The organism is Prevotella sp. C0209C1 (assembly GCF_056583855.1).
This window is the reverse complement of record NZ_JBWPJP010000006.1, coordinates 1-57,671: the sequence shown is the minus strand read 5'-3', so window position 1 is coordinate 57,671 and position 57,671 is coordinate 1. Positions and strand designations below refer to the sequence as shown.

The 57,671-nt window shown below is 38.2% G+C and carries 46 protein-coding genes (1 of these 46 running past the window's edge); 29 read left to right on the top strand and 17 right to left on the bottom strand.

Going from position 1 to position 57,671, the window contains the following annotated elements; genetic code table 11:
- Positions 1-288, top strand: the 3' portion of a protein-coding gene (gene rplT, locus AC1DCD_RS02740; protein WP_464640091.1) for a 50S ribosomal protein L20. It extends 57 nt beyond the left edge of the window; 288 of the gene's 345 nt are visible here — the last part of the coding sequence; its start codon lies off the left edge, out of view; the stop codon is at positions 286-288.
- A gap of 69 nt (positions 289-357) precedes the next feature.
- Here the strand turns inward: rplT and AC1DCD_RS02735 are convergent, their stop codons facing one another.
- The gene (locus AC1DCD_RS02735) at positions 358-702 is read right to left on the bottom strand and encodes a 2-amino-4-hydroxy-6-hydroxymethyldihydropteridine diphosphokinase (protein ID WP_008446434.1); all 345 of its coding nucleotides are present in this window, start codon (positions 700-702) and stop codon (positions 358-360) included.
- 113 nt (positions 703-815) lie between these two features.
- On the opposite strand from AC1DCD_RS02735, the gene AC1DCD_RS02730 reads away from it, so the two are divergent.
- Complete coding sequence (locus AC1DCD_RS02730; protein ID WP_464640093.1) at positions 816-1,775, top strand: glycoside hydrolase family 73 protein; 960 nt, start codon at positions 816-818, stop codon at positions 1,773-1,775.
- A 108-nt stretch (positions 1,776-1,883) separates the two neighbouring features.
- Here the strand turns inward: AC1DCD_RS02730 and AC1DCD_RS02725 are convergent, their stop codons facing one another.
- Positions 1,884-3,071 carry a GTP-binding protein gene (locus AC1DCD_RS02725; protein ID WP_464640095.1) on the bottom strand — a complete coding sequence of 396 codons (1,188 nt, stop codon included), beginning with the start codon at positions 3,069-3,071 and terminating at the stop codon, positions 1,884-1,886.
- A gap of 322 nt (positions 3,072-3,393) precedes the next feature.
- Between AC1DCD_RS02725 and mgtE the strand changes: the two genes are divergently transcribed.
- Positions 3,394-4,776 (top strand): magnesium transporter, encoded by a 1,383-nt coding sequence (gene mgtE, locus AC1DCD_RS02720; RefSeq protein WP_464640097.1) that lies wholly within the window; start codon positions 3,394-3,396, stop codon positions 4,774-4,776.
- 28 nt (positions 4,777-4,804) lie between these two features.
- Here mgtE and AC1DCD_RS02715 read toward each other — a convergent pair whose 3' ends face one another.
- Together AC1DCD_RS02715 and rfbC are read right to left on the bottom strand one after the other, a co-directional pair.
- Positions 4,805-5,590 carry a DUF4738 domain-containing protein gene (locus tag AC1DCD_RS02715; protein ID WP_464640099.1) on the bottom strand — a complete coding sequence of 262 codons (786 nt, stop codon included), beginning with the start codon at positions 5,588-5,590 and terminating at the stop codon, positions 4,805-4,807.
- Between the two features lie 44 nt (positions 5,591-5,634).
- Complete coding sequence (gene rfbC / locus AC1DCD_RS02710) at positions 5,635-6,189, bottom strand: dTDP-4-dehydrorhamnose 3,5-epimerase (protein ID WP_464640101.1); 555 nt, start codon at positions 6,187-6,189, stop codon at positions 5,635-5,637.
- 145 nt (positions 6,190-6,334) lie between these two features.
- On the opposite strand from rfbC, the gene AC1DCD_RS02705 reads away from it, so the two are divergent.
- From AC1DCD_RS02705 to rodA, 16 genes are all read left to right on the top strand, one after another.
- Entirely contained in the window at positions 6,335-7,306 is a 972-nt protein-coding gene (locus AC1DCD_RS02705; protein WP_464640103.1) for an HU domain-containing protein, read from the top strand.
- Between the two features lie 30 nt (positions 7,307-7,336).
- Positions 7,337-7,876 (top strand): FHA domain-containing protein, encoded by a 540-nt coding sequence (locus tag AC1DCD_RS02700; RefSeq protein WP_008446523.1) that lies wholly within the window; start codon positions 7,337-7,339, stop codon positions 7,874-7,876.
- Between the two features lie 326 nt (positions 7,877-8,202).
- Entirely contained in the window at positions 8,203-8,928 is a 726-nt protein-coding gene (locus AC1DCD_RS02695; protein WP_464640105.1) for a cell division ATP-binding protein FtsE, read from the top strand.
- A gap of 27 nt (positions 8,929-8,955) precedes the next feature.
- The gene (locus tag AC1DCD_RS02690) at positions 8,956-10,287 is read left to right on the top strand and encodes an aspartate kinase (RefSeq protein ID WP_464640107.1); all 1,332 of its coding nucleotides are present in this window, start codon (positions 8,956-8,958) and stop codon (positions 10,285-10,287) included.
- A gap of 150 nt (positions 10,288-10,437) precedes the next feature.
- On the top strand, positions 10,438-11,610 hold the full coding sequence (locus AC1DCD_RS02685; RefSeq protein ID WP_464640109.1) for a glycosyltransferase: 1,173 nt from the start codon (positions 10,438-10,440) through the stop codon (positions 11,608-11,610).
- Positions 11,607-12,764, top strand: a complete 1,158-nt coding sequence (locus tag AC1DCD_RS02680; protein ID WP_464640111.1) for a hypothetical protein — start codon at positions 11,607-11,609, stop codon at positions 12,762-12,764. Before AC1DCD_RS02685 ends, AC1DCD_RS02680 begins: the two co-directional genes overlap by 4 nt.
- A gap of 25 nt (positions 12,765-12,789) precedes the next feature.
- Positions 12,790-14,805 (top strand): fructose-1,6-bisphosphatase, encoded by a 2,016-nt coding sequence (locus AC1DCD_RS02675; protein ID WP_464640113.1) that lies wholly within the window; start codon positions 12,790-12,792, stop codon positions 14,803-14,805.
- Between the two features lie 157 nt (positions 14,806-14,962).
- The gene (locus AC1DCD_RS02670; RefSeq protein WP_008446728.1) at positions 14,963-15,736 is read left to right on the top strand and encodes a hypothetical protein; all 774 of its coding nucleotides are present in this window, start codon (positions 14,963-14,965) and stop codon (positions 15,734-15,736) included.
- 377 nt (positions 15,737-16,113) lie between these two features.
- The gene (locus tag AC1DCD_RS02665) at positions 16,114-17,130 is read left to right on the top strand and encodes a branched-chain amino acid aminotransferase (RefSeq protein WP_464640115.1); all 1,017 of its coding nucleotides are present in this window, start codon (positions 16,114-16,116) and stop codon (positions 17,128-17,130) included.
- Between the two features lie 107 nt (positions 17,131-17,237).
- Positions 17,238-18,488: an MFS transporter gene (locus tag AC1DCD_RS02660; RefSeq protein WP_464640117.1), complete on the top strand. Its 1,251-nt coding sequence runs from the start codon at positions 17,238-17,240 to the stop codon at positions 18,486-18,488.
- 96 nt (positions 18,489-18,584) lie between these two features.
- The gene (locus AC1DCD_RS02655) at positions 18,585-19,178 is read left to right on the top strand and encodes an IMP cyclohydrolase (RefSeq protein ID WP_464640119.1); all 594 of its coding nucleotides are present in this window, start codon (positions 18,585-18,587) and stop codon (positions 19,176-19,178) included.
- Between the two features lie 40 nt (positions 19,179-19,218).
- Positions 19,219-20,241 (top strand): rod shape-determining protein, encoded by a 1,023-nt coding sequence (locus AC1DCD_RS02650; RefSeq protein WP_008446511.1) that lies wholly within the window; start codon positions 19,219-19,221, stop codon positions 20,239-20,241.
- A 15-nt stretch (positions 20,242-20,256) separates the two neighbouring features.
- Positions 20,257-21,144, top strand: coding sequence for a rod shape-determining protein MreC (gene mreC, locus AC1DCD_RS02645; RefSeq protein ID WP_019035782.1), 888 nt, complete (start codon positions 20,257-20,259; stop codon positions 21,142-21,144).
- 5 nt (positions 21,145-21,149) lie between these two features.
- Positions 21,150-21,650: a rod shape-determining protein MreD gene (gene mreD, locus AC1DCD_RS02640; protein WP_019035783.1), complete on the top strand. Its 501-nt coding sequence runs from the start codon at positions 21,150-21,152 to the stop codon at positions 21,648-21,650.
- The gene (locus tag AC1DCD_RS02635; RefSeq protein WP_464640122.1) at positions 21,651-23,786 is read left to right on the top strand and encodes a penicillin-binding transpeptidase domain-containing protein; all 2,136 of its coding nucleotides are present in this window, start codon (positions 21,651-21,653) and stop codon (positions 23,784-23,786) included.
- Between the two features lie 7 nt (positions 23,787-23,793).
- Positions 23,794-25,269: a rod shape-determining protein RodA gene (gene rodA / locus AC1DCD_RS02630; RefSeq protein WP_464640157.1), complete on the top strand. Its 1,476-nt coding sequence runs from the start codon at positions 23,794-23,796 to the stop codon at positions 25,267-25,269.
- A 273-nt stretch (positions 25,270-25,542) separates the two neighbouring features.
- Here the strand turns inward: rodA and AC1DCD_RS02625 are convergent, their stop codons facing one another.
- On the bottom strand, positions 25,543-26,577 hold the full coding sequence (locus AC1DCD_RS02625; protein WP_008446432.1) for a YeiH family protein: 1,035 nt from the start codon (positions 26,575-26,577) through the stop codon (positions 25,543-25,545).
- 804 nt (positions 26,578-27,381) lie between these two features.
- On the opposite strand from AC1DCD_RS02625, the gene AC1DCD_RS02620 reads away from it, so the two are divergent.
- Positions 27,382-27,510 (top strand): hypothetical protein, encoded by a 129-nt coding sequence (locus tag AC1DCD_RS02620; RefSeq protein WP_262498003.1) that lies wholly within the window; start codon positions 27,382-27,384, stop codon positions 27,508-27,510.
- Positions 27,511-27,644: 134 nt separating this feature from the next.
- On the opposite strand, the gene AC1DCD_RS02615 is transcribed toward AC1DCD_RS02620, so the two are convergent.
- From AC1DCD_RS02615 to AC1DCD_RS02575, 9 genes are all read right to left on the bottom strand, one after another.
- Positions 27,645-28,628, bottom strand: a complete 984-nt coding sequence (locus AC1DCD_RS02615; protein WP_464640159.1) for a bifunctional methionine sulfoxide reductase B/A protein — start codon at positions 28,626-28,628, stop codon at positions 27,645-27,647.
- A gap of 109 nt (positions 28,629-28,737) precedes the next feature.
- Complete coding sequence (gene trxB / locus AC1DCD_RS02610; protein WP_008446479.1) at positions 28,738-29,679, bottom strand: thioredoxin-disulfide reductase; 942 nt, start codon at positions 29,677-29,679, stop codon at positions 28,738-28,740.
- A gap of 78 nt (positions 29,680-29,757) precedes the next feature.
- Entirely contained in the window at positions 29,758-32,295 is a 2,538-nt protein-coding gene (locus AC1DCD_RS02605) for a zinc-dependent metalloprotease (RefSeq protein ID WP_464640125.1), read from the bottom strand.
- Entirely contained in the window at positions 32,295-34,835 is a 2,541-nt protein-coding gene (locus AC1DCD_RS02600) for a zinc-dependent metalloprotease (RefSeq protein WP_464640127.1), read from the bottom strand. Before AC1DCD_RS02600 ends, AC1DCD_RS02605 begins: the two co-directional genes overlap by 1 nt.
- A gap of 5 nt (positions 34,836-34,840) precedes the next feature.
- Positions 34,841-36,283, bottom strand: coding sequence for a hypothetical protein (locus tag AC1DCD_RS02595; RefSeq protein WP_024992605.1), 1,443 nt, complete (start codon positions 36,281-36,283; stop codon positions 34,841-34,843).
- Positions 36,284-36,296: 13 nt separating this feature from the next.
- Positions 36,297-37,010 carry a DUF4843 domain-containing protein gene (locus AC1DCD_RS02590; RefSeq protein ID WP_464652996.1) on the bottom strand — a complete coding sequence of 238 codons (714 nt, stop codon included), beginning with the start codon at positions 37,008-37,010 and terminating at the stop codon, positions 36,297-36,299.
- Between the two features lie 20 nt (positions 37,011-37,030).
- Complete coding sequence (locus tag AC1DCD_RS02585) at positions 37,031-38,473, bottom strand: RagB/SusD family nutrient uptake outer membrane protein (protein ID WP_464640129.1); 1,443 nt, start codon at positions 38,471-38,473, stop codon at positions 37,031-37,033.
- An 18-nt stretch (positions 38,474-38,491) separates the two neighbouring features.
- Positions 38,492-41,746, bottom strand: a complete 3,255-nt coding sequence (locus tag AC1DCD_RS02580) for a SusC/RagA family TonB-linked outer membrane protein (protein WP_464640131.1) — start codon at positions 41,744-41,746, stop codon at positions 38,492-38,494.
- Between the two features lie 294 nt (positions 41,747-42,040).
- Positions 42,041-42,697, bottom strand: coding sequence for a YiiX/YebB-like N1pC/P60 family cysteine hydrolase (locus AC1DCD_RS02575; protein ID WP_464640133.1), 657 nt, complete (start codon positions 42,695-42,697; stop codon positions 42,041-42,043).
- A 501-nt stretch (positions 42,698-43,198) separates the two neighbouring features.
- Here AC1DCD_RS02575 and AC1DCD_RS02570 point away from each other — a divergent pair.
- Together AC1DCD_RS02570 and AC1DCD_RS02565 are read left to right on the top strand one after the other, a co-directional pair.
- A complete protein-coding gene (locus tag AC1DCD_RS02570) occupies positions 43,199-43,381 on the top strand; it encodes a hypothetical protein (RefSeq protein ID WP_353586269.1) in 183 nt (60 codons plus the stop codon).
- Positions 43,382-43,464: 83 nt separating this feature from the next.
- A complete protein-coding gene (locus AC1DCD_RS02565; protein ID WP_464640136.1) occupies positions 43,465-45,786 on the top strand; it encodes a hypothetical protein in 2,322 nt (773 codons plus the stop codon).
- Positions 45,787-46,025: 239 nt separating this feature from the next.
- Here AC1DCD_RS02565 and AC1DCD_RS02560 read toward each other — a convergent pair whose 3' ends face one another.
- Positions 46,026-46,838, bottom strand: a complete 813-nt coding sequence (locus AC1DCD_RS02560; protein WP_464640138.1) for a Cof-type HAD-IIB family hydrolase — start codon at positions 46,836-46,838, stop codon at positions 46,026-46,028.
- Between the two features lie 258 nt (positions 46,839-47,096).
- Here AC1DCD_RS02560 and AC1DCD_RS02555 point away from each other — a divergent pair, with 258 nt between their 5' ends.
- Positions 47,097-48,110, top strand: coding sequence for a class II fructose-bisphosphate aldolase (locus AC1DCD_RS02555; protein ID WP_008446732.1), 1,014 nt, complete (start codon positions 47,097-47,099; stop codon positions 48,108-48,110).
- Positions 48,111-48,197: 87 nt separating this feature from the next.
- Here the strand turns inward: AC1DCD_RS02555 and AC1DCD_RS02550 are convergent, their stop codons facing one another.
- Positions 48,198-50,003 carry a MutS-related protein gene (locus tag AC1DCD_RS02550; RefSeq protein ID WP_464640140.1) on the bottom strand — a complete coding sequence of 602 codons (1,806 nt, stop codon included), beginning with the start codon at positions 50,001-50,003 and terminating at the stop codon, positions 48,198-48,200.
- 585 nt (positions 50,004-50,588) lie between these two features.
- Here AC1DCD_RS02550 and gdhA point away from each other — a divergent pair.
- The gene (gene gdhA / locus AC1DCD_RS02545) at positions 50,589-51,932 is read left to right on the top strand and encodes an NADP-specific glutamate dehydrogenase (RefSeq protein WP_008446709.1); all 1,344 of its coding nucleotides are present in this window, start codon (positions 50,589-50,591) and stop codon (positions 51,930-51,932) included.
- Between the two features lie 75 nt (positions 51,933-52,007).
- Positions 52,008-52,691 carry a septal ring lytic transglycosylase RlpA family protein gene (locus AC1DCD_RS02540; protein ID WP_036854122.1) on the top strand — a complete coding sequence of 228 codons (684 nt, stop codon included), beginning with the start codon at positions 52,008-52,010 and terminating at the stop codon, positions 52,689-52,691.
- Between the two features lie 80 nt (positions 52,692-52,771).
- On the opposite strand, the gene AC1DCD_RS02535 is transcribed toward AC1DCD_RS02540, so the two are convergent.
- The gene (locus AC1DCD_RS02535; RefSeq protein WP_464640143.1) at positions 52,772-54,289 is read right to left on the bottom strand and encodes an NAD(P)H-hydrate dehydratase; all 1,518 of its coding nucleotides are present in this window, start codon (positions 54,287-54,289) and stop codon (positions 52,772-52,774) included.
- Between the two features lie 89 nt (positions 54,290-54,378).
- On the opposite strand from AC1DCD_RS02535, the gene hpt reads away from it, so the two are divergent.
- The 4 genes from hpt to pgeF all read left to right on the top strand — a co-directional run bounded on the left by hpt (position 54,379) and on the right by pgeF (position 57,559).
- Positions 54,379-54,918 (top strand): hypoxanthine phosphoribosyltransferase, encoded by a 540-nt coding sequence (hpt, locus tag AC1DCD_RS02530; protein WP_464640145.1) that lies wholly within the window; start codon positions 54,379-54,381, stop codon positions 54,916-54,918.
- On the top strand, positions 54,918-55,490 hold the full coding sequence (locus tag AC1DCD_RS02525) for an adenylate kinase (protein WP_464640147.1): 573 nt from the start codon (positions 54,918-54,920) through the stop codon (positions 55,488-55,490). The genes hpt and AC1DCD_RS02525 overlap by 1 nt, the downstream gene beginning before the upstream one ends.
- Positions 55,491-55,617: 127 nt before the next feature.
- Complete coding sequence (obgE, locus tag AC1DCD_RS02520) at positions 55,618-56,784, top strand: GTPase ObgE (RefSeq protein ID WP_464640149.1); 1,167 nt, start codon at positions 55,618-55,620, stop codon at positions 56,782-56,784.
- On the top strand, positions 56,777-57,559 hold the full coding sequence (gene pgeF / locus AC1DCD_RS02515; RefSeq protein ID WP_464640151.1) for a peptidoglycan editing factor PgeF: 783 nt from the start codon (positions 56,777-56,779) through the stop codon (positions 57,557-57,559). Before obgE ends, pgeF begins: the two co-directional genes overlap by 8 nt.
- Positions 57,560-57,671 lie beyond the last annotated feature (112 nt).

Here is a 57,671-nt window from a genome sequence, read left to right as displayed (position 1 = left end):
AAAACCAAAGGTTACTATGGTGCTCGCAAGAACGTTTGGACGGTAGCTAAGAATACCTATGAAAAAGGTTTGACTTATGCTTATCGTGATCGCCGTAATAAGAAACGTAATTTCCGTGCTTTATGGATTCAGCGTATTAACGCTGCTGCTCGTCTTTACGATATGAGCTACAGCCAGTTAATGGGTGCTCTTCATAAGAACGGTATTGAAATAAATCGTAAGGTACTTGCCGACTTAGCTATTAACAATCAAGATGCTTTTAAAGCTATTGTTGATAAGGTAAAATAAGCAAGGCTTATAAAACGTTAGAAAAGTAAATGTAAGGTTGCAAACGAAAGTGTTTGCAGCCTTTTTACATTATATGTGGTATTTCTTGTTAAGCCATATAATAGGTTTTAGCTGTTCTTTACCATAGGTGTTAAGATCTATATCTATTATAATCTTATTTGTTTTGTCTTTAGAGTGGTTATCGCCCATGAGGCGTTCTATATTCTTTAGTGTAGCGATAAGTTTTTCTTTGGACAGATCGTAATGAAACTCGCCTATACAGTTGAGATATTTATCAGACTTTACCCCTATGGGGCGGGTCCAGATGGGTTGTGAGAAAGAGATGTCAGGAAATAACATAGTAAGGTGGTCTTGCGCCTTAAATATATTTTCTGTCTGATTAAAGTTAGATCCTAATGATATTTTTACCTTCATATATGACAAAGATAAGCATAAGTTTTTATATGTTTGTGAGTTTTTAAGAAAAATATTGATAAGATTGTATTATTTTTCTTGTAATTTTGTAGTGATAATAATATTTATATTAGATGAAGAGATTATTGTTAATAGCTTTTTTGTATAGTTTTATCTGTTTATCAGCATATTCTCAGCAGTTAAAATGGAATCAGGCTTACCAAACATATATTAACAAGTATAAGGATATAGCAATAGCAGGAATGTTAGAGCATGGTGTTCCTGCAAGTATTTCTTTAGCTCAAGGCATATTAGAGAGCAGTGCAGGCTTGAGCGATTTGGCTCAGCGTAGTAATAATCATTTTGGCATTAAATGTCATGGGTGGTTAGGCAGGACTGTTTATCATGACGATGATGCTCGTGGTGAGTGTTTTAGGGCATACGATACGGTATGGGATAGCTATGAGGATCATTGTCTTTTTTTAAAGACTCGCCCTCGTTATAATAGCTTGTTTGGCTTAGATCGTACCGATTATCGTGGTTGGGCTTATGGCTTGAAGCGTGCAGGCTATGCCACTAATCCTTCTTATGCCAAACAGCTTATTAGCATTATAGAGCTTTATGGGCTTAATCAGTATGACAGAGCTACTGACTATGATCATTTTATGGTAAGGCGCGGTGGTATAGACCTTTATAATCCGGGTACAGTGCCATTGTGTGGTAAGGGCAAGACGGCAAGCGGTGGTGGCGCGCATATGCTCTATAAATATAATGACAATTATTATATTATTGTGCGTCCGTCAGATACTTTTAAGTCGTTGTCTAAGGAGTTTAACATAAGTCAGCATAAGTTGGCACGGTATAATGAGCGCGGCATGAGAGATGCGTTGCGGGTGGGTGAGTTTATTTGGCTTATGAAGAAAAAGAAGAAGGCTCCAAAGAATTTTAAGGGTTTCCTTTATACGGTTCATTCTTCAGAGAGCTTGTATGATATATCACAAAAGTATGGTATTCGCCTAAAGAGTTTGATTAAGAAAAATAAGGCTTTGGCAGAAGAAGGCTTACGTATAGGCGATAAGGTGCGGTTATATTAACGTGTTAAAGGATAATATGTTATAAGCAAACTAATGTTTATCTTATATTAAAAGGCAAAAAAGCTCCCTCTTACAGCGTATATTACAGCTTAGGAGGGAGCTTTATTTTTATTTCTTAAGACATATATCTAACTCTTTGCGTATAGCTTCTTCGTTAAGATTTTGCCCAATAAAGACGAGCTTTTGCATACGGTCGCCATAAGGCTCTTGCCAGTCTTTAGCTATTTTGGGGTTGTTTTTAAGGAGTTCTTTTTGCTGCATAGGTGGCATTGTGGCATACCACTGCCCAGCATTGCGCAGGTTTACTTGCTTACCTGCTTGCTCGAAAACGTAGCAAATGTCTGGTTCTGAGTCGAAATAGCAAAGCCCTTTACATCGTATAATTTCTTTAGGCCACTTGCGAGCTACAAAGTCGTCGAAGAGATTAATGTCGAATGCTGGCCGTGCATAGTATACAAAGGTTTGTATGTTATATTCCAGAGCTTCTCCACTTTCCTCGTTTTCTAATCCATGATGATGGTGGTGGTGATGATGATTTTCTTCTTTATGCTCATCGTGGTCGTCTTCTCCTTCTATGGCTGCTATCCATGAGGGCGAGGTAGCTACCTTGTTAAAGTCGAAAGCCTTAGTATTTATAATATTAGAAAGGTCTACATCGCCATAATTACATTCTATGATGTTTATTTTAGGTTGCAGTGCATGAATGATGTTTTTTACTTTTAGAAGTTCTGTTTCGTTTACTTCATCTACTTTATTTAGTAACACGGTGTTACAAAATTCTATTTGTTGTATTAGCAAGTTTTCGATATCGTCTTCTTCAAGATTCTTTTTCATAAGGTCATTACCTGATGAAAACTCATCGCACATACGCTTAGCGTCCACTACAGTAACGATAGAATCTATTTTGGCAACGCCTTCCTTTGCCATGTCAGGATACATTTGCGGATATACGCTTATGGTTTGAGCAATAGGAGCAGGCTCACAAATGCCGCTTGCCTCTATGACAATGTAGTCGAATTTATGTTGCGATACTATATCGTTGAGCTGCTTTACAAGATCCATCTTCAGTGTGCAGCAGATGCAACCATTCTGAAGAGCTACGAGAGAATCGTCTTTTTCGTCTACTATACCACCTTTTTCTATGAGGTTGGCATCTATATTCACTTCACCAATGTCGTTAACAATAACGGCAAACTTTATACCTCTCTCATTGGAGAGTATTCTGTTTACGAGCGTTGTCTTTCCACTTCCAAGGTAACCAGTAAGCAGGAGGACAGGAGTTTCCTTTCTTTTCATGTTTTATTGAAATAATATTTATTTATTATATAATTCCTGTTATGTGTAAAGGTACAAATTTTGTGCCAGATATAAGTCAGTGAACTAATATAAATATACTTTTTTCATGAGAAAAAGATAATTGTTTTTTATTGCTTGTTTTTTAACAAAGTTGTTGTAAAGAATTTAGATTATTATTATTACTTTTGCAAGAAATAAACATCAAAGAACATATTATGGAAGAAGACCCGTACCCTAATTGCAGTAAAAAGAATAGAAAATTAATTTTATAGGATGCGTGCTTTAGGAGTGTCCTATAACATTTTTGTAGGAGACTCATATAATGGGAGAAATAAAAAACATAGTGCAGCTACTCATAAAGGAGAAGAGCTGGCAGGAGCTTAAACGTGAACTGCTTCACCTTGAGCCATTTCATATCGCAGAGCTTATCTCTGTTATAGATCGTAGAGAGCAGATTATCATTTTTCGTTTATTAGGTCATAAGCAGGCAAAGAATGTTTTTAAGTATCTTGGTATAAAGGAACAAGAGGATATTATCAATTCTTTGGCTGATAATGTTAAGCTACTTACAGGCTTGCTTAACGACCTTGACCCTGATGATCGTACAGCATTGTTTGAGGAATTGCCTGGCGAGGTAAGTCAAAAGTTGATCCAACTATTATCAAACAAGGAGCGTAATATAGCTAATCAGCTTTTAGGTTATCCTAAAGACAGTGTAGGGCGATTGATGACGACGGACTTTGTTGCAGTAAAGCCAAACTTTACCGTAGAAGAAGCATTACAGCATATTCGTAAGTTTGGGCAAGATTCTGAAACGTTAGATGTTATTTATATTGTTGATGACAACTGGAAACTGGTAAGCGACCTACGCATTAAGGAGCTTCTTCTTGCCGATCCTGACATTCCTATGCATAGTTTGGCAAAGCATCATGCCATTTCTCTTAGTGTTTTTGATGATCAGGAGCATGCTGCGCAGTCGTTTGCAAAGTATGGCCGTACGGCATTACCTGTAACCGATTCTACTGGAATATTGCTTGGTATAATTACTGTTGATGACGTGTTTGATGTTCAGGAGCGTGAGAATACTGAAGATTTCCAAAAGTTTGGTGGTATAGAAGGGCTTGACTTATCTTATAAAAAGACATCTCTTTTAAAGCTTGTAAAGAAAAGAGCAGGCTGGCTTGTAATTCTTTTCTTTAGTGAGATGCTTACAGCATCGGCTATGGGGTATTACGATAATGAGATATCAAAGGCTGTGGTGTTAGCTCTTTTCGTGCCGTTGATAATCTCTAGTGGTGGTAACTCTGGCTCTCAGGCAGCGAGCTTGATAATCCGTTCGCTTGCCTTAGGCGATTTAAATCTTAAAAGCTGGTGGTATGTTATGCGCAAAGAGATATTGTCAGGGCTTATGCTTGGTGCTATTCTTGGTGCAATAGGCTTTATACGTATCTTGGTATGGCAGTTTACTGGTTTTTACGATTATGGTCCCTATTGGGTTTGGGTAGGTATAAGCGTGGCGTTTTCGCTTGTTTTTATAGTGTTGTGGGGCACTTTGTCCGGCTCTATGATACCTTTTGTGCTTAAGCGTATAGGCTTAGATCCTGCAACTGCTTCTGCTCCGTTTGTAGCAACGTTAGTAGATGTTACGGGGCTTGTTATTTATTTTTCAGTAGCTGCAGTTTTCTTAACAGGCAAGCTGTTGTAAGAAGAGAGTTGCTTTTATCTTTTCTATGTCATTTAAGGTGCTTTGTTACGGTGCCGTCTGGTGTTATACGTACCTCTATAACGTATGTGGTATAAGCATCTGGCACACCTATTACGGCTTCATAATAAAGCGCGCGTTTATCAGAATGTGTGAAATAAAATTTTCGTAATATGCAATCGTCTATAAAGTTTTTAGGTATAAAGGCAGCAAACTCTGCTTTGTGAAAGTCGTGTACATATATAGGAGTGTTTTTACTTTTTATAACCAGAGATGCTACATTATCTAAATAGAGATTATCTACCTCAATGCCCTCTTCGTTATATGTCGATTTTATAACTTTGTCGGTAGTTGTTTCTGTGTGTATTAAGCTACGATAATAGCCTTGGTCAGTGTTGGCAGTGGTGTCAATGTTTTCTTCTTCAAAGGTGTTCATTGCGTAGACATGGTACGAGAAGGCTTTTTTAAAAGACTTATCGTTGCTTTTTACCATAGAAAGCTCATCGCCGTTTTGATTAAGGAAAGTAAATAAATTTGGTGTTTGCTTATTTATCTTGTATGAGTTCAGGTGTTTTCCTTGTAGGTAAAGGCTGTCTTTTACTATCCAAAATTTCACAGGCATGCTGGCAGAGTCTGGATAGAAAATACTATCGCCAAGCACCATTATCATGGGGGCAGTTCCCTCATCGTCTACCCATATACCTTGTAATAATCGTTTGGCTTGTAAGTCTTGCTCTTTAAAAGATGACGAATTTCTCTTGCAAGCCGCTAAAGATGTAAGTATAATAGCAAAGATTAAAATAAAAGTTTTGTGCATAGTTGTTTTAATAGTATGAAGAATATTTTTGCTTGTAAATAGTTTTATTCAAAGCTATAAGCTTCTTCAAGACTTAAAGCATTATTAAGATCTTTTTCTGATAATACTATATCCTTAGTGTCAATGGGCCATTCTATGCCTATAGTCTTATCGTTCCACTTTATGCTTGCTTCGCTTTGTGGGGCATAGATGTTATCTACTTTATATGAGAAGACAGCTTCTTTTGATAATACGAGGAAGCCATGAGCAAAGCCACGTGGAATAAAAAGCTGACATTTGTTCTCTTCCGACAGCTCTACGGCTACATACTTTCCGTAAGTGGTAGAAGATCGGCGTAGGTCTACAGCTACATCTATAACCTTACCTGTTATGATGCGCACCAGTTTAGCTTGCGAAAACTCACCTTTTTGATAATGTAACCCTCTAAGCACACCATAACCTGATTTCGACTCATTGTCTTGTATAAACTCTACATGATGTCCTATGTTTTTATCAAATTCGTCTTGGCGAAACGATTCGAAGAAATATCCTCTGTCATCTTTAAATATTTTTGGTTTAATGAGCCAAACTCCTTTAATATTACTTTGCTTGAAATCCATTTTTATATATCTGTTTTTTAGTTTCTCTACAAAGATAAATATAAATAGTTATAAAACACATACATAGGAAAGAATTAATTCTTTTCTTTAAGAATTTAGCACAAGTGGTTCGTTTTTTTGGAATAAATTATATAAATTTGCAAACGTGAGTAGAATAGAACGTCATATAGAAATACTCTTGCTCGAGAACGATTGTGTTATTGTTCCGGGTCTTGGAGGCTTTGTAGCTCATCATATCACAGCCCGGTATGATGAGCAAGAGGGCTTGTTCCTGCCTCCTTATAGGACGCTTGGTTTTAATCCACAGCTAAAGGTAAACGATTCTCTTTTAGCACAATCCTTTGTAGAGGCGTATGATATATCCTTTCCTGAGGCTATGTGCCAGATAGAAGAAGAGGTGCAAGCAATGTATAGTGCTTTAGAAGCCGATGGTGTTATAGAGCTAAATGATCTTGGCAAGTTGCGCTTGACAGGTAATAATAAGATAGAGTTTGAGCCTTTGGAGAGTGGTATACTCACTCCGCTCTACTATGCTTTAGATGGCTATAACTTTATGCTTAGAGATAAGTCTGTGCCTAAGATAAAAGATAATCTGGGTACGGCTGTTGTATCGTCTAAGAAAAGTAAGATTGTCTATATGGATTGTAAAAATCCTAAGGATAAGCGTATAAGTGTTAGCCTGAAGGCTGTGCGTAATGTTGGCGTGGCAGCAGTGTTTTGTGGAGTTGTTATGATGTCTATGTTTCCTTTACACAATAAGTTAAGGATAACAGAGGAGCCCGTAAAGAGTGGTGTTCTTTATAGTTTGTTTGATCAAAGCAAGCCAGAGCAAGTGGTAGAATCTAAGCCTTTAGTGCGTGCTACTGCTAAAAAGCAAAGCAAGAATCATTATTGGTCTTTGGTTTTAGCAAGCCATATAACAGAGCGTAATGCTGTAGCCTTTGTGAAAGATATTAATGAGGCAGGTTTTAAAGGTGCTAAGGTGTATGAAGGCAAGGGAAGCGTTAAGGTGCTGTATGGTAATTTTGTTTCAGAGCAAGAGGCTTTTAAGCAGCTTAATAGCTTAAAGGATAATGAGTTTTTTAAGGAGGCTTGGGTTATAGAGGTAGGCAAGTAAAACGAGTCTTTATAACGTATAGATATATTTATGAAGCGTGTAAGGTGTCCTAAGTGCGACAATTTTATTACTTTTGATGAAAGAAAATACACATCAGGTCAGCGGCTTGTGTTCCAATGTCCTGAATGTGGAAAGGAGTTTGGCATTCGTATAGGAATATCTAAGCTGCGTAAAACTCAAAAGGAAGAAGCCCAAAAGCCAAGTGTAGATGAGGATATTAGCGAGTGTGGCTCTCTTCTTGTCATAGAAAATGATTTTCATTATAAGCAGATAATTCCTTTACACATGGGTAAAAATATTTTAGGACGTTATCAAAAGGGTAACGATATTAATTGTCCGATAGAAACTGTAGACCCAAGTGTAGACTTAACCCATTGCAGTATAACAATATCTCGCACAAAGCAGGGTGCTTTAAAGTATGTTCTTCAAGATGGTCCTTCTTATACAGGGACTTTTGTTGGTAATGATATTCTTGGCGATAGAGAGAAGCGCGTCATAGAGTATGGGACTCTGTTTACCATTGGTGCTACAAGCGTTATATTACAATCTCCCGAAAGACAAGCAGAGTAAACGTTTGCTTATAGTGTTTTTATGGGTGTTATTCAGCATGTTTAGCATTAAAGAAAGGTATTTTATTTTACAATAGTTTTTGTAATCTTTGAGCTTGGTACTTTTCTTTTTATATAGTTTTATTAGCTTAAAGATAAGGTAATGCAATTTTTTATTTACACTTAAAACATCATTATTTTAAGTAAAGATATGAACATCAAAAGTATTTTTATTATCTTTGCAGATATAGAACTTTTAATGTGATACCTAAATTTTTTAATAATAGCAAATCATATAGGTAATAACAAAAAGAATATATTTGTGTTTAAAAGAAACAAAAGATAGCAATGTTAGTAGATTATCGTAAGGTTAATATATATCAAGATGAGCATCTTATCCTTAAAGATGTAGATTTACAAGTAAACGAAGGTGAGTTTATTTATATTATAGGTAAGGTAGGCTCAGGTAAAAGTTCTTTGCTAAAGACAATATATTGCGAGCTTGACCTTGGGCATGAAGATGTAGAAAAGTCATTTGTCTTAGGTGTGGACATAGCCGATATAAAGCGCAGCCATATACCGGCATTAAGAAAGCAGATGGGCATAATCTTTCAGGATTTCCAGTTGCTCCATGATCGTACAGTAGCAAAGAATCTTAGGTTTGTCTTAGGTGCTACAGGCTGGGTAGATAAGGATAAGATAAATAGGCGAATAGAAGAGGTGCTTGCTCAAGTGGGTATGTTGGATAAGAAGAACAAGATGCCCAGTGAGCTGTCTGGTGGTGAGCAGCAGCGTATAGCCATAGCAAGAGCACTTTTAAACAATCCTAAAATAATTATTGCCGATGAGCCTACAGGCAATTTAGATACGGAAACAGCAAAAAACATAGTGCAGCTTTTGCGTGATACTTGTAAGAATAATACCACTGTAATCATGTCTACTCATAATATTCAGCTTATAGAACGTTTCCCAGGCATTACATACAGATGTGTAGATGGGGCTTTTATAAGAGAAGATAAAGCAAAGGTAGAGGCAGATGTAGATATGGAACCAATAGAAGGGAAACCTTTATAGAAGAACGAGTATAAATAGAAGAAGCGTATGAAGGTAATGAAGTTTGGTGGTACCTCAGTGGGAACACCTGAGAGAATGAAAAATGTAGCCACTTTAATAACTAAATCTGGTGAACCTACTTTTGTAGTGCTTTCTGCCATGAGTGGTACTACAAATACTCTTATAGAGATAGCTGACTATTTATATAAGAAAAATCCAGAGGCAGCAAATGAAATTATTAACAGCTTAGAAAGAAAATATATAGACCATCTTGATGAGCTTTATTCCACAGAAAAGTATAAATCGAAGACTAAAGAGCTTATCATAGATGAGTTTAACTATATACGATCTTTTACAAAAGACTTGTTTACCTCTTTTGAGCAAAAGGCTATTGTAGCACAAGGAGAATATCTTTCTACCAATATGGTGGTAAACTATCTTAAGGAGCAGGGCATAGAAGCTACACTTTTAAATGCTTTAGACTTTATGCGTACAGATAAGAACGATGAGCCTGACATTCATTTTATCAGGGAACATCTGACATCTATATTAGAAAAGCATAAAGGTCAGCAGATTTATATAACACAGGGCTTTGTGTGTAAGAATGCGTATAACGAAATAGATAATCTACAACGTGGAGGGTCTGACTATACTGCGTCGCTTGTGGGAGCAGCTATTTATGCCGACGAGGTGCAGATATGGACAGATATAGACGGTATGCATAATAACGATCCTCGAGTGGTAGAGCATACAGATGCTGTGCGCCAGCTATATTTTGAGGAAGCCTCAGAGCTTGCTTACTTTGGTGCTAAGATCTTACACCCCACTTGTATACAGCCAGCTAAGCAGGCAAATATCCCTGTTCGTTTAAAAAACACTATGGAGCCAGAGGCTGAAGGAACTATTATTAATAACACTTTGGTAAGGGATAAGATAAAAGCCATTGCTGCAAAAGATAATATCATAGCCATTAAGATAAAGTCGAGCAGAATGTTAGGAGCATCAGGCTTTTTACGTAAAGTGTTCGAAATCTTTGAAAGCTATCAAACTCCTATAGATATGTTAGCTACCAGTGAAGTGGGCTTGTCTATGACAATAGAGAATAATGCTCATCTATCGGAAATAGTAGATGAGCTGAAGAAGTATGGCACTGTTACTTTAGATCATGATATGTGTATAGTTTGTGTGGTAGGCGATCTTAATTGTAATAATCTTAGCTTTAAGGCTTTAGTCACAGCAGCTTTAAAAAACATTCCTGTAAGAATGATAAGTTATGGCGGAAGCAATTATAATATATCTTTCCTTATTAAAGAGGAAGATAAGAAGAAGGCTTTACAATCTCTTTCAGACGAGTTGTTTTATTCCTCAAGCATAAGCTAAAATGATAAGGCAGGGGCTTTGTGGCTGATGTTGATGTGGTAGAAAGAATATGTGTTAAGATAATGAAAGAGTTGGTGTAAATAAAGTTTACCTTTGCTTGTCATTAAGTATATATAAGAGTTTGGTTATTTGAACGATATTTTATAAAAGATGTTGAATGTAGATATTCTAACTATTATAGTGTCTGTGGTTGTTCTTTTTTTAGCCTTGCTGACACCTTTTATAAACCCATTTTTTAGGAGAGTTAGTAATAAAAGGTTATCTAAAGACGAGAATAAAGCTAAGCCCTTAGCTTTAGAAGCTCAAGAGCTTTTACCCCCTATTTCTGTTTTACTTACCCCTACGGATAATGCAGAGGTGCTATTACGTAATCTTCCTTTGTATCTTAATCAGGATTATCCGGGCAAGTTTCAAGTTGTCGTTGTTGTGCAAGAGAAAGATAAAGAGACAGAAGATGTTTTAAAGCAGTTTGCTTGTGAAAATCTTTATATTACTTTTGTCCCTAATTCTTCACGCTATATGAGCAGGAAAAAACTTGCTATCACCTTAGGTGTTAAGGCAGCAAAGCATAACTGGATAGCTATGGTAGATGTTTCTTGTAAGCCTATGTCTGAAGAGTGGTTAAGGGAGCTTGCAGGCGGCATTACAGATGCTACAGACCTTGTGGTGGGCAATACTGAGTATGAAGAAAGTACAGCCGACTTTTTACGTTTTGAACGGCTTTATACAGCCCAATATCTCCAACGTGAATATGCTTTTTCTACACCTTATCGCTGTGAAGATAGTGCGTTGTTGTTTAAGAAAGATATGTTTTTGAGAAATGAAGGCTTTAGAGGAAACTTGAAATATCTTCGTGGAGAGTTCGACTTTCTGGTTAATAAATTTGCTATAAAAGGCAACCTTTCTTTTGTAAACAGTGAGGAAGGCACCTTAACAGAGCCTACACCAACAGAGAAGAGCTATCGTGATAAGCACCTTTTCTATATAGAGGACAGAAAGCATTTAGCAAGAAGTATAAGCCATAGGATATGGTTTAATATAGACCAATGGGCATTATACCTTAATTATATAGCTATTATAGCTGCTGGAATATTAGGTTGGCTTACAAACAGTAAGATAATCTTAGGGGCTGTTTTCTTATCACTTCTTATAACAATTATCTTGCGCTGTGTGATATTTAATAAAAGGAGTAAGTCGTTAGGGGTAATAATACCTGTGTGGAAGGTTATCCCTTATGAAATAATAATGGTATGGCACAAGCTAAAAGTTATCATTATGTATCGCCGTGCTAATAAATATGATTTCATCTCACATAAGCTATGATGAAAGTTTTACATTACGTTGAGAATATGAAACAGTTAGACCTTAGGTCGGACTGTATAAAAACATTGATAGAAGGTGAGAAGGAATATGTCGATATAGCTCTGGCAAAGGATTATACAGAGTTTGTAAAAATATTAGCAGAGCTAAGCCCTGACATTGTTCATATACATTCTTGTTGGGATAAAACCACCTGTCGTTGTGCTAAAATAGCGTCAAAGAAAAATATCCCTATTGCCTTATCTTCTTATTGGAGCCTAAACTCTTTTGAAAGAAAGAAAGAGCAGCCAAAAGCAAAACTGTTAAAATCGTATTTATATCTTGTTCCTTTAATAAAGAAGATAGATACTTTTGTTATTGATGATGAGCAGGAAAAGGAAGCTATTATAAGAAAAGGCTGGAGCAAGAGGATAGGGGTCATTAAGTCGAGAGTACTAAATAGCGATATAAAAGCAGAGGAGACGGCAGAAGCGACTATTGTTTTTTATAAGAAAATAATCGACTCTGTATACCAGTTTGCGATGTCAGAGCAGGAAAAGGACGCGGTAAAAAGCTTATTGACAGCAGGGTTATATAAAGAGCATTATAACAACCCTTTACCCGTTAATCAAACTCTTAGTCTGCGAAGTCTTAATAACGAGCAGTGGAAACGTATTTTTCTTTATGCAGACGATGAGGGCGTTAGAGATATTATAGACTATAGCATACAGCGTTTACAAATAGATGCCCCTGCTATAGATACGCAAGGCATAACAAGGTTTCCACTGTTAAAGCCAAAAAGCACACTATCTATAGAAGAATATAGAGGCAAACATAGTAAGAAGCTATATAAAAAGCTCTTTAAAGAAGAAGACTTATCTTGTGATACTATGTTAAAAGACATTGTTATAGCTTGTTATTATATGAAGCTGCTTTATAAGAAAAAGACTATGAGCTTAAAGCATTTGTGCGACTTACATATCCTTTTAAAATATAACGATTATGATGAGGACCGCTTAAAAGAACTACTTAAAAAAGCACATCTGTATAAGTTTACGTGCTGCATGATTAAAGTTTTACAGCAGTTTACCCAGCTTGAAGAAGGATTTATGCCTTTACCTACACTCGATAATAGGACAACAAGGCAGATAGATAAAATATTTAATAAGCGAAAATAAATATAATTATATAATAACGATTATTATGACAAATAAATTATACGATTTACAAAAAGATGAGAAGTATTTGCAACTTCTCTCTCAAACCTTTCCTACTATTGCCGATGCTGCAACAGAGATAATCAATTTAGAGGCTATTATGAATTTGCCTAAGGGTACCGAACATTTCCTTGCAGATATTCATGGCGAATATGAGGCTTTTCAGCATGTATTGAAAAACGCCTCTGGTAATGTTAAAAGAAAGGTAAATGAGCTTTTTGGAGATACTTTGCGCACATCTGAGAAGAAAGACTTGTGTACGCTTATCTATTACCCAGAGCAGAAATTAGAGCTTGTTAAAAAAGAAGAAAAGGATATTAACGACTGGTATCATATTACTATATACCGCTTAGTGGAAGTTTGTCGTGATGTATCAAGTAAGTATACAAGGTCTAAAGTGCGTAAAACACTACCCATAGATTTTGCTTACATCATACAGGAACTGCTTCATGAAAACTCCGATGATAAGGATAAGACCGATTATATCAGTGCCATTATCTCTACTATTATTACTACGGGGCGTGCTGACGATTTCATTACTGCCATCTGTAAGGTTATACAGCGTTTAGTAATAGACCAGCTACATATATTGGGAGATGTTTACGACCGTGGACCAGGGGCACATATTGTAATGGATACATTAAAGAATTATCATAACTGGGACATTACATGGGGTAATCACGATGTCTTATGGATGGGGGCAGCAGCAGGTAACGCTGCCTGTATATGTAATGTAATACGTATAGCTCTGCGCTATGCTAACATGAGCACCATAGAAGATGGGTATGGCATTAACTTAATACATTTAGCTACCTTCGCTATGGACACATATAGCGACGACCCTTGTAAGGAATTTTATCCGAAAATCCTTGTAGAGGATAAGATAGATGAGCGTAATAAAACGTTGTTGGCACAAATGCATAAGGCTATTAGTATATTGCAGTTTAAGATAGAATCGCAGCTCTTTGAGCGTTACCCCTTATGGAAAATGCAAGATAGAGAACTTTTAAAGCATATAGATTATAAAAAAGGCACTATCACCATAGAGGGGCATGTATATGATATGCGCTCATGCCACTTCCCTACTATAGACTCTAAAAATCCGAATGCGTTAACCTCAGAGGAACAAGTTCTTATAGATAAGTTGCAGCAGTCTTTTACAACGAGTGAGAGATTGCAAGAACATATACGCCAGCTGTTATTACATGGGCGTATGTATCGCATTATTAACAACAACCTTCTCTATCATGCTTCTATACCACTGACAAAAGAAGGAGAGCTTAAAGAGGTAGAGATCTATCCCGGACTAAAAGCTAAAGGCAGAGAGCTTCTTCATCATATAGGGGTTATAGTGCGTCGCGCTTTTCAGAAAGGGACAGAAAACGATGAAGGTATAGACCCACAATATGCTATCGACTTTTTTCTGTACCTATGGTGTGGAGCCGATAGCCCGCTTTTCGATAAGGCAAAGATGGCTACCTTTGAGCGTTATTTTATAGAAGATAAGGCCACGCATAAAGAGCCTAAAGGAGCTTATTTCACAATGCGCGATAAAGAGGAGATAGCCGATATGATCTTAGACGAATTTGATGTGCCTAAGCCAAACAGACATATTATAAACGGTCATGTGCCTGTGCATGTAGCAAAAGGCGAAAATCCTATTAAGGCAGGAGGTAAACTCATGGTTATAGACGGAGGATTGTCTGAGGCTTATCATAAGGAAACGGGCATTGCAGGATATACCCTTGTGTTCCATTCGAGGGGGTTTCAGTTAGTGCAGCACGAGCCTTTTACCTCGGCAGAAGATGCTATTAAGCGAGGTACCGACATTGTGAGTACCACACAGATAGTGGAAATGAATCAGCGGCGTATCCGTGTAGCTGATACCGATAAGGGGGCAGAACTTCGTATGCAGATAAACGCCTTAAAAGAGCTATTGTACGCTTATCGTACAGGCTTCATTGCAGAGAAAGAACGTAGAAATCCGCCTAAGAAATATTAGCCACTTTCTGTGTGAGGATATATATGTTCTTATATAAGAAGATTTGCTTTTACGAAGATAAAAAATATATAAAAAAGTTTTATATAAGAAAAAATATGTATCTTTGCAGCAGAGAATAGGAATTATATATTTATAAAATTACAAGAAAAAGATTATTATGAAAAAAAGATTATTTTTGTTTTTTGCTATGAGCTTATTATGCTATACAGGGTTAAAGGCTCAAGGCGAGGATTTTAAACGTGGCGTTTTTGATAGAGTAGGAGTGCAGGTAAGTGCAGGTACAGAGGGTATAGGCTTTTCTGTAGCAAGTAATTATAAGAGCGTCTTAGAGCTTAGTCTTGGAGTAAACATAATACCGGGTATAAAAATAAGTAATAATTTTGATGTTGATAATACTGTTTCAGTAAATGATAAGAAATATACCTTTAGCAAAGGGGTAGAGGGAAAGATAGATTTTAAGCGTACTACCTTCGATCTTAAAGCCAATTATTATCCTTTTGGTGGAAATAGCTTGTTTTTTGTTGCAGCAGGTTTCTCTTTTGGTGGTGCTACTATAGCAGAGTTCACCGGGCATAGCGACGAGGTGAAAGAGCAAATAGCAAGCCACCCAGAGTTAGAAGGCAAGGTAGGTATAGAGCTTGGAAAAAACAAGATAAGTATTGATAATAATGGCGATGTTAAAGGCGAATTGCGTGTAAATAGCTTCCGTCCTTATTTAGGTTTAGGTTTTGGGCGTGCCATACCAAAGCACAGAGTAGGGGTTCGCTTTGAATTAGGCTGCCAGTTTATGGGCAAGCTAAAGGTTTACCAGAACGGCTCTGAGCTTAATATTGACGATTTGTCAAAAGATACTAAAGAGGTATCTAATATAGTAGATAAATTAAAGTTTTATCCAGTTTTAAAGTTGGGCGTAACTACTCGCATTCTTTAAGCATGGAGGTCTGAAATAGCCTTATAACTATTTGCTATACAAAGAGTTATAAAAGGTCATCTCTTGGTGAGTAAAACATCATCTTTTCCTTGTGAAAAGGTGATGTTTTCTATAGCAAAAGTTGATGTTTAGTAATAGTAAAGATTATCAAGGGGTTTTTATAGTTTTTTCTTTGTGTTTTAATTCTGCCGTGAGGTATATGAAACTTTCATTTTGCACACATTTAAGCAAAGCGTGCAAGTATTTGTGTAAATTGTATAATTAAAAAATATATTACATAAATAAGTTTACTTTTAGTCCTAAAAGGTTGCTTACTATAGGTATTTTGTTTAACTTTGTCTTAAACTATTTAAAAGGTATTAAAACGCGATTTTTTTATGAAAAATTTGGATTGGTCTGGTTTGTCATTTGGTTATGTTCCAACAGACTATAATGTCCGCTGCTATTATCGCAATGGCAAGTGGGGCGAAATAGAAATAAGTTCAGATGAATATTTAAAGCTTCATATGGCAGCAACGTGCTTGCATTATGGGCAAGAGGCTTTTGAGGGTTTGAAGGCTTATCGTTGTCCTGACGGTAAAGTGCGTCTGTTTCGTGCAGAAGAGAATGCCGCTCGTTTGCAGGAAACTTGTAGAGGTATTGTTATGCCAGAGGTTCCTACAGATCTTTTTATAGAGATGGCAGAGAAGGTTGTTAGGCTCAATCAAGCATATATCCCGCCATACGAGAGTGGTGCATCGCTTTATCTTCGTCCTTTGCTCATAGGTACAAGTGCTAATGTAGGTGTCAAGCCTTCAAAGGAGTATTTGTTTCTTATTTTTGCGACTCCAGTGGGTCCTTATTTTAAGGGAGGTTTTGTGTCTAATCCGTATGTTATAGAGCGTAGGTTCGACCGTGCTGCCCCTCTTGGCACAGGTAAATATAAGGTGGGTGGTAACTATGCAGCTTCTCTTAAAGCAAATAAGCTGGCTCACGAGAAGGGTTATGTTTCTGAGTTTTATTTAGATTCTAAGGAGAAGAAATATGTCGATGAGTGTGGTGCAGCTAATTTTTTTGGTATTAAGAATAATACTTACGTTACACCAAAGTCGAGCTCTATCCTTCCCTCTATTACTAATAAGAGCTTGATGCAGATAGCAGAAGATCTTGGTATGAAGGTGGAGTGTCGTCCTATCTTGGAAGAGGAGCTTGATACTTTCGAAGAGGCAGGAGCTTGTGGCACGGCTGCGGTCATCTCGCCTATATCCCATTTAGACGATATAGAAACGGGTAAGGTGTATAGCTATGGTGATAAGCCGGGAGCTTGGTCTACAAAGCTATACGAGACTCTTCGTGGCATACAGTATGGCACTGTAGCCGATAAGCATGGCTGGACAAGGGTAGTTATAGATTAATGAGTTTTTACTCTTAGTAAGGGATAAATGTATTATATGATGATATAAATATAATAATATCTTTAGCAAGATGTTATTATCTGTATTTATTTAAAATTGTATAACCATTGAAAACAAATAAGGAAATAACCCCTTGGTCGTGGGTATCATCTTTATATTTTGCAGAGGGCTTGCCTTATGCTGCTGTTACTCTCGTTTCGTTAGTATTTTATCAGCAGATGGGTCTGAGCGATGCGGAAACTACTTTTTATACATCTTGGTTTTATCTTCCTTGGGTAGTAAAACCTTTATGGAGTCCTTTTTTAGATCTTATTAAGACTAAGCGTTGGTGGGTACTTGCCATGCAGATGTTATTAGGAGCAGCATTTGCAGGCGTTGCCTTTACCATAAACACTTCTTATTGGTTACAGGGTACGATATGTTTCTTTTGGCTTCTTACCTTTACCAGTGCTACACACGATGTTGGTGCTGATGGCTTTTATATGCTTGGGCTTACAGAGCAGCAGCAGGCTTATTTTGTAGGTATTCGTTCTACCTTTTACCGCATTTCCCTCATCATAGGCAAAGGGGGCTTAGTAGCATTGGCTGGCTTCTTGCAAGCATATATGAAGGTACAGCTCTCGTGGTCGTTAGTGTTTTATGGTTTGGCAGGTCTTTTTATAGGACTTAGTGTTTACCATAAGTTAGTATTGCCTAATGTAGAGAGAAAGGCAGAGCATAAGAGCTTGTCAGTATCTTACTTGTTTAGCGAGTTTGTGTCCACTTTTGTTAGCTTTTTCAAGAAGAAGCAAATATTAATGGCAATAGGTTTTATGCTACTTTTTCGCCTTCCAGAGGCATTACTTAACCCTATAGGACCATTGTTTTTGCGCGCAGATATATCTAAAGGTGGCTTGGCTTTGTCTTTAGAAGCCTTTGGTATGGTAAATGGTATAGTGGGTGTGGTTGGCTTGTTGGGAGGTGGCATCTTAGGAGGTTTGGCAGCAAGCAGAGATGGTCTTCGTAAGTGGTTATGGCCTATGACACTTGCCATCACCTTACCTAATCTGGCTTACGTTTATCTGGGCTTTGCTATGCCTAAGAGTATTTTTCTTATCGCACTTGCAGTGTTTATAGAAAATGCGGGTTATGGCTTTGGTTTTAGTGCTTATATGCTCTTTATGTTATATTTTAGTCAGGGTGAGCATAAGACGAGCCATTATGCTCTTTGTACGGGTTTTATGGCGTTGTCTATGATGCTTCCAGGTCTTTTTGCAGGTGCTTTAGCAGAGGCTTTAGGGTATAAGGTCTTTTTTGTATTGGTAATGGTGTCGTGTCTGTTTCCTTTCTTAATAGCAAAGAAGGTAAAAATAGAATAATATCTTAGTATTCTGCTTTTTTTTATATGAAAAAATGCTTGTTTCCTCATGTGAATTATTAACTTTGCATATTAAATCCATAAAAGAATTTATATAATGTCTGGAACAAAGGAGATTAAAACCGCTTTAGTTTCGGTTTATCACAAAGATGGCCTTGAAGATGTGCTTGCTAAGTTGAACGAAAAAGGTGTTAAGTTTCTTAGTACAGGAGGCACTCACTCTTTCATAGAAGAGTTAGGCTATAAGTGTCAGAAGGTGGAGGAGATAACCTCTTATCCTTCTATCTTAGGAGGTAGGGTGAAAACTCTTCACCCGCGTATTTTTGGAGGTATATTAGCTCGTCGTGAAAATGAGAGCGACCTTGCCCAAATGAAAGAGTATGAAATACCTGCTATCGACTTGGTGATAGTAGATCTTTACCCTTTTGAGCAAACGGTGTTAAGTGGTGCTTCGGAGCAAGATATTATCGAGAAGATAGATATTGGCGGTATTTCTTTAATCCGTGCAGGTGCTAAGAATTTTAAAGACGTTGTGATAGTGCCCAGTAAGGCAGAATATCCAGTGTTATTGCAGATACTTAACACAAAGGGAGCACAGACCGATTTAGACGATCGTAAGACCTTTGCCGAGCGTGCTTTTGCCGTTAGTAGCAGTTATGACACAGCCATTCATGAATGGTTTGCTAAATAAGAAAAAACGATATTAATATAAAAATAAAATAAAAAAATTAATGGGATTGTTTTCATTTATCCAAGAAATAGCGATGGATCTTGGAACAGCAAATACCATCATTATTAGTGATGATAAAATAGTTGTTGATGAGCCATCTGTAGTAGCTCTTGATCGTCGCACTGATAAGATGATAGCAGTGGGTGGCGATGCTAAGATGATGTATGAAAAGGAGCATCCGAACATTCGTACCATTCGTCCGCTTCGTGATGGTGTTATAGCCGATTTTTCTGCTTGCGAGAAGATGATACGTGGGCTTATAAAGATGGTGCATAGTGGTAACCGTTTCTTTTCGCCATCATTGCGTATGGTTATAGGTGTGCCTTCAGGCTCTACTGAGGTGGAGCTTCGTGCCGTTCGCGATTCTGCCGAGCGTGCCGATGGGCGTGATGTTTATCTGATTTTTGAGCCTATGGCAGCTGCTTTAGGTATGGGGCTTGACGTAGAGGCTCCAGAGGGTAACATGATAGTAGATATAGGCGGTGGTAGTACCGAGATAGCTGTTATTTCTTTAGGTGGTATAGTTTGTAACAATTCTATCCGTGTGGCAGGCGATGAGCTAACGGCAGACATTCAGGAGTATATGAGCAGGCAGCATAATGTAAAGGTTTCTGAGCGTATGGCAGAGCGTATAAAGCTGCATGTAGGCTCTGCTTTGACCGATCTTGGCGAAGAAGCTCCTGAGGATTATGTTGTTCATGGTCCTAATCGTATTACTGCCTTGCCTATGGAGGTGCCTGTATGTTATCAGGAGATAGCTCATTGCTTAGATAAGACGGTAGCAAAGATAGAGAACGCTGTGCTTTCTGCTTTAGAAAGTACTCCCCCAGAGCTTTATGCAGACATAGTAAAGAACGGCATTTATTTAAGTGGTGGTGGTGCTTTATTGCGTGGCATTGATAGTCGTCTTACAGAGAAGATAAATATTCCTTTCCATATAGCTGAAGATCCTTTACACAGTGTGGCAAAGGGAGCAGGTATAGCATTAAAGAATGTAGATCGTTTCTCATTTCTTATGAGATAAGCTATTGTAGCATAGATGCACAACCTCATAGAGTTTCTTGCTAAGTATAGGCATTGGTTTTTGTTTGTAGTGTTAGAGGTGTTTAGCCTAATACTACTGTTTCGTTTTAACGATTATCAGGGCAGTGTATGGTTTACTACGGCAAATTATATTAGCGGAACAGTGTATGACGTAAGCTCAAAGATAAGCTCTTTCTTTACATTAACAAAGGTAAACGAAGGTCTTACGCGTCGTAACCTCTTGCTTGAGCAGGAGAATAAGGAATTGTATGCTAAGCTATACGATAAAACAAAAGATACTGCCTATCTTAAACGTGGGCAGTATCGTTTCCTTACAAAGTATAAGATGATACTTGCTAAGGTAGTAGACAATTCTCTTACCAAGACCGACAATTTCATTACTATCAACAAAGGTACTTCAGATGGTGTACACAAAGATATGGGTGTGGCTTGTGGTAATGGTGTGGTAGGTGTTGTATATCTTGCAGGAAGCCATTATTCGGTATTGATACCAGTGCTAAACTCAAAGTCGAATATAAGTTGTTCCATTCAGGGTCGTAATTACTTTGGCTATCTACATTGGCGAGGTGGTGCGAGCGATATAGCTTATCTTGACGATGTGCCACGCCATGCTAAGTTTAATCTTGGCGACAGAGTGGTTACAAGTGGTTATTCTTCTATCTTCCCTGCTGGCATTTTGGTGGGTAAGATAAAGCATGTATACAATTCAGAAGATGGCTTATCTTATAGGTTAGCTATAAAGCTATCTACCGACTTTGGTAACCTGCGTGATGTCTGTGTGCTTGATGATGCTTCTATAAAAGAGAGGTTAGAGGTAATGCAGGCTGCTATAGACTCTATAAAGCCTCTCGAAAGACAAGGTACTACACAAAAGACAAACTAAGGATAATGGATGTAGAGTTTTTTAAAAAGTTAGGTTGGTTTGTTTTACTAATCCTTTTACAGGTGTTTGTGCTTAATCACGTTCACCTCTTTGGTATAGCTACACCATTATTATACGTTTACTTTATAATACAGTTTCGTCGTAATTATCCTCGTTGGGGCATGATGTTATGGTCGTTTTTCATGGGGTTGTTTATAGATGTTTTTTCTAATACTCCGGGTATATCTTCCTTTTCGCTTACCCTGATGAGTGCCATTCAGCCTTTTGTCTTGATGCCTTTTCTTCCTCGTGAAAGCTCTGAAGCGTTGCTACCCGGTATGGATACGTTAGGACTGGGCAACTATGCTTTGTTTGCTTTCTTTATGAGTCTTGTTTATAACGTAGTATTCTTTTCGCTTGATATGTTTTCTTTCTTTAATTTTTTAGCGTGGGGAGCATATATATTAAGTAGCACGCTGCTTACTACGGTGTTAATTCTTGTAATAGAGAATGTAAGAAGGCAGTAGATGAAAAATTATGATTTTGAAAAGCGCAGATTAGTATTAAGCGCGGTAGCTATAGGTATTGTGGTAGCTTTCATAATGCGCCTTTTTACTCTTCAGATAGCCAGTGATGACTATAGGAAGAGTGCCGACTCTAATGCTTTTCTAAAAAAGATAGAATATCCCTCACGAGGCATTATAACAGACCGTAATGGTAAGCTGCTCGTTTATAATCAGCCTGCTTACGATGTTATGGTGGTGATGAACGAAGAGAAAGGACATATAGACACTCTCGACTTTTGTAAATCGCTTAATATCACAAAGGATTTTTTCATACAGCGTATGAAAGATATTAAGGATCGCAGCAAAAATCCGGGCTATTCGCGCTTTACTCAACAGCTCTTTATGGGTCAATTAAAAGATAAAGAGTTTAGTGCTTTTCAAGAGCGTTTATATCGTTTCCCAGGTTTTTATGTCCAGAAGCGTAGCGTGCGTGAGTATCAACAGCCTATAGGAGCACATTTGCTGGGCGATGTGGCAGAGGTAAGTCAGGCAGATATAGAGAAAGATAGTTATTATCAGCCCGGCGACTATATAGGAAAGATGGGTGTAGAGCGTGAATATGAAAAAGATTTGCGTGGTCAGAAGGGTGTGCAGATACTATTGCGCGATGCTCACGGCCAGATACAAGGTCGTTATCAGAATGGCAAATTCGATCAAAAGCCTAAGCCCGGTAGAGATATACAGTTAGGTTTAGATGCTTCTCTTCAGCAGCTTGGAGAACGTTTGATGGAAGGCAAGTTAGGAGCTATTGTAGCTATAGAGCCTAAGACGGGACAGGTGCTTGCTATGGTGTCATCGCCAACCTTTGATCCGCGCCAGATGATAGGAAAGATGCGTGGTAAAACACAGCATGAGCTAATGCTTGACCCTGCAAAGCCTTTGCTCAATCGTGCCATTATGGGACAGTATCCTCCAGGGTCTACCTTTAAGACAGGGCAAGCAGTAACCTTTTATACCGAAGGTATCATTTCCGATTCTACACGTTATGCGTGCCATCATGGCTTTTATTTTAAAGGTCTTCATCTTGGCTGTCATGCTCATGCCTCACCTTTATCTTTAGTGCCAGCTATAGGAACATCATGTAATGCTTATTTTTGCTGGGGCTTATATCACATGCTCTCTAACCGTAGGCGATATAAAAGTCTTGATGAGGCTATGACAGTATGGCGAAACTATATGGTATCAATGGGCTTTGGGTATAAGCTGGGTATAGACTTACCGGGCGAAAAGCGTGGAATGATACCAAATGCGCAGTTTTACGACCATGCTTTAGGCAGGTGGAACCCCTTATCGGTAATATCAATATCTATCGGTCAGGGCGAGGTTAATCTTACCCCTCTTCAGATAGCTAACCTTGGTGCGACGATAGCTAACCGTGGTTACTTTATCACGCCTCATGTAGTTAGGAAGATACAGGGTAGGAAGATAGATAAAAAATATATTAAGCATCATCGCACAATGGGCAGTGTGAGGGCTTATGAGAGGGTAGTAGCTGGTATGGTGCGCTCGGTGTATGATGGTACTTGTGCAGGAGCCCCCCATCCGGGTTATTCCTTAGCAGGAAAAACGGGTACTGCCCAGAATCGTGGCAAGGACCATTCTGTCTTTATGGGTTTTGCTCCTGTGGAGAAACCTAAAATAGCTATTGCGGTATATGTGGAAAATGGTGGTTTTGGAGCTGTCTATGGTGTGCCTATAGGGTCATTAATGATAGAGCAATATCTTAACGGGAAACTTACTCCTGGCGATATGGCTAAAGCAGACCAGATACAAAAGAGACATATATCTTATTCCTTTAAACGGCCGCTTACAAAGGCTGATTCGCTTCGTATAGACTCTATTAAGCGGGTTACACAAATAAAAGATTCTATCAGGCATATTAATGAAATGAAAATGATAGAAGAGATACAGCAGGCAAAAGCTGAAAAGGCTCGCCTTGATGCTCAGAAAAAAGAAAAGAATAAGCCACAGCTCCCTAACGATCCTATTATTCGTCCAGAGACAGATGATAATATAGGTAGAGGAAAGAGCGAAAAAGATAATGATAACGACAAGAAGGATAAGAATCCTTCTGATGAAGAAAAATATAAAAAATAAATATATAGTGCCAAGTAATTATTCTGCCGACAAACAGCCCGGAGTACTTCGCTCCTTAGATTGGTGGACAATATGTATATATATTGCCCTCCTTATATTTGGCTGGATAAGTGTGTGTGGTGCGAGCTACACTTATGGTGATACCGAAATATTTTCGCTTTCTACGCGTTCTGGAATGCAGGTTATTTGGATAGGTACTTCCATTTGCCTTGGTTTTGTTCTTCTTATGATGAACGATCGCTTCTTTGACACCTTTGCTTATATTGTCTATGGGCTATTAGTGTTATTGCTTTTTGCCACTATCTTTAATCCTCATAGCATAAAAGGCTCACGATCGTGGCTTGTATTAGGACCATTACGATTGCAGCCAGCTGAGTTTGCTAAGTTTGCTACGGCATTAGCAATAGCAAAATTTATGTCTGTCTATGGGTTTACTATGAGTAATAGGAAACATTTTATGATAGCTTGCGGACTTATTTTCCTTCCTATGCTTTGCATCATAGGGCAGCGTGAGACAGGCTCTGCCTTAGTGTATCTCTCTTTCTTTTTTATGTTTTATCGTGAAGGTATGCCCGGTGCTTTTCTCTTCACAGGTCTATCTATGATAATATATTTTGTAGTAGGTATAAAATATGAAAACGTAATGTTATGGGATATGCCTACTTCGGTGGGTAAGTTTGTAGTGTTGTTTCTTGTACAACTCTTTTCTATTTCTATGATATGGGTATATTTAGGCGATAAAAAGAAGACGAAACGTTTGTTGATATATATGTTTTCTATTACCTTAATAGCGGTGTTGTTCTCAGAGTTTGTCATACCATTCGATGTTGTTTGGGTGCAACTTATCTTTTCAGCCTTTATTATAGGATATTTTATTTATAATGGTCTTAATTCCCGTTTCCCACATTATTTTTATATATCGCTCTTTGCCATAGGATCAATAGCGTTTTTTTATTCGGCTGATTATGTTCTTAACAATGTTATGCAGCCTCATCAGCGTGTTCGTATAAATGTGCTTTTGGGCTTAGATGAAGACTTGGCAGGTGCTGGATATAATGTGCATCAAAGCGAGATAGCCATAGGGTCTGGTGGTTTGCGAGGTAAAGGATTTCTGAATGGCACACAAACAAAGCTTAAATTTGTACCCGAACAAGATACCGACTTTATCTTTTGTACAGTAGGAGAAGAAGAAGGCTTCCTTGGTTCGGCATCTGTATTGGTATTGTTTTGCTGCCTTATATTGCGTATAATGCATGTTGCGGAGCGGCAAACATTTAAGTTTGGGCGTATTTATGGATATTGTGTGGCAGGAATATTCTTTTTTCACCTATTTATAAATGTAGGAATGGTACTCGGACTAACTCCCGTTATAGGCATTCCTCTGCCTTTCTTTAGCTATGGCGGGTCTTCGTTATGGGGCTTTACCATACTTTTATTTATATTTTTACGTATAGATGCAGGGCGAAACCTTATAAGGCAATAGTACATATAAAGCGCAGGAGCTTTTATAGATATATAACCTTATACGCCTTATCTTTATGAGCTTGGGTTGATATGTTTTAGTGGTATATAAGTCATAGTTTTTAGTATATTCTAAAAACAGTGTTAATAACATAGTAAAGGCAGACTTTATGAAAGCACGCAAAGGCGTAGCTAAGAGAAAGTCTGCCAATATTTAAAAGGGGAAAAGATATTTTTCAATAGAAATAAATATTATGCCCCGTTTGAAAAAATATTACTCTATATTATAATGTCATTATATAAGCGTGGGTACTATGAACTTTACTAAAAAGTATCCACCTACCAATAACCAGCAGTAAAGGATAGCAGCTAAAAGGAAAGGCTTAAATCCTGCTTTTTTAAATTTGTCAATACTTGTCTCGGCACCAAGAGCCGTCATTGCCATAGTAAGAAGGAAGACATCAATGGTCTGTATAAATTCTACTAAGCCTTTGGGTAATAAGTTAAGACTATTAAAGCAGATTACTAATAAAAACAATATTGCAAACCAAGGAATGTTTACCTTACCTTTACCACCTTCACTGTTTGTTTTATTTGTTCTTGCTGCCATCCAGCTTAATACAAGCACTACAGGAACAAGCATCATAACACGGATCATCTTTACTATGATAGCACTACTTGCTACATCTGCACCCATGGCATTACCAGCACCTACCACATGAGCTACTTCGTGTACCGTGCTACCTGTAAAGATACCCATTTCGCCAGCAGGCAGATTACATATTCCAGCACGATAAAGGATAGGATATAAAAACATAGATAGTGTACCGAAGATAACTACGGTTGCCACAGCTACTGCTGTCTTGTAAGGCTTTGTGCGTATAGCCGACTCAGCTCCTAACACTGCTGCAGCTCCACAGATACCAGAGCCTACAGAGGTGAGAAGAGCAATGTCCTTATCCATTTTTAGCAATTTACCTATAAACATACCACCACAAATGGTTACTACTACTATGATGGCATCTATGATTATGGCAGGTAACCCTACCGCAGTGATGTCCTGAAAGGTAAGCTTAAAGCCATATAGTATAATGCCGAAACGAAGTATGCGTTTAGAGGTGAATACTATACCAGGTATCCATGTAGAAGGTAAGTTACAATGTAAGGTGTTAGCATAGATCATACCAAGGATAATACCTATGATCATAGGTGAGAAGGATATAGCTTTTGCCCAGCTCATATCGCCAAAATAAAATGATGCACAAGCAAAGAGTGCCATAAATAGTACACCTTGAAGCATGCTGCTCCGTTCTTTTGATAATCTTTTCATTTTCTTCTTTTATACGTTAACTGCACTATCAGAGCGGATATAATCTCTATCTATGAGAGGCAGCATAAATTAAAATTTGTCGCCTGCAAAGGTACTAAGATAAAGTATAAACAACGAATACCATATTGCTAAACTTAGGTGGAAAAGATGGAGAAAAGCCTATTTAGAAAATGGAAATGTTTTAACATATCATATTAACATTAATATTATGTATAGCAGTTTTATATGTATATAATATGTGTTACTGTGGTATGTTTTTAAGCTAAATAGCATTTTAAGGGCTTATTTATACAAAAAAAAACGATACTTATTGTTTTAATAAGCATCGCCTTAACTTGTATTCATTCGCCAAATAGGTGAATGTGCTATTGGAAATAAATATCAATAGGGGGGATTGTTAGTCGAGATTAATCTTTCTCGAAACAATTAAAATTTCAGCAACTGTTGCTGCAACAATGGTGAAAATACCAAAAATAGTCATCATAATTTTCCTTTCTTCTTTTGTGTAAGACCCCTTTGGTCTTACGGGTTATTAATTACTCGATAATATTACATGTACAAAGGTACGAAAAAAAGCTCTAATGCCGCTTGTTTATAGTAAGTAAAAGAAGATAAATATGCCTTTGTTGATACATATCAATGATATTGCCGTAAGTCAAGAAAACAGTGTGCAGCTATAATATTATGGAGCAAACTTTGAGTTATAATATCCTTTAAGTGTAACTTTGCAGCATTTCCGAAAGGAAACAGTTTTGTAATGAAAGCAAAGCTATGTTTTTAAGTTTAATAATAAAGACAATAGAAATGAGTAAGTTGATTTCAGCAAACAAGGAAAGTGAAAGTAATGTTAGTGCTCGTATAGAGATGATGAGGCAGGCTCGCCGTGAGATGATAGATAAAAAGCGGCAAAGCAAGTTAATAACAGCATATTGATTTAATTATAGAAGGATCATCTCAAAGGATATTATTCCTTGTGATGATCCCTCTTTTTTTTATTTTGTTTTTATATAGCTCCTATATTAGATAGTAGGGTATAGGTGCTTTTCTTCTTTTAGTTTTGTTTTTTCTTATTTCTTTTCTTTTGCCTTTTTGGCATATTCAAATAAGGATTGTGGCAGATGACAATATCCATTAGGGTTTTTCAAAAGATAGTCCTGATGATATTCCTCAGCTTTGTAGAAGTTTTTTAAAGGTAATCGTTCTACGGCAAGAGGCTTACCAATGGCTTTTTCCTCAAAGCTAAAGACCTTGTCTATTATGGCTTTATCCGCATTGTCGGTATAATATACTCCTGTGCGGTATTGTGTGCCATGGTCGTTTCCTTGCTTATTGATGCTTGTAGGATCTATGGCTTTAAAGAAAAGTTTTATTAAGAATTCCAAACTTATTTTCTTAGGGTCGTATGTTATATGTACTGCTTCAGCATAGCCAGAGCGGTCGGTACATACGTCTTCGTAAGTAGGGTTAGGAGTGTTACCATTGGCATAGCCCACTTCTGTAGCCACTACTCCGTCTATAAGTTGTAAGTAATGCTCTGTTCCCCAGAAACATCCACCTGCTACATATATTTCTTTCATAGGTTTTAATAATTTTATGTATGCACCATATCCTTCGCGTTTCATATCCTTAAGGGGTATGAAGCGAAGTGATGCACTGTTAATACAATATCTTAAGCCTCCTTTTTCCATAGGTCCATCATCGAAGACATGACCAAGGTGAGCATTGCCAGTCCGGCTTTTTACCTCAGTTCTTGTCATTCCAAACGATTTATCGGTATTTTCTACGAGGAGTTTCTTGTCTATAGGCTTGCTAAAGGCTGGCCATCCGCAGCCTGAATCATATTTGTCTGTAGATAGAAATAAAGGTTCTCCTGTAGTAATATCGACATAGATGCCGGGTCGAAACTCTTTATCGTATTTGTTGGTAAAGGGCTTTTCGGTAGCAGCTTTCTGCGTAACAGCATACTGCTCTGCAGTAAGGCGAGCCTTGAGTTCGGCATTGGTGGCTTTTCTGAAAGTAGTCTTCTGAGGCTTAATAGTGGCAGTAGTCATAACGGTATTAATATTTTTACCTTTCTTAGTAGTGCTTTGACATGCACTTGATAAGGTGAAACTTATTAAGAAAAGGAGTAATGAAAATTTCATAACAAGCAATAAGAGGTTATTTGTTTTTAAGCGATTGTAAAAATTTATCAGCCTCAATAGCTGCCATAGCTCCTGTGGCTGCAGCTATAACCCCCTGCCTATATATAGGATCGGCTACATCTCCTGCTGCATATACCCCATCTATAGATGTAGCTGCAGAGAAGCCTTTTGTTAGGATAAATCCATGTTCGTCCATATCTATTTGACCTTTGAAGAGGCTTGTGTTAGGGCTATGCCCAATGGCGAGGAAGAAGCCGTCTATAGGCAAATCGAATTTTTCTTCATTTGTCTGCCCTTTGAAGCGAACGAGATGTGCTCCTTCTACACCGTCTTGCCCAAATAGTCCTACGGTATTGGTGTTATAAAGTATCTCTATGTTATCTTGTTCTTCCACGCGGCGACGCATAATGTTTGAGGCACGAAGATAGTCTTTGCGTACAATCATGTATACTTTTTTAGCTAATCCAGATAAGTACATGGCTTCTTCGCAAGCGGTGTCTCCTCCACCTACAACGGCCACAGTGCGTTTACGATAGAAAAAGCCATCGCAAGTAGCACAAGCACTTACGCCTTGTCCGCGATATTTCTCTTCATCAGGCAGACCAAGATATTTAGCAGATGCACCAGTGGCAATAATTATTGTTTGTGCTTCTATTTCTTTACCTCGTTCATCTTTAGCTATAAACGGGCGTTTACTGAGGTCTACTTCTACTATAGACCCCGAACGCACCTCTGTGCCAAAATATTGTGCTTGTTGTTTCATTTCAGCCATTAGCTTATTAGCATCAATGCCTTCATGAAAACCAGGAAAGTTTTCTATCACTGTGGTAGTGGTGAGCTGTCCTCCTGGCTGTAATCCTTCATAAAGAACAGGCTTATGATTAGCTCTACTAGCATAAATTGCTGCTGTATATCCTGCAGGTCCACTGCCAAGGATTAAAGTTTGTATCTTTTCCATATTGTTTGTTTTTATTTTGTTTGCCCACTAAGGTACGGTTATTAATTAAATAATCAAAGTTATTTTATATTTTACTTTTTATTTTAGATAGGAATTGATGTTACGAAGTAGCATCATATAGTGAGCTTTTATATATGTGTTAGAGGTTGTTTTTATTCGTTCTTGCAGTAGTTTTCTCAGCTTTTGTGCATAGAAGAGCATAAACTCGCTGTTTCTTCCTACTGTAACTCCCCATAAAGGTTCAGGCTCTCCATTTCCTTTACCAAAGTTTAGTGATGTAGTTGCATACTTCTCTGTATGTATGTTGTAAACATTAGCTACCTGTTTTACTTGTTCTATGCCCGATTTGAGTAATCGGACGAACATGCTTTGCATATCAATATCGTATTGATCGAGTTTTTCAGATGCTTTTATAGTTTTCTGAAATACATATTGGTATACATCTTCTAAATATTCTAAAGGTGAATATGATGTGGAATCGAGATAGAAAGACAAGTTTAGCTTTGAAGCAGCCATCATAGATAGAGCTTGTACGTCATGTGCCATAAGTTTGAAAGGTCTGTTTCCAGCGTATGGTAGCTTCTTTTCTAAGTTGTCATTTCCCATATCAGCGAACACTTTACCTTGCTTTAAAAGCCAGAGTGCAGCAGCACGTTGCTTGGCTTTAGGTATAACAGTGTATCGTGGGAGTTTAGACGATTCGCTCGTTTGATATAGCTTGATGCCGGGAATATATGCATATACGTTATATATATAGCCGTAAGCCTGATTAAGTATTTCGTGATAAAGCTCGTTACGTCGTGTGCCATCATCATCATTATTAAGCCATTTGTCCATATTATCAATGATGAATTTAAGGTTTTTCAGTCCGTAAGTTCCAGCTTTAACAGGATCGTTACTTAGGTCTTCTTCAATTGAAGATGGGTCGTAGCGTGTGCTTCCCTGTTGTAGTCCGTAGCGGTACATAGGGTCTTTAGCGTGTTTCTCTATTAAAGCGTTTAGCTTGCTTTCATCGTCTTTATATCCCTTAGAGTGAGGAAAGAGCCTATATGTCCAGTCTACAATATAGTAGTCGTACACTCCTAAGTTAGGTGGTGTCATCTTTACTCCTTTATCTTCAGGCTGTGCTATGTAATTAAATCTGGCATAATCCATTATCGAAGGTGTAGTACCATAGGTGTTTGTGAAGGTTGCCGATCGTAGAGAGTCGGTAGGAAAAGCATCAGATGCAGCCATGTTATGCATAAAACCTAAGGTATGTCCTATCTCGTGTGCTATGACATATTCGAGTGATTCTTGTAATATATGTTTAGGCATGTGTGCTACTCGGGCTTGCGGATCGCATTGTGCTGTTTGTACGAAGCGCCAGTTGTCTATAGTGTTTATGACATCGTTGTACACTAATACTGTAGCATTTATTATCTCGCCTGTGCGAGGGTCTACCCAAGAAGGACCCATGGCGTTTTCTACTGTTGTAGGTAGATAGCGTATGCATGAGTATTTAAAGTTGTCGGGATCGAAGTTTGGGTCGTCTTTAGGGAAGTCGCGCACTTGCATTACGTTTTTAAAACCTATTTTTTCAAATGCCTTGTTCCACCTTAATATACCTGCTTTAATAGCATCTTTCCAACCGTCAGGGAAGGTGTTTTCTATATAGAACACTATAGGTTTTACAGCTTCAGATAGCTTTCCTGCAAAATAAGCCGCAGTATCTTTAGGCTCTATTCTCCATCTTTTTACAAAATAAGCTTTTTCTATAGCTCCATTATCTTCTACGTCTTTTTCTATTTGGAATACTCCTATCCTTGTATCAGCAAGCCGTGGTGTCATAGGTATTTCAGGAAGTAGTGCAATGGTAAAGTTTACCCCAATGCTTACAGGATAGTTGTAAATGGTGTTTGCCTTACTTGATCCAGAGATAGTGGCAAGGTAGCTACGTTCCATCTTTATACATGCGTTGGTATCGAAAGTTTTAAGCTCAGTGATACGTGATAGATTTTCTTTTAGAGAGGAGCTTACCTTTAGCGACCCTGTTGATGTCTCTATGATCGGGAAGAAACGATTTTCTTTTAAAAAGAACGAGGACGCATCGAAAAGCACCGATTTGTTATCTTTGCTACGTCCTTTAACTGGGAAAGTACAGAAGTCGAGATTATTATAATTTTTAGTAGAGCTTTTAGCTGCTTGTGCATTGTTATGGTCGTAGAAGAGGTCAGTATTGACAATTTGCATTACAACAACACTGTCTTTTTCTATGAAGCGTATGTGTACAAGGTTAGAATTTTTAAATCCCAGTTCTCCTAACTTCGGATTAGATACTGATGTTATCGTGGCCCCGATGAGCATATCTTTCCCTATAGATGTGCGTGGCAAGTCTATAAGCAGCTTGCCATCGGTTTTGTAAAGCGATATGAAAGTCCCTTTACTACCCATTATAAGCTTATCGGTTAGTGCGTGTTCGTATGGTGTTTTCTTTACTTCTACGGTTTTGTTTTCATCTTTTTTCTTCTTTTTGAGGAAGTTGAAATTTCCTGCAACGGCATTAGTTCCTATAGTAAAAATAAGAAAGAAGAAGAATGTTTTGATATTATTTGTAAATGAAAAAAGTTTTCTCATTATTTATCCTCCAATTCTTTATTTACCTTAAAAAGTAGCATTTGATAATGTGCTTTAGCATCGTTAGGTAAGTTCTTTTTCAAGCATTTTTCTAACATAGGCTTCAGTTTAAGAAGACTACTATAAAAGTATATATCCGATCTATCTACCATAGCAGGAGTTATAGTTGGAGCTAAAGACGATGTTGGGTTGCCATATCCTACTGTTGTGGGTATAATGTTGTTGCTGTCTTTAAGCGATTTGCTTCCTATAGAGCTTTTCCCAGAAGATTTAGCTATAACCGATCGTGAGTAGGTAAGGAAGGTTTGTTGTAAGATACGTTCTTCTTGTGATGGTGCTTTACCTACGTATACGCTTTTAAAGATGCCATTAAAGAGATCATCGAAAAACTCTTTCTGTGTATATGCTTTGTTATCGAGGTGAGATGCCACAGCTACGCGTGTACGAGCTCCCATTAGTTCGTAACCAATAAACTCAAGTAGCTGGTCGTAGTAGCTAATGGCTATAAAGCCACGTTTCTCTAAAGTAGTGTTAGCATGGTGCTTAAAGTGGCATGCTTCTGCTAAAGCCAAAAGCAAAGCTTCTCTTTGTTTGTTTTTAGGTACTACTTGGTAGCGTGGAACTCCCGACGACTCTTTCATATCATTGAGATATATTCCTCCTACTAAGCTCATTACTTGTTTAAAGAAAGCATAATATTGCTGTGCTATGCTTAGGTATAATTTTTCTTTTATACGGCTATCTTCATCGTTTTTCACCCATGAGAGTATATTTTTCTGAATGGTATTTAGGTTTTGTATGCCAAGTTTTGCTCTTTTTATAGGGTCGTCTCCAAGTGCGCCCGGTTGCACACGAGGGTCCCATAATATTGTTTTTTCGCGATAATAGCGATATCTTGGGTCTTTTACTCGTTTATCTGTAAGGTCTTCTAATATTTTTGCTTCTTTAGACGCAGAGATTTTTTCTGTGTCGAAGTATCTATAATCCCACTCTATGGTATGATAATCGTACATGCCAGGTGAGTAGCTGCATAATGTAGCATTGTGGTCGGTAGGCTGTGCGATGTAGTTGTAATGTACGTCGTCCATGATAGAGGGTGTAAGCCCATTAACTTTAGTGAATTGAGCTCGGCGTAAGTTTTCTACAGAATAAGTAGATGAGGCTCCAGGGTTAGGAAGTAGCCCGAGCGTTTTACCTATTTCTTGTGCTACAACCATGGTGAGCCCTTCAGCGAATAGCTTGTCAGAGAGTTTTCCTGAGCGTGCTTCAGGGTCGGCGGCGGCTGTTTCTACGAAGCGCCATTTGTGTAGTAAGTATCTGATGTTGCTATTGATGAACACAGACGCATTTATTATTTCTCCTGTGGCAGGATTTACCCATGAGGCGCTAAAGGGGTTTTCGGCTTTGTTAGGCACATATCTTATGCAAGAGAAAGCGAGGTCGTCAGGGTCAAAGTTTTTATCGTTTTGTGGGAAATCAGCTACTTCGATAGCATTTTTAAATCCTGCTTTTTCAAAGGCTTTGTTCCATGCTAAGACTCCTTTCTTTATAGGTTCTTTCCATGCTTGTGGAAAGGTATCATCAATATAGAATCGTATAGGCTTTTCGGGCAGTGATAGTTTCCCTTTGGCATAGGCGTGTTTGTTTCTTGGTATGAGCTTCCAACGATGTGCTAAAAAGACGACATCGCTCTTTGACATATCATTTTTGAAAAATATTTTCCTTGTCGATGCAACACCTATGCGTGAGTCTATTATTCGAGGGCGCATATTGCTTTTTGGTAATAGCATTAAGCTGTAAGTTACCCCAATAGTGTTTGGAATATCGCTTGATAGAGGTATTGACAATATGGAGGCAGTGATATTATAATTGAAATCATTAGTAATGGTAAGGTTGTCGTCGAAACTTTTAATGGCTTTTGTGTACGACATTTCCGATTTAGGTGTTCCATTAATAGTAAAATCGCCATTTTTCTTAGGTATTATAGGTAGCAATGTACTTGGTTTGCCTAATAGCGAAGTTACGTCAAAAACTACCGCCGTGCTGTCATTGTTGTAGGCTTCTATTTTAAAACCTGTAAAAATAGGATCTCGGTAGCTTAGTGCGAGAGCCTCTTTCATTTGCAATGAAGTGTTTTTATCTTGGTATACGATGGTGTTAGGAGTTTTCATTACTATGCTACTGTCTTGCTTCTCAAAGTAGAAGTCAATGGGATTGAAGTTTTTCATGCCTACGGTTATGTATGTAGGGTCAGTAACAGAAGAAATGGTTCCTCCGAGTAGCATTTCTTTTTTCAGATATTTAAGAGGCAGCTCAAAGTAAAGTTTACCGTCTGTTTTATATATTGTAATAAATTTGCTGGTAGCTTTGTCTACCAGTTTGTTTTTGAAAAGTTTATCGAATTTTGTCTCTTTTTTCTCTTTCTTTTCTTTTTTCTCTTCTTTCTTTTTATTATCATCTGCATTAGCAGTGGTAATAAAGACACACGACAGCAATAAGATTATTGCTGTAGTGTATGTTCTTAATGATGTTAGTTTCATTTCTTTTATTTCGTTTCTGGATTACGATAGGTTATTTTTACTATTTTCCCTGTAATGTTTCTCTTCTGCCATATCATCTTGTTGTCCACTAAGTTGTAGCAGTAAATGCTTCCTACAAGGCTCCCTTTAGTGTTGTTGGTAGCTATATATAGCTTGCTGTCATCAGGAGATATGTATAGGTCTACGATGTTTTCAGACTCTTCGCCAACAGAGAAAAGAGGCTCTGTAGGGAAAGACCCATTTGATAGCACGTTGTACCCATATATCTTGTTTGCTGAAGAGTAGTAAACGAGGTTCTTGGTAGGTGTAGTGCATACTATAGAGTTTTCGTTTATTCCAGTGTTAGCAGGCATTTCCTTTTGATATATTATATTAGGCTCTTGTTGCTTTTCTTTCTTTGAAGAGAAGAATCCTGGGAAAATATGATAGAAAACATATTTATGAGTATCCTTATTATATGTTATTAAGGCTATTTTTCGTTCTTGATTAATCCCTCCTATGCCTATTAACGTCTGCTTAGAGAACTTGCCTTTAAGTATTTCATCAGGCGATTTAGGATATTGAGATGCTTGTACGAAGAGATGCCCTGCTGTGTTGTCGTAATAGGCTATGGCATGTGTGTAACGTAGGTCTTCACTCTTCCATAGTGTTGCAGCATTAGCAAAATTGAGAGTGTTGTCATTAACTTTCTTTTCCCAGTTGCTTGAGTAAGGTACGAGTGTAGCCGACGGACTTAGCATGCGTAGTGTTTTGAGCTTATCGTCTTCTTTTACTAACATTAAGGCAGGGTATCCGCGTGGGTCTCGCTTTAACCATGACACGTTGCCAGTGGCAGCTATCGAGAATCCTATTGTCATAAGGTTAGGGTTTAGCTCGTATATCTTAGAGGGATTGCCTACGGCTATGTACATTAGAGGCTTTCCTCCAGAGGCTACAGTGTAGTCGATAGCATTTGCAGTCCCTGTAAAGTCTGTGTTAGGATTGTTCTTTTTAAGCACATCTAATGCAAAAGTTTTCCCTTCTGCTCCATCTGGTATATATGAAAGTATGGCTTTTCCTTCATGTTGTGCCAGTGCGTAAACGCCTTGTCCGTATGAGTATTGTACGTCGATATTAAATTCGTAGTAGCGTATATCATCACCGTTTGTTATTTTTAATCGTGCTGGAAATTTTCCAAAGTCAGCACATACATATTTGAGATCTTTCTCTTTAGATACCACCTTATAGTTTATTTCCCACTCATAGCTTATATCTTTTTGCTTATTAGTTTGTGCTACTTGTGGTGTTATGGTAAGTGTTTCCCACCTGTTGAGGCTGTAAGTTTTATCCAAAGGTTTGGTAAGACTTAACAGCGAAGATGAGTTAGCGGCTTCGGTAGAGTTGTCGTTTATGCAAGAGCATAACGACAAACTTATAGCGAATATCAATAGTAAGTATGCTTTCTTCATAAGTTTTTTGTTTTTATTGTTTTTCTGGATGCGCGTCAAAGTATTCTTTTATTTTTACTACATAACCATACAGCTTGTAAAGAGCTTCAGGTGGGTTATTGGTAACCCCATCGTATATACCTTTTACATCGCCGTTATAAAAGCCCAATAGCATTTTATGCTTTGCCCGGCTATATGTTCCAATACCCCAAAGCTCTAAAACGTCCCAATAGTCGGGTCTCATAAGCACGTTATCGAAGGTAATGGTAACCTTGTTGCTTTTGCTAAATCTTGTACCTAAGTCGTTGGTAGGTATAAGGTTTAGTATTAGCTTTATAGAGTCGTTCTTCTCTTCGGATAGGTTTTTTCTTATGAGCTTAATGGGTAAGTAGGCTTGCATAGCACCAGCAGGGATACTATATTCAGGAGCTAAAGCGCTATAATGTTCTCCGCTTTTAGCCGTACTTGCGCCATTAACAGCAACCTTGAATGTTTGCGCTTTGTCTATAAGTTTTCCTGCTAACCTCACCGGCACATAAACGGTGTGTGTTAATGTGTCGTCAGGTTTACCACTAAAGGAATAGTTTATAATAGAGTCGGCAGCAGTTTTATAATAGAAATATACTTGGTTATTTGTGTTATAATATCCGTCTTTGCTGTATTCTCCATTGTAGTCTATATTGCTGCATGCACTCAAAGCAGTGATGAGTGCTGTTGCAACAAGAGCAAAAATATATGTTTTTTTCATTTTCATATTCTATATTTTTTTTATTTGTTACCAAATTCTGTTTCATTCTCTGGCCAAGGCAATACAAAAATTTCGGTAGAAGGTGTAATGGTCTTGGTACCAGTAAAGTCGGTAAAGCTTTTATTATAATGTTTTAAAGCATAGAATATTTGTCCTTCTCCGGGCATTTCTCTCATACGTTCATGTAGCATTTCTTTTTCAAAAGCCTCACGATTAACGGTCTTATCGCTACTTACAGGGTCTAATCCTCTGCTTGCTCTTACCTTATTAAGATAGCTGATAGCTTCTTCTTTATTAGTATCGAAGAGGCTTTCGCTGAGTATATAATACATTTCAGGTAGGCGGATAAGTGTAAATCCCTGAAGAGGAAGTGTAGCTATTTGTGCTTCGCTCTCTAATAATCGTATAAAAGAGAATGTCTGTGTGCTTCCGGGAGTATTGAGCTTGTAGAAAGAGGGGTATCTTATATCCGAGCTTGTTGCGGTAAAGGACGAGGTTTCGTAAAGCTTTTCGAGGTCGCGTCGTCCTTCGTAGAATGTTCCTCTTGCTGTTTGTGATAGGAACATTTGTGCAATCTCTTTAGAGAGGGTTGTGTTGTAGAGCCCAAAGATAAGTTCGTTAGTAGCAGGAAATCTTTTCACTCCGTCCATAGAGGTAAGTTTTTTCAAGCTAAAATTGTCTTTACTATCTACTACTATCTTGGCATATTTAGCAGCTAAGTCGTATTTTCCCATACTGTAATATACTCGTGCTTTAGTAGCCGCTACGGCATATTTGTTAAAGAATACGGCTCTGCCCTTCATATAATCGTTAGTAGGGTTCTTTTCTACGTTTACAACATTGTCGTTAGCAAGCAGCTTTTCAGCCTCATCAAGGTCGTTAAGTATGAGCTGATATGTGTCGTGTAACGAATATAGCTTGCGGTTATTTAGGTCGAAGGACGTAGAGTAAGGTAGCCCTCGAGATGTCTTAGTGCTTTGCAGATAGTCTTCGGCAAATAACCGGGCAAGATCGAAGTGTAGGAAAGCTCTAAGCCCTAAGCATTCTCCGCGCATTATAGATAGCTCGGGGTGGGTAATCTCAGTAGTATTAATATGTTTTAAGATGTTGTTTATATATGATATAGCCTGATATTGACCGAACCATATACTATTAATAATACTTCTTACTTCTTTCTTTTTATAGTCGTATGCTCCAGCAAAATAAGCAGGCACGGAAGAAGCAGCATAGCCCGACATCTGTCCTATTTGGTCTACAAAGGCATAAGAGAGATTGCCTCCATATAAATCTGTTGTAGCCAATTTGCCATAAGCTCCATACATAGCGTCTCTGAAGCCACGCATATCGCTAAACTGTTTTTCTTGTTCTAACTGTCCTGCGGGCTGAACATCTAAGAAATCGCTACAAGAAGATAATCCTACGAGGGCTATAAGTAGGGTGATATATAAATATATTTTATTCATAACTATTTTTTTGTGTTTTTACAATGACAATCTTACTGACAATTCTATACTTCTATCATAAGGGTAAGACAAGCCTCGTTCGCGTTTTACGGTAGACCAATAGAACAGGTCGTTGGCAATAAGCTCGAAGCGTAGGCGGTTAAGTCCTAAACGCTTACTTACCGTTGTAGGTACGTCATAACCTAAGGATAGGCTGCTAAGAGTGAGAAAATTGTTTACCTCTACAAAGCGTGATGTTTGCATAGGTACAGAGGTATCATCGATGCGCTTATATTTAGCATTGTCGCCTGTTTGTTTCCAGCGACTGTTAAACACACGTGCATCGGCATTATAACGTGGATCGGCACCTTCCACTTTGCTTGCGAGAGTTTGGTTATATACCGCTCCGCCGAAAGAATATCTGAAAGAAGCACCAAAAGACAACGACTTATATGTAAGATACGATGTCATAGCACCTATACCAAAAGGTGTTGTGTCGCCAAAAATAACCTTATCATTAGGGTCGTAAGTCATGGTGTAAGAGCCATCGCGTTTGATGTATATCTCGTTACCTGTGGAAGGATCGATACCTGCCGAAGGTACTACCTTTAGAGCTGTGAGCGATTGTCCTTCTTCATATATAGGAAGAGGGGTAACGCCTCCTTGCTTTTGGTTCTTTTCGTTTTGTGCCTTTAGGGCATTACTTATCTTTTTTATCTTGTTTTTGTTGTAAGAGTAGTTTACGCCTACCGACCATTGCCAGTCTTTTGTCTTTATAGGTAAGACGCGAGCCTGTAGCTCGAAACCTGTATTTTGTACTTCACCAACATTTTCGCGAGAGGTAGCAACACCTATAGAGGGAGCTTTGGTGATGTCGAGCAGTAGGTTGTCAGTGTTTTTAATATAATAGTCGGCAGAAAAATCGAAGCGTCCTTTAAACATGGTTATGTCTAAACCTATGTTATTGCTTAGTGTACGTTCCCACTTTAGGTTTGTGTTTCCTATTGTAAGAGGCACAGCACCTATACCTTTAACATAGTTATACCCATTAGCATAGGTATAAGTAGTCAAAGCCTGATAAGGCTCAAAGGAGATGTTACCTAAATATCCCATGCTGGCGCGTAGCTTTAATAGCTGGAAAGGAGAGCCTTTCATAAACTTCTCGTTGTGAATGTTCCACCCCGTACCAATACTCCAGAAAGGAGCGAAGCGAGAGTTTTTACCAAACTTTGATGACCCTTCATAACGATATATAAGGTCGAGGAAATATCTGTTGTCGTATATAGTGTTGGCATTTACGAAGAAGCCTACACCGTTATATCGTATATCTGTGCCTGAAGGCTTATTATTAGCGTAAGATGTAGCAAAAGAGGGGTGTCCCAGCTTGTCGGTGTAAAAACCTATAGTGGTGTAATCGGCACCGTCTACTGTAGACGACTCTATGCTGCTACCTCCCATTGCAGTTAAGAAGAGCTTTGGCAGAACGTAAGCATTATAAGATAACATTATCTTACCTTGATAGTTAGCTGTCTTGCTGTTGCCATCTCTTAACGTACCACGCCGAGAAACATCAGCTTTGTTTTTTATTTCAAGAGCTGAGAAAGGTGATGTAAAGTTACGAGAGTTAAGTTTTGAGGTTTGGATAGAGAAGTCGCCATCTATACGGAACACCTTGTTTATCCATACCTGCAAAGAGGTAGTGTTAAGAAAGTCGAGATTATCAGACTTGCTATAGCTCCCTAAAGATGCTTGATAAAGAGGGTTTGCGAGGTTATAATGTAACAACTGTCTGTATTCGCCATTCTCATCATATGGGTTTTCGTATGGATTTTGTTTTACCCAGTAAGAGAAGTCGCCGTAAGGAGAATTGTTTGTCTTTATAGAGCTTAGTGTAGAGGTGTTTGAAATAAAAAACTTACCATCTATACCATAAGATAAGCGGAAGTTTGTAGACAAACGCTCACGGTTAGAACCCTTCATAACACCAGCATCGTTGCCATATCTTACGCCCAAACTATAACGGGCGCGCTCATCACCACCGTCTATGCTTAGGCTATGTTGATGACTTATGGCGTTGCGTAGAGGCTTAGCTATCCAGTTAGTGTACACGCCGTCTTTTACCTTACGATAGATGTCGGCATATTGCTGCTCAAGGGCATATTGCTCCTGAGGGTTAGTGCTGCTATATAGCCCTGCCAAGCGTTCATACTCAAGCTTTTCGGCTGCCCCAAGAAGGTTGTAGTCGCTAAGGTCAGGGGTAGAAAGGCGCACTGTGCCATTATAGTTTAGCTTTAGTCTGCCACCCGTCATAGCTTTAGTCTTTATTACTATAACTCCTGCAGAGGCTTTAGCACCATATAGAGCAGAAGCAGAAGCATCTTTTAGCACGGTAACGCTCTCTATATCGTTAACGTCCATATCATAAACATATTGCACATTAACCTGCGACCCATCAACAACAAACACTGGCATGTTTGCTGTTCCGTCGAAGGTAGCTCTACCACGAATGTTAATATCGGCGAGCTTGTTAGGGTCAGAGCCTGCTGTGTTGTTCTCTAACACCATCATGCCCGGTACAAAAGCCGAAAGACTTTCTAAAACGCTCTTTGTACCCACAGAGATAAGCTGGTCTCGCTTTATAGAGGTTTGAGCTCCTGTAAAGCTGTTTTTGTTTTTCGTTCCATAGCCTGTTACTACCACCTCGCCAAGCATCTCGGCATCTTCTTCTAAGACAAAGTTGCCTGCAGTGCCGTTCTTAACGGTTTTATGTAGGGTTTTATATCCTATGTATGTAAAGCTAAGTTTGGCTTCCTTTTGAGTGGTTTCTATAGAGTAGCGACCATCTATGTCTGTGATGTATCCACCATTAAAGCCCTCCATACGAATGGTAACACCGGGAAGAGGAATGCCTTGAGCATCGGTTATCTGTCCAGAAATGCCTTTGCTGCGGTTGGGCTCACTCTTTTGAGTAATAGTAACTACGTTTCCACTTATGGAATAGCTACACGACACCTGCCCTAACACCTGCCCTAATACGCTTCTTACGGGCTTGTCCTGAGCATTGATGGTAACATCGTTAATCTTGTCTATCTGCTCTGCATCGTAGACGAACTCTAAACTGGTCTGCTTGCCTATCTCGTCAAGGAATTGTTTTAATGATGCACGCTTCATATTAAGCGTAACATTCATCTCATTTACATTCTGAGCAGAGATTTGAAGACAAGGTAATACACAGAAAAGGATATTCAATAATAGAACTATCCATGTGTGTTTTAAAAAAATACTTTTTTGCATCTTATTCTCTATTTTCTGTTATGGGTTATATAATGTTTTATTTATTAAGATGTATCCTGTCCGTTAAAAACAATTAGAAATATGTTTTTACACAAAACATAAAATACAAAAGTAGGTATAATACTTTAAAGAGGCAACAAACTGAATGAAAAATATTTATAAGAAGACTTAAATTAACATACCATAATAAAGCCCAAAGTGGTCATTACTCCACAATGGGCTTATTGCTCTTTTTATATATAAAGTATATGTCTTTAAGCGTTAAAGGCTCGTAAAACGTTGTCTTTTAAGTTATTATTGGTAATACCATATTCTTAGCTGTGGGCGTCGGGAAAGGTCTCCAGGGTTAGAGCCTGGCTCGCCTTCTGGCACCGGAATGTTATGGCTTTTATACATATTGACAAAAACATCGGGTATTTTGCCATTCTTATCGCGGAAGGTCATAGGTATAGGGGTGAACACTAAGTGTCCCTTACTGTCTACGAACGACTTTTGTACCAGTTCGCTGCAATATAACTCGTTGTCGTCAGGAAGGTAAAGATAGTCGTACTTGCGCCCAATGTAAGACATGGCTTTCTTTATAGAAGCATGTACGTCTACGTCTGAGGTTATCCTTCCTACGATGATGCGTGCGCTTTTGTCGCTCTTCTTAGCGCGCTCTTGAAAGTCTGCCATTGTGGTAAGCCTAACCCTCGGAGGACATGCCTCTAAGACGTACCCACAAGAACTTATGCTTACATATATGCCCACATGGTCTATTTTTAGCCCATCTACACCTGAAGTAACGTCGGTTATGGCGTTAGGCTTTCCTTTTGCAATAAAAAGAAGATCGCCGTCTTGGAGTGTTTTTACTAATGCTGGAGTGTCCTTTATCTTTGAAGAACAGCTAAACAAGGAAAGGAAGAAGAATAAAATAAAACTCTTCGATAAGATAGAAATAGTTTTTCTCATAATTTTCTCGTCTGTTTGTTTTGTCAGTAACATGAGTGCAAAAGTATAAAAAGAATAGCATAATGTAAAATATTTTTATAGAAAATTAGCTTTTCTATATGGCTCGATGGTAAAAAAAGCACAAAAAAGTGGATATTTAAACTTTTTTTCTTACCTTTGCAGTGCAATAATCTTAATAAAATTAACAATAAATAATAATTTAAGAAGTAATATATAAAGAACAAGTTTTTTATTTTTTAACGTATTTTATTTGCATATTTCCCATGAATTTTTACCCCCCCCCAGATTGTTTTAGTAGGTTGGCGAGTGATAACTATTTGGCTGTTTTGTTGCGTTTGCGTAAGTGCGGTTTCCCCTGAACGGTGTTTTTCTTATTTTTAATGATACATTTTAGTTAGCAAGACACATACCTTGTGATAAGGTGAATGTGTGTAGTAAAAATATTTTTTTATTTATTTATCAAACATAGATAAGGTAAACATTCTTTTTTTTTAGATAGTGATGAAACGGAAATATATTGTTCCTGTTTGTAGTATTATTTCGGTAGAGGCTGAAAGTGTGCTTGTAGTTGGGAGTGGTCATGATAGTAGCATTTCTAATTATTCTCATGTAAAGTTTGATCCGAAAAAGTCTGAAGACCCAAACGCTTCTTATAATCAGGATTACAGCGAGTATGAGCTATAGTGAGGTTATGTTATGGTTTTAAGATAGTTATAAAAAAGTAGTTCATTTTAGGTATATATAAGAAAATTATCAATAGAGAGCAAATGAAAAGTATAAAAACATTTTTCTTTCTAATGGTGCTTTTTACCATTAGTGTTAGCTGTTCGGACGAAATACTTCCCGAGCCTAATATAAAAGGAAAAGAAGCAAGTAAGAAATGTGCCACATCTGTTATTACCATTGAGAGTGGTAGTGCAGGGGTAGTTTTGCCACAGAGGGATATGTCCTTATCGCAACAGCCTTCTTCGCGTGCCACTGTTATCATGAATGAGATGTTTGAGCTTACAGAGGATAACAGTTTTGAGACAGACGCTTACCTTATCAAGGAAGACGATGAGGAAGACGACAACGACAATCGCAAGTTGGCATATCTGCATATTCGTTGGACAAGTAAGAGTAAAACCTCAAACGGTTGGCACTTGAGCACTTACTGCCCTAAGATAACCTTAGAGTGGATCAATAACAACGGTGTAGATATTAACCCTGGCGAAAACTGGTATATTGCTGGCATTGTAGGCGGAGATATGGAAAGAGAAAAAGGCATTCCCAACACTGTAGAGTTTTATGGGCAAAAGGATAAGCCAAAGGTGCTAAACGGATCTGTTGCAGGTAGTAGCACAAAACATGAGTTTAATGTGCCCTTTGTAGCCAACTGGGTAAAGGTGGATATTAAGGGTAAGAACAAAATAGATTTCCATAACATGCGCTTCGAGCCGCAAGGTGTAGTGTTTAAGGTGAAGGTTAAGCGTAGCGATAAGCTATTGAAGCCAGAGGAACACCAGTATATGTTTTCCAGCACCGGGCTGTCGCCCAATGTCTTCTTCAGTTTCGTAGACTATGATAAGGGAATAGACCCACGACAAAGCCACAGCGTAAAGGTGTCGCACAAAAATCCCGTGAAGGACTATTGGGTGTGGCACCACCCTACAGATTATCACGAATTAGGTGAAGGACCTGAAACACAGATGAACAATCGTATTATGGCAAGGTTAAAAGAATATCAGTTCTCAAAAGTTTGGGAGCTGCGTTATAGATATACTTACTCCGCTGCTAAAGAAACAGGTAAAGATTATGACGAGTTTTATGTGTGGGGAATGCCTATAAATGGGGGCGAGTATGTAGACATCTTCTCATATAAAGGGAAGGGTAATAAGGATAAAGCTGAGTGCGACTATTCTAAGGCAAAGATCTCTTTAGATAATACTACTGCCATTACATCTGCCCATGGTGGTTTTATGCTGGGCTGGGTAAACGGAAAGGGTAAGGTACGGGGAGAGTTTCTCTGTGGCACACCGCATACTAACGAATACCAACGTGTAGATAGCTGGGAAGGTTATAAGGGAAAGGTGATAGAGGTAAACTTAAAGGAGATGTTTCCGGGAGATAACCGCTATAAGTGGCGTGTGCCGTTGGCACGTATGGCAAAATCGAACTTGGCTGTGCCTGAGAGAGTTTTTACAGAGATAGATGAAAAAGATTTAGTATTTACTAACGATATAGAGCCACACAGCGGAAAAGGAAAGTTTGATCAGAAGCATCTTCAAATATTAGTAGAAGCAGGGAAAGCACCTAAGGGGTATCATATACCATCTATACAGGAGCTTGGAGCGGCATTGCCCTATGTGGCAGAAAAATGTTATGCCGATTGGCAGGTAATGAGAAAAGATCTTGAGGGCAGAAACCTTGGCTTTACTGATGGCAAAAGCCCTGAAGGTCCTTCGCTTGATGGCTATTTCAAGGAGTGGTTACAGCTTAAAGACTTGCAAGGATTCTCCGCACCATCGCTCTACAACAGCATATATAAGACAGTAATAGACGGAAACAGCAAGGTGATATATGGCATACGCTTTGAGCATGTCCGTAGCAAAGATAACAAAGACCTCACGGGCAATCGCTATCGCTGTGCTTATCGCTTCGTAATACACACAGAAGACAAAGATAAAGGGTGTAATGTAGATGGGCGTGGACGCAGACTTGCCATTACTGCACGGTGGATAGGTAACCTTCCTATAACTATTGACGAGATATCAAATCCTGAATATTGGAATAAAAACAACAGCAATGACGTTGTTCGCATACTTAATGATGACGGAGACGGGAAAGGATTGAAAATAATTGACGACGCTTGCTACTTTTCGGCAACGAAAAAACGAGAAGGTGACTTATACGACAAAGGAGATCCTAATAAAGTTTATTATTGTCGTTATTTTCACCCCAATGGTTTTTATCGAGGTAATATGACAAAAGGAAATGCAGTTAGAGGTTCTATCCGTTGTTTTGCTAACTGGTCTCTTAGCGAAAAAGACTCTATAGCGCCACGTCAGCAACGCATTATAGGGGCGCACAACGAGGAATATTATAAATAAAGGTTAGTGCTTTTCCCCTTTGGTAAGATAACATTATAATAGTGTAGATGACGCTTTGAGCAGTGTTCGCGTAAAAGGCTTGTTATCAAATAGTTATCTTTACGAAAGGAGTGCCTTTGCAAAAGGTGATGTTTTATAGCAGAAAAGATGATGTTTAAGGTTGCAAAAGGTGATGTTTTATAGGGTAAAACATCACCTTTTATAAATGTATGGTTGTGGTATGTTTTTTATAGAGGTTTTTATAAGATAAAAGTGTCTATTACTTTAGCCACTCCGTCTTCCTCGTTAGATAGTGTAACATAGTCCGCTTTAAGGCGAATATCTTCGTTAGCATTCGCCATAGCTACTCCCAGCCCAGCGTATTTTATCATGCTAAGGTCGTTATATCCATCGCCACAAGCTATTATTTCTTCTCTTTTAATGTTGGTGAGCTTTAGCAGTTTGGCTATAGAGAGAGCTTTATCTACATTTAGTGGTACGCATTCAAGGAAATAATCAGCCGACCTGTATATGCTCATCTTCCCTTCGAGCGTCTTTGATAGTTCTGTTTCTAATAGGTGTAGCGGTGTAGGGTCTCCCACGATAAGACATTTGTTAATGGGGTAGACTATCTGTTTTAGAAAGTTGGGATATAGGGTTATGGGTAGCTTGTTAATACGTGCTTCTTCCTTCACATATTTATCTTGTGTAGAAGTAGCAGCTATTTTTTCTCCCTGATATGTAAGTATGTTCATGTGGTGCTCTATGGCTTTTTCATATAGCGTAGGAACAAGTTCTGAGGGTAGTGTTTGCTCGAAGAGTGTGTTGCCAGAGGCACAGTCTATTATCTTTGCTCCGTTAAAGGCAAGAATGTATCCGTGGTATTGTTTTAGTTGTAGCTCTTGTGCTAAGGGTGCGATGCCGTATGTAGGTCTGCCAGAAGCTAAAACGAGGCGTATGCCTTGTTCTTGTGCGCGTATAAGTGCGTTTTTAGTTTTAGGGGTTATTACCTTATTGTTATTTGTTAGTGTGCCGTCTAAGTCGAGCACTATCATTTTATATTTTTTCTTCATTTTGTTTTTTGGAAATATTTTTTTGTGTGTTAAAATATTTTGCAAAGGTAATCTTTTTGTATTGTATAAAGGTGTGTCTGTGTTTTTTGTTATGTAAAAATATGTATATGAAATGTGTGTTAAAGTTATAAAAAAGCTATATTTAACGTTTATGATAGTTTTTTGTGTGCCTGTTGCTTTGGTTAAGCCAAAATAAAATATTACTTTTGTATCGACCAAACGGAATAATTCGTTTAATTTAAACATATAATAAAAGTTATGGTAGTAGATTACAAAAAATTAGGTCTTGTAAACACACGCGAGATGTTTAAAAAGGCTGTAGTTGGTGGTTATGCTATTCCAGCGTTCAACTTCAACAATCTTGAGCAGCTTCAGGCTATCGTTAAGGCTTCTTCAGAATTAAGATCCCCAGTTATCATTCAGGTATCTAAGGGTGCTCGTAAATATGCAAATGCTACATTGCTTCGCTATATGGCAGAGGGTGCAGTGGCATACGCTAAGGAGCTTGGTTGCAAGCATCCTGAGATTGTAGTTCACCTTGACCATGGCGATAGCTTTGAGACATGTAAAAGTTGTATCGACTCTGGTTTTTCTTCAGTAATGATTGATGGCTCTGCTCTTCCTTATGAGGAGAATGTCGCTTTAACAAAGAAGGTGGTAGACTATGCTCATCAGTTTGATGTAACTGTAGAAGGTGAGCTTGGTGTTCTTGCAGGTGTAGAGGACGATGTAGTAGCAGAGGTTTCTCACTATACAAAGCCAGAGGAGGTTGTAGACTTTGCTACCCGTACAGGTTGCGATTCGTTGGCTATCTCTATAGGTACATCACATGGTGCTTACAAGTTTACCCCAGAGCAGTGTACACGCGATCCTAAGACAGGCCGTTTAGTACCTCCTCCATTGGCATTCGATGTATTGGCAGCTATTGAGAAGAAGCTCCCAGGCTTCCCTATCGTTCTTCATGGCTCATCTTCTGTTCCTCAGAAGTATGTTGATATTATTAATGCTCATGGTGGTAAGTTGCCAAACGCTGTAGGTATTCCAGAGGAGCAGCTACGTCGTGCAGCTAAGAGTGCAGTATGTAAGATCAATATCGATTCAGACTCTCGTTTAGCATTTACCGCTGGTGTTCGTGAGACATTTGATGAGCACCCAGAGTATTTCGATCCTCGTCAGTATTGTGGTAAGGCTCGTGAGTATATGGAAGAGCTATACAAAGAGAAGATAAAAGATGTTTTAGGTTCAGACTACAAGTTGACTAATATAGATTAATAATTTTTTTATTCATTTTAATAATTAGTTTGGGTGGTAAGCTCTTTTTTAGGGTTTACCACCTTTTTTTGTTTTATAGTAATGTTATTATCCTTTTAGTATGTCTTTAAGAAGATAGGTTGCGTTTTGATTTCGTGCCACTCCTTTTGTTATTTTATATGAGTAAGTAATGTTATTTCCTAATTCTATTTCGAAGCAGTAGTTGTGAAAGCGTTTATCAGTTTCCATTTTAGATAGTTCTAAGTCGTGTGTAGCAATGATGCCTGTAACATTTCTTTTAGCTACATATTCTAAGAATAGTCGTGAGCCGTTAAGTTTGTCAAGCGAGTTAGTGCCTTTAAGTATTTCGTCTAAAATGATGAGGTTTGGCATTGTTGGCTGTAGAGATGATATGAGAAGTTTTAGTCGGAGTAGCTCAGCGTTAAAATATGATATCCCCTTAGCAAGGTCATCTGTAGTGCGCATACTTGTAAAGAGGTGGAAAATAGATACTGTTAGGCTATCTGCAAAGACCGGTAGTCCGTTCATAGCCAGTATATAGTTAATGCCTATAGTGCGTAGGAAGGTGCTTTTGCCTGCCATGTTAGCTCCTGTTATTATGTAATATGATAGTGGCTCTATGTAAAAATTGTTTTTTACAGCATTTTCTCCTAAGAAAGGGTGATATATGTTATCAGCTTTAAACACTACTTCTTTGCTCTGTACGATGTTGGCATCGGTGGCTTTGTCTTCATTTAGTCTGAAGTTTGCCATACTTATCAAAGCATCAAAGGTGCTGACGTCATTTATCCAGCTTTCAGTGTTTAGCTTAATGTTAGCTTGTAAGTTAGCAAAGGAGCATAATATAGAAAGGTCTGTTAGCTTTAGTGTGTTTAGCAGTACCACTCCAAACTCATTACTTCTACCATCTATCTTTTGTAAAAGTCTCTGTATACATTCAAAAGCCTTCAAAGCCCCGATAAGGTGTGTTTTTATTTGTTTTAGTTCTTCAGCTTTGTCTGTATTAACATTTTCTATGAGGCGTATTATCCTAAGGTAGCTGTTTGTGTAGTTTAGTATGCCTTGTAAGGCGTTGTTGACGAGCTTTATATAGCGGTAGGAAGCAAAAAAGGACACACAAAAGTTAGTTACCGCCCAAGTAACAGGTATGGAAAAAGAGCAATATCCCATGAATGAGCATAGTATAGCGATGTAGAAGCCCACTAAGCTAATGCGTCTTAGCCATGTAAAGGGTGTAAAAGAAAAGAGGCGTGGTACGTGTATTAGACTTATTTTTTCTAACATCATCTTTATAGCGTTAGTATCTATGGTTTTTGATGCTCCTATGGCTTTAAACTGTGTGATAAGAGGCTCATCGGCAGATAGTGTTTTTATGCTTAGTGTTCGTTGTTTTATTTGTTTTATTTTTGATATTTTGTTACTTTCGGTGTTTTCTTCAGCAAGGCATGCTGCTAAATAATCGGCTCCTGTGGTAGTAATACATCTGTTTATGCGTTGGAAGAGTGATTGATTTCCAAAGATGTCTATGTTAAGCGTAAAGGGGTGGTTGGCATCTATATATTTGTTACCTTGGTCAAAGCATGAGAAGTCTCCGTTAAAATAATCCACTTCTTGCTGATATGTCTTTTTTAGAGAGGTAAGGTTTTCTATATTTTCAGAGTTTTTCCCGTCATAATAGCGTGTTAATATATATAGAGCCAAGCATATCCCACTTCCTAATAAGTTCCATAAGCTGTTGGTATATAATATGTATAATACTATAAAAGCTATTATGCCGATAAATGTAGTTATCTCGCAAATGATGTAAGAGGTGTTTTTTGCTTTTAAGCTCGTTATGTTTTCTTTTAGCTTAAGTATTTGCTCTTTATAGTAAGCATTTAATGTTTTGTTCATAATTTTAATGAGTTTAAAAGATTTTTATAGCCTAAATGAGGTTATGGCTTTGTTTTCTTTTCTGTTTTCTTATCGGCATATATCTTGCCTTTGTAGTTTTGTAATATCCCTTTAAGGTTTTCTTGCAAAGATAAGCAATTTTTTCTTCATAATAAGCTAATATCGTTTTAGTATATAATCATTTCTATTGCTGATAGCTTAAAGGTTTTCTATATAAGCCCCTCCCTTTTCGCTTAGTATGGTTTGTTTATGTAAAAGACGAGTGAACAGGTTTTAGAGCATCAAGGTTAGGTGAAAAAAGCGTTAAAACTTATAGTTTTCTTATCTGTCATAGTTTCTTTAAATTTCAACAAAAATATAAAATAAAGGTTTGTATTATCCTGCTTAGGTTGCATTAGTGATATTTTTTTTGTTATTTTGCGTCATAATTATCTTTTTTATGAATACTAATAAGTGTTTTTTGTAAAGGTAAGGGCATGTTTTTTTTGATAAAATTCTTGGTGGTTCAATTTTTATTAGATACATTTGTTGCATCATTTTGACATAGTGATATAACTAACATAAACAATAAAAATATAAGCTACTATGGAAGTCAAAAAAATTATGCAAGGCTTGGAACAAAAGCATCCAGGCGAGTCAGAGTACTTACAAGCAGTACAAGAGGTCTTAGAATCGATAGAAGAGGTTTATAACCAGCACCCAGAGTTTGAAAAAGCTAAGATTATAGAGAGAATGGTGGAGCCGGATCGTATATTTACATTCCGTGTAACATGGATAGACGATGCAGGTAAAGTGCAGACAAATCTTGGTTATAGGGTTCAGTTTAATAGCGCGATAGGTCCTTATAAAGGTGGTTTGCGCTTCCATAAGGCAGTAACTCCTTCTATGCTTAAGTTCTTAGGTTTTGAGCAAACCTTTAAGAATGCTCTAACAACGTTGCCAATGGGTGGCGGTAAGGGTGGTTCCGACTTTGATCCTGTAGGCAAATCAGATGCAGAAATTATGCGTTTTTGCCAAGCCTTCATGTTAGAGTTGCGCCATAATATAGGTCCAGATCAGGATATTCCTGCAGGCGATGTTGGTGTAGGTGGTCGTGAGATAGGTTACCTTAACGGTATGTATCAGAAGCTTACGCGTAGATATCACACAGGAGTATTAACAGGTAAGGGTATTACGTGGGGAGGATCTTTCTTCCGTCCTGAGGCTACTGGTTACGGTGCTCTTTATTTTGCTCAGCACATGTTAAAGAAAGCTGGTAAGGAGATAAAGGGAAAGAAGATTGCTCTTTCTGGTTTTGGTAATGTAGCATGGGGTGCTGCTTTAAAGACTTTGGAGTTAGGTGGTAAGGTTGTAGCTATTTCTGGTCCTGATGGTGTTTGCGAATTCCCAGAGGGTATTACAACAGAGATGATAGACTATATGCTTGAAATGCGTGCTTCTAATCGTAATAAGGTAGAGGATATGGCTACTAAGTTCCCAGACAAGGTTAAGTTTACTGCAGGTAAGAAGTCTTGGAGCGTGCCTTGTGATATTGCTTTGCCATGTGCTTTCCAAAATGAGTTGAGTGAAGACGATGCAAAGGAGCTTAAAGCAAATGGTTGCTGGTGCTGCTGCGAGGTTTCTAACATGGGCTGTCAGCCTGGTGCCATTCATTTCTTCCAAAAGAATGGTGTGCTATTTGCTCCCGGTAAAGCAGTAAATGCAGGTGGAGTAGCCACTTCTGGCCTTGAAATGACACAGAATGCAGCTCATTTAAACTGGGCTCCTGCAGAGGTAGATGCTAAGCTACACTGGATAATGGAGAGCATTCATGAGCAGTGTGTTAGGTTTGGTACACAGCCTGATGGTACTGTAGACTATGTAAAGGGTGCTAATATAGCAGGCTTTATGAAGGTGGCTGAGGCAATGCTTGAGCAAGGTGTTATATAAAAAGTTCTCTCCTGTCCCCTCTCTTAAAAGTATGAGGGGGCATTTATTTAAGGAGAGAATGGAAAATAATATGTTATGAAGAAATTCAGATCTCTCTTAATATTAATAATGTTATTTATAGGCTTTATCACTTCTACCCATTGCAAAGGGCAAACAAGTGGTAAAGCCTCTTATTATAGTAATAACCTTCATGGCAGAAGGATGAGTAATGGGCAGGTTTATAATAAGAATGATTTTACTTGTGCTCATAGAACGCTTCCTTTTGGTACTCGTTTAAAGGTAACAAATCCCAGAAGTGGTAAAACCATTACTGTGCGTGTTGCCGACCGTGGTCCTTTTGTGCGTGGGCGTATAATAGATCTTTCTTATGCAGCAGCTCGGGCTTTGGGTATAATATCGAGTGGTGTAGGATATGTGCGTATCGAGGTGATGCGAAATAAGACAGAGATACCTTATCCAAGTCCGGATATAGATAAGACTATAGAGGTGCCAGAGGTGGAATATGGCTTAGCAGGAGTATGTTATGAGTTTATTCCAGAATGGGAAAAGACTAAAGACGATAAGCCTGAAGAGGTGGAGCGTAAGGTGAATACTAAAGGCTTATCACGGAAGGCTGCTGTAAGCTATAATAAAAACAAGGCGTTTAGACGGTATCAGCAGCAAGAAACAATGAAAAGTTCTTCGAAAGAAGGAGCAAGTAAGTCGTGGACAGACTTCTTTAATAAGATAAAAAATGGTGTAACAGGTATATTTGAATAGATAGTGTTCCCTATATATGTGTTATATAGGGATAATGGTATATTACACCTAAGAGGAAGCTACTACATAGCTTAGTATTCTTACTCTTCTAAACGTTTAAAAGCCTTAGGCAGGTAATTAATAATATCGCTTGCTATAAGGCTTTCTTTCCCTATCTCTTTAGCTGCTAAGTCGCCTGCTAATCCGTGCAAGTACATACCTACCAAAGATGCGCTCTTTTGAGAATATCCGCGTGCTAAGAGGGCTGTGATGATACCTGTCAATACATCTCCACTGCCTGCTGTAGCCATACCGCTATTACCTGTACTATTAAATATTACCTTGCCATTAGGTAAGCATAACGCACTGTGATGGCCCTTTAATATGATGTATCCCTGAAGAGATTTAGCAAGATCGGATGCTCGCATTAACCGTTCATAGTCGTTGTTAGTAGGTACTCCTGATAGGCGGTCGAACTCTTTTGGGTGAGGAGTCATGATAATGCCTTTTGGAAGTTGCTGCATCCATGTACGGTGGTTTGCTAATAAGTTTAGAGCATCAGCATCAACAATAATCGGACATTGTGCTTTTCTTATTTGAGATATTAAGGCAATGGCAGTGTTTTCTAAAACTCCTATTCCAGGACCTATAGCTAAGGCATCAAAACCATCAGTATCGATAGGTTCTGAGAAGACAGTTTCCTCGTGGTCAAGGTGTACAATGGCCTCTGGCACTGCTGTTTGCATTATGGCATAGTTAGCTTTTGGCGAATGTACCGTGGCTTTACCCACGCCTGCTCTTAGGCAAGCACGTGATGCAAGGATAGCTGCTCCTGCCATACCATAGCTTCCTGCTATTATAAGAGCATTGCCCATAGTGCCTTTATGGGCAAAATCATCTCGCGAAAGTAATAGTGGCCTAATCTCATTTTCTTCTATAATGGAAAATCTTGCATCTTTTGTTTTGATAAAATCCTTATTAAGACGTATATCAAGTATCTTTACTTCTCCTAAAAAAGTTTGATTATCACCAAATAAGAATGATAGTTTAGGCTGATGAAAGGTTAATGTGAGGTGCGCATGGATAATATTAGCTCTCACACTATATGAGTTGTCTTCAGCCAATAAGCCTGAGGGTATGTCGATACTTACAATTTTTGCAGGACTTTGGTTGATATATTTTATTAAAGAAGCAAAGCCTCCAGCTAAAGGTTTGTTAAGTCCTATACCAAACAGGCCATCTATTACTAAAGTGTTTTCAGTCAGTTCGGGAGGGTCGAACTGAGTTGTTATTTCTACAAAGTCTTTAGCCGCCTTGCTGTTAAGTAGTTGTAGCTTGTTAGCTTGACAGTCTTCTGAAAGCTTTTCGCTAATATTGAAGAGAAAGGTATTAACCTTATATCCAAGTGTAGCAAGCATACGAGCCACGGCTAAGGCATCTCCGCCATTATTTCCAGGGCCTGCAAAGACTACTATAGGTGTTATATTACTCCAACGCTCTGTAATGGTGTTAGTAACAGCTTTAGCAGCGCGCTCCATAAGATTTATAGATTTGATATTTTCCCTTTCTATGGTATATCTATCTAACTGATGTATTTGAGTACTTGTAAATATCTTCATATAATCGCAAAATTACTAAAATAATGTTTTCTAATAGGATAGTTTGTCATTATTTTCGTAATTTTGCAAAAAATAAATATTTAAGTAGAATGAGCCGAGTAACTATTTTAGATAAAACATTTGATATATCTATTCCAGAAGCAGAGATTTTAAAACAGGTAAAGCGTGTTGCGGAACAGATAAATAAAGATATGAATGGCAAAAATCCGCTTTTTCTTGCAGTGTTAAACGGTTCGTTTGTGTTTGCAGCTGATTTATTTCGCTTCATAACCATACCGAGTGAGATTTCTTTCGTGAAGTTAGCATCTTATGAAGGGACTATTTCTACAGGAAAGATAAAGGAAGTGATAGGTTTGAATGAAGATATTAGTGGCCGTGATGTTATTATAGTGGAAGATATTGTAGACACAGGTTCTACAATGAAGCGTATGTTAGAAACGTTGGGCACACGTAATCCTCGTAGTTTGCATATCTGTACATTGCTTCTTAAGCCCGGTAAGCTGGCAGTGCCTTTGAATGTGGAGTATGTTGCTATGGAAATACCTAACGACTTTATAGTGGGCTATGGTTTGGATTATGATCAGCAAGGTAGAAATTTAAGAGATATATATACATTAGTACAAGAATAATGAAAAATATTGTAATTTTTGGTGCTCCCGGTGCTGGTAAAGGTACTCAGAGCGACAAGATGATTGAGGAGTATGGGTTCGGTCATATCTCTACAGGAGATGTGCTTCGTAGTGAGATTAAGAAAGGTACAGAATTAGGCAAGACGGCTAAAGGGTATATAGATAACGGCCAGTTAATACCTGATGAGCTTATGGTAGACATTCTTGCAAGTGTTTATGATACATTTGGCAAAGATCATAAGGGCGTCATCTTTGATGGTTTCCCACGTACTATATCACAGGCAGAGTCGTTAAAAGCAATGCTCGCAGAGCGTGGTCATAAGATAGCTGCAATGATAGAGCTATTTGTTCCTGAGGAGGAGCTTATGAAGCGTTTATTACTTCGTGGCGAGCAGAGTGGTCGTTCTGATGATAATGAAGAAACTATAAAGAAGCGTTTAAAAGTTTATAACACACAAACATCTCCTCTTATAGATTGGTATGAAGGTGAAAAGATTCATCATCATGTAGAAGGGTTAGGTTCTATTGATGATATTTTCGAAAGAGTTAAAGCAGTTATAGACTCACTATAAAAATAATACTGGATAGATATTGAGAGGTGAGAGTAAAGGATTATATTCCAGAAAGCTCTATCCTCTCATTTTTTTTATTATATAAGAATATATTTTTTATTTATTCTTTTTTTTTATTTCCTTTTTTATGGCGGACTCAAACTTTGTAGATTACGTTAAAATATATTGTCGTTCTGGTAAGGGTGGTAGAGGTTCGATGCATTTGCGTCATGTGAAATATAATCCCAATGGCGGTCCTGATGGTGGCGATGGTGGTAAAGGTGGCAGTGTTTACCTACGTGGTAATCATAATTATTGGACATTGCTTCATTTAAAGTTTCAGCGTCATATCTATGCTGAGCATGGAGGTAATGGTGGTAGGGATAAGTGTCATGGTACAGATGGTAAAGATATATATATTGATGTGCCATGTGGCACAGTAGTATATGACGCCGAAACGGGTAAGTTTGTTTGTGATGTTACATACGATGGGCAAACAGTATTGTTATTAAAAGGTGGTCGTGGAGGATTAGGTAATTTCCAGTTTCGCACTTCTACTAATCAAGCTCCGCGTTACGCTCAGCCAGGAGAACCCATGCAGGAGATGACGGTTATAATGGAATTGAAGCTCTTAGCTGATGTTGGTTTAGTGGGTTTCCCTAACGCAGGGAAATCTACATTACTGTCTTCTCTGTCTTCTGCTAAGCCAAAGATAGCTAATTATCCATTTACAACTATGGAGCCTTCATTAGGAATTGTTAGCTATCGAGATCATCATAGTTTTGTAATGGCAGATATACCTGGAATTATAGAAGGAGCAAGTGAAGGGCGTGGCTTAGGTCTTCGTTTCCTCCGGCATATAGAACGTAATTCTCTTTTGCTTTTTATGGTACCTGGTGATACTGATGATATTAAAAAAGAGTATGAGGTTTTACTTAATGAGTTAAAGCAGTTTAATCCGGAAATGATAGATAAGCATAGAGTTCTTGCGATAACAAAGAGCGACTTGTTAGATGAAGAGCTTATCGAAATGCTTCAAGAAACGTTACCAAAAGATCTTCCAGTAGTATTTATTTCAGCAGTAACAGGACAAGGAATAGAAGAATTAAAAGATATTCTATGGAAAGAATTAAACTCTGAAAGTAATAAGTTGCGTGAGATTACTTCAGAAGATACTCTCGTGCATCGTGATAAAGACATGATGTGTTTTGTTGAAGAGTTGCAGGCAGAAGGAGCCGATTTTGATGAAACAGAAGATAGAAAAGATGCTGAAGAAATAGACGATTTAGACGATTTTGAATATACAGATGAGTAAGCCTTTATTACATTATTATAATATATCTTCGGAAGTTGTTGCTTTTTCCACTACACGGCATGGTGGAAAAAGTAATGGTACCTTTGGCACTCTTAACATAAATGCTTATCGTGGAGACGACCCAATAGCTGTAGAGGCTAATTTAGAGGCTGTTGCCAAAGAGATAAATGTGCCTAAAGAAAGAATTATTCGTCAGCATCAGGTGCATGGTACCGATAGCAGAATGATAGCAGAAGAGTTTTTCTTATTGCCTACAGAGGTGAAAAAGCAGATTCTTGAAGGATCAGACGCTTTGCTAACTGATGTACAAGGTGTTTGTATAGGTGTGCATACTGCCGATTGTGTACCTGTGTTGTTATATGATACTGTTCATCATGCAGCTGCTGCTATACATGCAGGTTGGCGAGGAACAGTAAAGCATATAGTAAGGAAGACTATCTACTCTATGATGAATGTTTATAATACTGCCCCTAAAGACTTAAAGGCTGTTATTGGGCCATGTATATCTTTAAAGAATTTTGAGGTTGGTCAGGAAGTGTATAACCAGTTTGCTGAGGCTAATTTCGATATGGATAAGGTTAGTAAGTTTTATGAAAAGTGGCATATTAACCTGCCTTTAGCTAATGAGTATGAGCTTCTTTCCTTGGGGGTGAGACCTAATAATATATTCCAGTCGGGAATATGTACTTATGATAACTATGAAGATTATTTTTCGGCAAGACGTATAAAAGAAAATTTCGGCACGATTTATACCGGTATTATATTAAAGAAGTAGGGCTTTTATCTGAAAAGCCTACTTCTTTAATTAAGTGTACGCTCGGCATGAGCATTTTCTAACGGGTGGAAGTCCCGAGTAAGCCCTAATAGCGGGAATTACATAGCCAAGA

Excerpts from the sequence above, each read along its gene's own strand:
- AC1DCD_RS02550 (WP_464640140.1), bottom strand. The coding sequence starts at position 50,003 with ATGAACAAAACATTAAATGCTTACTATAAAGAGCAAATACTTAAGCTA.
- AC1DCD_RS02635 (WP_464640122.1), top strand. The coding sequence starts at position 21,651 with ATGAAAAATTATGATTTTGAAAAGCGCAGATTAGTATTAAGCGCGGTA.
- AC1DCD_RS02590 (WP_464652996.1), bottom strand. The coding sequence starts at position 37,010 with ATGAAAAAAACATATATTTTTGCTCTTGTTGCAACAGCACTCATCACT.
- AC1DCD_RS02675 (WP_464640113.1), top strand. The coding sequence starts at position 12,790 with ATGACAAATAAATTATACGATTTACAAAAAGATGAGAAGTATTTGCAA.
- AC1DCD_RS02690 (WP_464640107.1), top strand. The coding sequence starts at position 8,956 with ATGAAGGTAATGAAGTTTGGTGGTACCTCAGTGGGAACACCTGAGAGA.
- AC1DCD_RS02570 (WP_353586269.1), top strand. The coding sequence starts at position 43,199 with ATGAAACGGAAATATATTGTTCCTGTTTGTAGTATTATTTCGGTAGAG.
- AC1DCD_RS02620 (WP_262498003.1), top strand. The coding sequence starts at position 27,382 with ATGAGTAAGTTGATTTCAGCAAACAAGGAAAGTGAAAGTAATGTTAGT.
- AC1DCD_RS02580 (WP_464640131.1), bottom strand. The coding sequence starts at position 41,746 with ATGCAAAAAAGTATTTTTTTAAAACACACATGGATAGTTCTATTATTG.
- AC1DCD_RS02725 (WP_464640095.1), bottom strand. The coding sequence starts at position 3,071 with ATGAAAAGAAAGGAAACTCCTGTCCTCCTGCTTACTGGTTACCTTGGA.
- AC1DCD_RS02685 (WP_464640109.1), top strand. The coding sequence starts at position 10,438 with ATGTTGAATGTAGATATTCTAACTATTATAGTGTCTGTGGTTGTTCTT.
- AC1DCD_RS02655 (WP_464640119.1), top strand. The coding sequence starts at position 18,585 with ATGTCTGGAACAAAGGAGATTAAAACCGCTTTAGTTTCGGTTTATCAC.
- AC1DCD_RS02700 (WP_008446523.1), top strand. The coding sequence starts at position 7,337 with ATGAAGCGTGTAAGGTGTCCTAAGTGCGACAATTTTATTACTTTTGAT.
- AC1DCD_RS02670 (WP_008446728.1), top strand. The coding sequence starts at position 14,963 with ATGAAAAAAAGATTATTTTTGTTTTTTGCTATGAGCTTATTATGCTAT.
- AC1DCD_RS02665 (WP_464640115.1), top strand. The coding sequence starts at position 16,114 with ATGAAAAATTTGGATTGGTCTGGTTTGTCATTTGGTTATGTTCCAACA.
- AC1DCD_RS02600 (WP_464640127.1), bottom strand. The coding sequence starts at position 34,835 with ATGAAACTAACATCATTAAGAACATACACTACAGCAATAATCTTATTG.
- gdhA (WP_008446709.1), top strand. The coding sequence starts at position 50,589 with ATGGAAGTCAAAAAAATTATGCAAGGCTTGGAACAAAAGCATCCAGGC.
- AC1DCD_RS02680 (WP_464640111.1), top strand. The coding sequence starts at position 11,607 with ATGATGAAAGTTTTACATTACGTTGAGAATATGAAACAGTTAGACCTT.
- AC1DCD_RS02625 (WP_008446432.1), bottom strand. The coding sequence starts at position 26,577 with ATGAAAAGATTATCAAAAGAACGGAGCAGCATGCTTCAAGGTGTACTA.
- AC1DCD_RS02525 (WP_464640147.1), top strand. The coding sequence starts at position 54,918 with ATGAAAAATATTGTAATTTTTGGTGCTCCCGGTGCTGGTAAAGGTACT.
- AC1DCD_RS02535 (WP_464640143.1), bottom strand. The coding sequence starts at position 54,289 with ATGAAGATATTTACAAGTACTCAAATACATCAGTTAGATAGATATACC.
- AC1DCD_RS02695 (WP_464640105.1), top strand. The coding sequence starts at position 8,203 with ATGTTAGTAGATTATCGTAAGGTTAATATATATCAAGATGAGCATCTT.
- AC1DCD_RS02585 (WP_464640129.1), bottom strand. The coding sequence starts at position 38,473 with ATGAATAAAATATATTTATATATCACCCTACTTATAGCCCTCGTAGGA.
- AC1DCD_RS02565 (WP_464640136.1), top strand. The coding sequence starts at position 43,465 with ATGAAAAGTATAAAAACATTTTTCTTTCTAATGGTGCTTTTTACCATT.
- mreC (WP_019035782.1), top strand. The coding sequence starts at position 20,257 with ATGCACAACCTCATAGAGTTTCTTGCTAAGTATAGGCATTGGTTTTTG.
- trxB (WP_008446479.1), bottom strand. The coding sequence starts at position 29,679 with ATGGAAAAGATACAAACTTTAATCCTTGGCAGTGGACCTGCAGGATAT.
- rfbC (WP_464640101.1), bottom strand. The coding sequence starts at position 6,189 with ATGGATTTCAAGCAAAGTAATATTAAAGGAGTTTGGCTCATTAAACCA.
- obgE (WP_464640149.1), top strand. The coding sequence starts at position 55,618 with ATGGCGGACTCAAACTTTGTAGATTACGTTAAAATATATTGTCGTTCT.
- AC1DCD_RS02575 (WP_464640133.1), bottom strand. The coding sequence starts at position 42,697 with ATGAGAAAAACTATTTCTATCTTATCGAAGAGTTTTATTTTATTCTTC.
- mgtE (WP_464640097.1), top strand. The coding sequence starts at position 3,394 with ATGGGAGAAATAAAAAACATAGTGCAGCTACTCATAAAGGAGAAGAGC.
- AC1DCD_RS02730 (WP_464640093.1), top strand. The coding sequence starts at position 816 with ATGAAGAGATTATTGTTAATAGCTTTTTTGTATAGTTTTATCTGTTTA.
- AC1DCD_RS02735 (WP_008446434.1), bottom strand. The coding sequence starts at position 702 with ATGAAGGTAAAAATATCATTAGGATCTAACTTTAATCAGACAGAAAAT.
- AC1DCD_RS02615 (WP_464640159.1), bottom strand. The coding sequence starts at position 28,628 with ATGACTACTGCCACTATTAAGCCTCAGAAGACTACTTTCAGAAAAGCC.
- hpt (WP_464640145.1), top strand. The coding sequence starts at position 54,379 with ATGAGCCGAGTAACTATTTTAGATAAAACATTTGATATATCTATTCCA.
- mreD (WP_019035783.1), top strand. The coding sequence starts at position 21,150 with ATGGATGTAGAGTTTTTTAAAAAGTTAGGTTGGTTTGTTTTACTAATC.
- pgeF (WP_464640151.1), top strand. The coding sequence starts at position 56,777 with ATGAGTAAGCCTTTATTACATTATTATAATATATCTTCGGAAGTTGTT.
- AC1DCD_RS02540 (WP_036854122.1), top strand. The coding sequence starts at position 52,008 with ATGAAGAAATTCAGATCTCTCTTAATATTAATAATGTTATTTATAGGC.
- AC1DCD_RS02555 (WP_008446732.1), top strand. The coding sequence starts at position 47,097 with ATGGTAGTAGATTACAAAAAATTAGGTCTTGTAAACACACGCGAGATG.
- AC1DCD_RS02605 (WP_464640125.1), bottom strand. The coding sequence starts at position 32,295 with ATGAGAAAACTTTTTTCATTTACAAATAATATCAAAACATTCTTCTTC.
- AC1DCD_RS02650 (WP_008446511.1), top strand. The coding sequence starts at position 19,219 with ATGGGATTGTTTTCATTTATCCAAGAAATAGCGATGGATCTTGGAACA.
- AC1DCD_RS02595 (WP_024992605.1), bottom strand. The coding sequence starts at position 36,283 with ATGAAGAAAGCATACTTACTATTGATATTCGCTATAAGTTTGTCGTTA.
- AC1DCD_RS02715 (WP_464640099.1), bottom strand. The coding sequence starts at position 5,590 with ATGCACAAAACTTTTATTTTAATCTTTGCTATTATACTTACATCTTTA.
- AC1DCD_RS02560 (WP_464640138.1), bottom strand. The coding sequence starts at position 46,838 with ATGAAGAAAAAATATAAAATGATAGTGCTCGACTTAGACGGCACACTA.